At 67.7% G+C, this 55,284-nt stretch carries 53 protein-coding genes, 1 tRNA gene, 4 pseudogenes, 1 riboswitch and 1 other annotated feature (1 of these 60 only partly in view); of the genes and pseudogenes, 29 read left to right on the forward strand and 29 right to left on the reverse strand.

Annotated features, from left to right (window positions below; genetic code table 11):
• The first annotated feature begins 85 nt into the window (after positions 1–85).
• Positions 86–1,043, forward strand: a protein-coding gene (locus I9P22_RS03605) for an IS630 family transposase (protein WP_199258087.1) whose coding sequence is annotated in 2 segments (ribosomal slippage) — positions 86–436 and positions 438–1,043 — 957 coding nt in all. Because the reading frame shifts where the segments join, the coding sequence is not laid out codon by codon here.
• Positions 1,044–1,251: 208 nt separating this feature from the next.
• On the opposite strand, the gene I9P22_RS03610 is transcribed toward I9P22_RS03605, so the two are convergent.
• The 9 genes from I9P22_RS03610 to I9P22_RS03650 all read right to left on the reverse strand — a co-directional run bounded on the left by I9P22_RS03610 (position 1,252) and on the right by I9P22_RS03650 (position 10,931).
• The gene (locus I9P22_RS03610) at positions 1,252–2,247 is read right to left on the reverse strand and encodes a type I glyceraldehyde-3-phosphate dehydrogenase (RefSeq protein ID WP_199258029.1); all 996 of its coding nucleotides are present in this window, start codon (positions 2,245–2,247) and stop codon (positions 1,252–1,254) included.
• 100 nt (positions 2,248–2,347) lie between these two features.
• A riboswitch (glycine riboswitch) is annotated at positions 2,348–2,441 on the reverse strand.
• Between the two features lie 133 nt (positions 2,442–2,574).
• Positions 2,575–4,461 carry a sigma-54-dependent Fis family transcriptional regulator gene (locus I9P22_RS03615; protein WP_199258030.1) on the reverse strand — a complete coding sequence of 629 codons (1,887 nt, stop codon included), beginning with the start codon at positions 4,459–4,461 and terminating at the stop codon, positions 2,575–2,577.
• 80 nt (positions 4,462–4,541) lie between these two features.
• A complete protein-coding gene (locus tag I9P22_RS03620; RefSeq protein ID WP_199258031.1) occupies positions 4,542–5,615 on the reverse strand; it encodes a 2,3-butanediol dehydrogenase in 1,074 nt (357 codons plus the stop codon).
• A gap of 11 nt (positions 5,616–5,626) precedes the next feature.
• Entirely contained in the window at positions 5,627–5,956 is a 330-nt protein-coding gene (locus I9P22_RS03625) for a carboxymuconolactone decarboxylase family protein (protein WP_058100077.1), read from the reverse strand.
• Positions 5,953–6,741, reverse strand: a complete 789-nt coding sequence (locus I9P22_RS03630) for an SDR family NAD(P)-dependent oxidoreductase (protein WP_199258032.1) — start codon at positions 6,739–6,741, stop codon at positions 5,953–5,955. The genes I9P22_RS03625 and I9P22_RS03630 overlap by 4 nt, the downstream gene beginning before the upstream one ends.
• Positions 6,742–6,790: 49 nt before the next feature.
• Positions 6,791–7,894, reverse strand: coding sequence for an acetoin dehydrogenase dihydrolipoyllysine-residue acetyltransferase subunit (locus I9P22_RS03635; protein ID WP_199258033.1), 1,104 nt, complete (start codon positions 7,892–7,894; stop codon positions 6,791–6,793).
• 1 nt (position 7,895) lies between these two features.
• Complete coding sequence (locus tag I9P22_RS03640; RefSeq protein ID WP_199258034.1) at positions 7,896–8,903, reverse strand: alpha-ketoacid dehydrogenase subunit beta; 1,008 nt, start codon at positions 8,901–8,903, stop codon at positions 7,896–7,898.
• Positions 8,904–8,916: 13 nt separating this feature from the next.
• Complete coding sequence (locus I9P22_RS03645) at positions 8,917–9,897, reverse strand: thiamine pyrophosphate-dependent dehydrogenase E1 component subunit alpha (RefSeq protein ID WP_199258035.1); 981 nt, start codon at positions 9,895–9,897, stop codon at positions 8,917–8,919.
• A gap of 20 nt (positions 9,898–9,917) precedes the next feature.
• A complete protein-coding gene (locus tag I9P22_RS03650) occupies positions 9,918–10,931 on the reverse strand; it encodes an ATP-NAD kinase family protein (RefSeq protein WP_199258036.1) in 1,014 nt (337 codons plus the stop codon).
• A gap of 127 nt (positions 10,932–11,058) precedes the next feature.
• On the opposite strand from I9P22_RS03650, the gene I9P22_RS24925 reads away from it, so the two are divergent.
• Positions 11,059–12,183, forward strand: coding sequence for an RNA polymerase factor sigma-54 (locus tag I9P22_RS24925; RefSeq protein ID WP_332908996.1), 1,125 nt, complete (start codon positions 11,059–11,061; stop codon positions 12,181–12,183).
• A gap of 90 nt (positions 12,184–12,273) precedes the next feature.
• On the opposite strand, the gene I9P22_RS24800 is transcribed toward I9P22_RS24925, so the two are convergent.
• From I9P22_RS24800 to I9P22_RS03665, 3 genes are all read right to left on the reverse strand, one after another.
• Positions 12,274–12,408 carry a hypothetical protein gene (locus I9P22_RS24800; RefSeq protein ID WP_269846620.1) on the reverse strand — a complete coding sequence of 45 codons (135 nt, stop codon included), beginning with the start codon at positions 12,406–12,408 and terminating at the stop codon, positions 12,274–12,276.
• 117 nt (positions 12,409–12,525) lie between these two features.
• Positions 12,526–12,732 (reverse strand): hypothetical protein, encoded by a 207-nt coding sequence (locus I9P22_RS03660; RefSeq protein WP_199258037.1) that lies wholly within the window; start codon positions 12,730–12,732, stop codon positions 12,526–12,528.
• A 65-nt stretch (positions 12,733–12,797) separates the two neighbouring features.
• Entirely contained in the window at positions 12,798–13,004 is a 207-nt protein-coding gene (locus I9P22_RS03665) for a cold-shock protein (protein WP_199258038.1), read from the reverse strand.
• 496 nt (positions 13,005–13,500) lie between these two features.
• Between I9P22_RS03665 and I9P22_RS03670 the strand changes: the two genes are divergently transcribed.
• Positions 13,501–13,734, forward strand: coding sequence for a hypothetical protein (locus I9P22_RS03670; RefSeq protein ID WP_199258039.1), 234 nt, complete (start codon positions 13,501–13,503; stop codon positions 13,732–13,734).
• Positions 13,735–13,881: 147 nt separating this feature from the next.
• On the opposite strand, the gene I9P22_RS03675 is transcribed toward I9P22_RS03670, so the two are convergent.
• A tRNA-Ile gene (locus tag I9P22_RS03675) sits at positions 13,882–13,957 on the reverse strand.
• Positions 13,958–14,135: 178 nt separating this feature from the next.
• Between I9P22_RS03675 and choX the strand changes: the two genes are divergently transcribed.
• The 8 genes from choX to I9P22_RS03715 all read left to right on the forward strand — a co-directional run bounded on the left by choX (position 14,136) and on the right by I9P22_RS03715 (position 21,232).
• Positions 14,136–15,095: a choline ABC transporter substrate-binding protein gene (choX, locus tag I9P22_RS03680; protein ID WP_199258040.1), complete on the forward strand. Its 960-nt coding sequence runs from the start codon at positions 14,136–14,138 to the stop codon at positions 15,093–15,095.
• Positions 15,096–16,592 (forward strand): choline-sulfatase, encoded by a 1,497-nt coding sequence (gene betC / locus I9P22_RS03685; RefSeq protein WP_199258041.1) that lies wholly within the window; start codon positions 15,096–15,098, stop codon positions 16,590–16,592.
• Positions 16,593–17,018, forward strand: coding sequence for a PPC domain-containing DNA-binding protein (locus I9P22_RS03690; RefSeq protein ID WP_199258042.1), 426 nt, complete (start codon positions 16,593–16,595; stop codon positions 17,016–17,018). It begins immediately after the preceding gene.
• A 96-nt stretch (positions 17,019–17,114) separates the two neighbouring features.
• On the forward strand, positions 17,115–17,675 hold the full coding sequence (locus tag I9P22_RS03695; RefSeq protein ID WP_199258043.1) for a DUF1269 domain-containing protein: 561 nt from the start codon (positions 17,115–17,117) through the stop codon (positions 17,673–17,675).
• A gap of 60 nt (positions 17,676–17,735) precedes the next feature.
• A complete protein-coding gene (mtgA, locus tag I9P22_RS03700) occupies positions 17,736–18,494 on the forward strand; it encodes a monofunctional biosynthetic peptidoglycan transglycosylase (RefSeq protein ID WP_199258044.1) in 759 nt (252 codons plus the stop codon).
• A gap of 83 nt (positions 18,495–18,577) precedes the next feature.
• A complete protein-coding gene (gene fzlA / locus I9P22_RS03705; protein ID WP_199258089.1) occupies positions 18,578–19,267 on the forward strand; it encodes an FtsZ-binding protein FzlA in 690 nt (229 codons plus the stop codon).
• Positions 19,248–20,300: a tRNA epoxyqueuosine(34) reductase QueG gene (gene queG / locus I9P22_RS03710; protein ID WP_199258045.1), complete on the forward strand. Its 1,053-nt coding sequence runs from the start codon at positions 19,248–19,250 to the stop codon at positions 20,298–20,300. The genes fzlA and queG overlap by 20 nt, the downstream gene beginning before the upstream one ends.
• The gene (locus I9P22_RS03715) at positions 20,297–21,232 is read left to right on the forward strand and encodes a DMT family transporter (RefSeq protein ID WP_199258046.1); all 936 of its coding nucleotides are present in this window, start codon (positions 20,297–20,299) and stop codon (positions 21,230–21,232) included. The genes queG and I9P22_RS03715 overlap by 4 nt, the downstream gene beginning before the upstream one ends.
• Positions 21,233–21,265: 33 nt before the next feature.
• On the opposite strand, the gene I9P22_RS03720 is transcribed toward I9P22_RS03715, so the two are convergent.
• The 8 genes from I9P22_RS03720 to cysQ form a co-directional block, all read right to left on the reverse strand.
• Positions 21,266–22,660, reverse strand: coding sequence for a hypothetical protein (locus I9P22_RS03720; protein WP_199258047.1), 1,395 nt, complete (start codon positions 22,658–22,660; stop codon positions 21,266–21,268).
• On the reverse strand, positions 22,657–24,378 hold the full coding sequence (locus I9P22_RS03725) for a beta-1,6-N-acetylglucosaminyltransferase (protein ID WP_233253184.1): 1,722 nt from the start codon (positions 24,376–24,378) through the stop codon (positions 22,657–22,659). The genes I9P22_RS03720 and I9P22_RS03725 overlap by 4 nt, the downstream gene beginning before the upstream one ends.
• A complete protein-coding gene (locus I9P22_RS03730; RefSeq protein ID WP_199258048.1) occupies positions 24,375–25,403 on the reverse strand; it encodes a glycosyltransferase family 2 protein in 1,029 nt (342 codons plus the stop codon). The genes I9P22_RS03725 and I9P22_RS03730 overlap by 4 nt, the downstream gene beginning before the upstream one ends.
• A gap of 108 nt (positions 25,404–25,511) precedes the next feature.
• A complete protein-coding gene (locus I9P22_RS03735) occupies positions 25,512–26,549 on the reverse strand; it encodes a glycosyltransferase family 2 protein (protein WP_199258049.1) in 1,038 nt (345 codons plus the stop codon).
• Entirely contained in the window at positions 26,546–27,544 is a 999-nt protein-coding gene (gene galE, locus I9P22_RS03740) for a UDP-glucose 4-epimerase GalE (protein WP_199258050.1), read from the reverse strand. The genes I9P22_RS03735 and galE overlap by 4 nt, the downstream gene beginning before the upstream one ends.
• A gap of 3 nt (positions 27,545–27,547) precedes the next feature.
• Positions 27,548–28,438, reverse strand: a complete 891-nt coding sequence (locus tag I9P22_RS03745) for a UTP--glucose-1-phosphate uridylyltransferase (RefSeq protein WP_019352815.1) — start codon at positions 28,436–28,438, stop codon at positions 27,548–27,550.
• Between the two features lie 252 nt (positions 28,439–28,690).
• A complete protein-coding gene (locus I9P22_RS03750) occupies positions 28,691–29,491 on the reverse strand; it encodes a 3-deoxy-manno-octulosonate cytidylyltransferase (protein WP_199258051.1) in 801 nt (266 codons plus the stop codon).
• Between the two features lie 4 nt (positions 29,492–29,495).
• A complete protein-coding gene (cysQ, locus tag I9P22_RS03755; protein ID WP_199258052.1) occupies positions 29,496–30,293 on the reverse strand; it encodes a 3'(2'),5'-bisphosphate nucleotidase CysQ in 798 nt (265 codons plus the stop codon).
• A gap of 130 nt (positions 30,294–30,423) precedes the next feature.
• Here cysQ and I9P22_RS03760 point away from each other — a divergent pair, with 130 nt between their 5' ends.
• From I9P22_RS03760 to I9P22_RS03780, 5 genes and pseudogenes are all read left to right on the forward strand, one after another.
• The gene (locus tag I9P22_RS03760) at positions 30,424–31,245 is read left to right on the forward strand and encodes an ABC transporter permease (RefSeq protein WP_199258053.1); all 822 of its coding nucleotides are present in this window, start codon (positions 30,424–30,426) and stop codon (positions 31,243–31,245) included.
• Positions 31,246–31,499: 254 nt separating this feature from the next.
• A complete protein-coding gene (dnaK, locus tag I9P22_RS03765; RefSeq protein ID WP_199258054.1) occupies positions 31,500–33,416 on the forward strand; it encodes a molecular chaperone DnaK in 1,917 nt (638 codons plus the stop codon).
• A gap of 81 nt (positions 33,417–33,497) precedes the next feature.
• Positions 33,498–34,652 (forward strand): molecular chaperone DnaJ, encoded by a 1,155-nt coding sequence (dnaJ, locus tag I9P22_RS03770; RefSeq protein ID WP_199258055.1) that lies wholly within the window; start codon positions 33,498–33,500, stop codon positions 34,650–34,652.
• 127 nt (positions 34,653–34,779) lie between these two features.
• Positions 34,780–35,421 (forward strand): annotated as a pseudogene (locus I9P22_RS03775) (JAB domain-containing protein); the annotation flags it as partial.
• Between the two features lie 196 nt (positions 35,422–35,617).
• Positions 35,618–36,859 (forward strand): tyrosine-type recombinase/integrase, encoded by a 1,242-nt coding sequence (locus I9P22_RS03780; RefSeq protein WP_199258057.1) that lies wholly within the window; start codon positions 35,618–35,620, stop codon positions 36,857–36,859.
• A 102-nt stretch (positions 36,860–36,961) separates the two neighbouring features.
• Here the strand turns inward: I9P22_RS03780 and I9P22_RS03785 are convergent.
• Positions 36,962–37,719 (reverse strand): IS5-like element ISPso2 family transposase gene (locus I9P22_RS03785; RefSeq protein WP_199258058.1). Its coding sequence is split into 2 segments (ribosomal slippage): positions 36,962–37,395 and positions 37,395–37,719, totalling 759 coding nucleotides; the frame shifts between segments, so codons are not numbered across the junction.
• A gap of 47 nt (positions 37,720–37,766) precedes the next feature.
• Positions 37,767–38,571: pseudogene (locus tag I9P22_RS03790) on the reverse strand (IS5 family transposase).
• A gap of 74 nt (positions 38,572–38,645) precedes the next feature.
• On the opposite strand from I9P22_RS03790, the gene I9P22_RS24930 reads away from it, so the two are divergent.
• Entirely contained in the window at positions 38,646–38,990 is a 345-nt protein-coding gene (locus I9P22_RS24930) for an SDR family NAD(P)-dependent oxidoreductase (protein ID WP_332908997.1), read from the forward strand.
• Between the two features lie 7 nt (positions 38,991–38,997).
• Here I9P22_RS24930 and I9P22_RS03800 read toward each other — a convergent pair whose 3' ends face one another.
• Positions 38,998–39,864, reverse strand: coding sequence for a LysR family transcriptional regulator (locus tag I9P22_RS03800; RefSeq protein WP_199258059.1), 867 nt, complete (start codon positions 39,862–39,864; stop codon positions 38,998–39,000).
• A 112-nt stretch (positions 39,865–39,976) separates the two neighbouring features.
• Here I9P22_RS03800 and I9P22_RS03805 point away from each other — a divergent pair, with 112 nt between their 5' ends.
• Positions 39,977–41,365 carry an amidohydrolase family protein gene (locus tag I9P22_RS03805; RefSeq protein ID WP_199258060.1) on the forward strand — a complete coding sequence of 463 codons (1,389 nt, stop codon included), beginning with the start codon at positions 39,977–39,979 and terminating at the stop codon, positions 41,363–41,365.
• Here I9P22_RS03805 and I9P22_RS03810 read toward each other — a convergent pair.
• Positions 41,341–41,619: a hypothetical protein gene (locus tag I9P22_RS03810; RefSeq protein ID WP_233253200.1), complete on the reverse strand. Its 279-nt coding sequence runs from the start codon at positions 41,617–41,619 to the stop codon at positions 41,341–41,343. The genes I9P22_RS03805 and I9P22_RS03810 overlap by 25 nt on opposite strands.
• 11 nt (positions 41,620–41,630) lie before the next feature.
• On the opposite strand from I9P22_RS03810, the pseudogene I9P22_RS03815 reads away from it, so the two are divergent.
• Positions 41,631–41,732 (forward strand): annotated as a pseudogene (locus tag I9P22_RS03815) (IS5/IS1182 family transposase); the annotation flags it as partial.
• Between the two features lie 481 nt (positions 41,733–42,213).
• On the opposite strand, the gene I9P22_RS03820 reads toward I9P22_RS03815, so the two are convergent.
• Positions 42,214–43,242 (reverse strand): IS110 family RNA-guided transposase, encoded by a 1,029-nt coding sequence (locus tag I9P22_RS03820; RefSeq protein WP_011747348.1) that lies wholly within the window; start codon positions 43,240–43,242, stop codon positions 42,214–42,216.
• 109 nt (positions 43,243–43,351) lie between these two features.
• Between I9P22_RS03820 and I9P22_RS03825 the strand changes: the two are divergent.
• Positions 43,352–44,186, forward strand: a pseudogene (locus I9P22_RS03825) (IS3 family transposase); the annotation flags it as partial.
• Positions 43,675–43,791, forward strand: a sequence feature (AL1L pseudoknot). Its footprint overlaps the pseudogene before it by 117 nt.
• Positions 44,187–44,306: 120 nt before the next feature.
• On the opposite strand, the gene I9P22_RS03830 reads toward I9P22_RS03825, so the two are convergent.
• The gene (locus I9P22_RS03830) at positions 44,307–45,224 is read right to left on the reverse strand and encodes a LysR substrate-binding domain-containing protein (RefSeq protein WP_051416378.1); all 918 of its coding nucleotides are present in this window, start codon (positions 45,222–45,224) and stop codon (positions 44,307–44,309) included.
• Positions 45,225–45,331: 107 nt separating this feature from the next.
• Here I9P22_RS03830 and I9P22_RS03835 point away from each other — a divergent pair, with 107 nt between their 5' ends.
• The 9 genes from I9P22_RS03835 (at position 45,332) to I9P22_RS03875 (ending at position 53,474) form a co-directional block, all read left to right on the forward strand.
• Positions 45,332–46,369, forward strand: coding sequence for an ABC transporter substrate-binding protein (locus tag I9P22_RS03835; protein WP_199258061.1), 1,038 nt, complete (start codon positions 45,332–45,334; stop codon positions 46,367–46,369).
• A 72-nt stretch (positions 46,370–46,441) separates the two neighbouring features.
• Complete coding sequence (locus tag I9P22_RS03840; RefSeq protein ID WP_199258062.1) at positions 46,442–47,503, forward strand: ABC transporter ATP-binding protein; 1,062 nt, start codon at positions 46,442–46,444, stop codon at positions 47,501–47,503.
• On the forward strand, positions 47,500–48,402 hold the full coding sequence (locus I9P22_RS03845) for an ABC transporter permease (protein WP_233253185.1): 903 nt from the start codon (positions 47,500–47,502) through the stop codon (positions 48,400–48,402). The genes I9P22_RS03840 and I9P22_RS03845 overlap by 4 nt, the downstream gene beginning before the upstream one ends.
• Positions 48,399–49,199 (forward strand): ABC transporter permease, encoded by an 801-nt coding sequence (locus tag I9P22_RS03850; RefSeq protein WP_199258063.1) that lies wholly within the window; start codon positions 48,399–48,401, stop codon positions 49,197–49,199. Before I9P22_RS03845 ends, I9P22_RS03850 begins: the two co-directional genes overlap by 4 nt.
• Complete coding sequence (locus tag I9P22_RS03855; protein ID WP_199258064.1) at positions 49,196–50,323, forward strand: NAD(P)/FAD-dependent oxidoreductase; 1,128 nt, start codon at positions 49,196–49,198, stop codon at positions 50,321–50,323. Before I9P22_RS03850 ends, I9P22_RS03855 begins: the two co-directional genes overlap by 4 nt.
• Positions 50,307–50,600: a (2Fe-2S)-binding protein gene (locus I9P22_RS03860; RefSeq protein ID WP_199258065.1), complete on the forward strand. Its 294-nt coding sequence runs from the start codon at positions 50,307–50,309 to the stop codon at positions 50,598–50,600. The genes I9P22_RS03855 and I9P22_RS03860 overlap by 17 nt, the downstream gene beginning before the upstream one ends.
• The gene (locus I9P22_RS03865) at positions 50,597–51,976 is read left to right on the forward strand and encodes an FAD/NAD(P)-dependent oxidoreductase (RefSeq protein WP_233253186.1); all 1,380 of its coding nucleotides are present in this window, start codon (positions 50,597–50,599) and stop codon (positions 51,974–51,976) included. Before I9P22_RS03860 ends, I9P22_RS03865 begins: the two co-directional genes overlap by 4 nt.
• Complete coding sequence (locus I9P22_RS03870) at positions 51,973–53,100, forward strand: NAD(P)/FAD-dependent oxidoreductase (protein WP_199258066.1); 1,128 nt, start codon at positions 51,973–51,975, stop codon at positions 53,098–53,100. The genes I9P22_RS03865 and I9P22_RS03870 overlap by 4 nt, the downstream gene beginning before the upstream one ends.
• Before the next feature lie 29 nt (positions 53,101–53,129).
• Positions 53,130–53,474 (forward strand): RidA family protein, encoded by a 345-nt coding sequence (locus tag I9P22_RS03875; protein WP_199258067.1) that lies wholly within the window; start codon positions 53,130–53,132, stop codon positions 53,472–53,474.
• A 211-nt stretch (positions 53,475–53,685) separates the two neighbouring features.
• On the opposite strand, the gene I9P22_RS03880 is transcribed toward I9P22_RS03875, so the two are convergent.
• Positions 53,686–54,270, reverse strand: a complete 585-nt coding sequence (locus I9P22_RS03880) for a protein-tyrosine phosphatase family protein (RefSeq protein ID WP_199258068.1) — start codon at positions 54,268–54,270, stop codon at positions 53,686–53,688.
• Positions 54,203–55,284 carry the 3' portion of an MBL fold metallo-hydrolase gene (locus I9P22_RS03885; RefSeq protein ID WP_199258069.1) on the reverse strand. It continues 37 nt past the right edge of the window, so 1,082 of the gene's 1,119 nt are visible here — the last part of the coding sequence; its start codon lies off the right edge, out of view — the gene reads right to left on this strand; it ends in the stop codon at positions 54,203–54,205. Before I9P22_RS03885 ends, I9P22_RS03880 begins: the two co-directional genes overlap by 68 nt.

Raw genomic sequence — 55,284 nt, forward strand, 5'->3', positions numbered from 1 at the left:
GAGCGTATCGCGGGCATCAAGATTCAGGATTCCCGGCCTGCTCGTGATGTGCTTCCCTTTTGCTGAGGCAGGTATGGGGGAGCTGATGGGCAGGCCACATCCAATGGAGCTTCGAACGCGGGTCGTCGCGTATGTCGACGAAGGCCACGGACACCGTGAGGCGGCCCGGCACTTTCGAGTGTCACCCAAATTCGTCAATGACCTGGTGAAGCTGCGACGCGAGACTGGGTTCTTGACGCCGAGACAGCAAGGCAATGGCGGCGGACATGGGAAGCTGGCGGGGGTGACCGGTTGGCTCAAGGCCCGCGTCACGGCCAAAGGCGAGATCACGCTCGACGAACTGGTGGCAGAACTGACCCAAACCCACGGCATCGCCGTCCACCGTGCCACCGTCTGGCGGGTGTTGCGCGGGCTCGGATTGACACACAAAAAAAGCCCTGCATGCGCTTGAACAGAAGCGCCAGGACGTGGCTGGCCTGCGCCATGTCTGGATTGCGAGGCGCCAGCCTTTCATGGCCAACCATCTGGAGCGGTTGGCTTTCATCGATGAGACCGGGGTCAAGACAAACATGACCAAGACCACCGGCTGGGCACCCTGCGGGCAACGTCTGGTGGATCATGCGCCGTTCGGGCATTGGCGGAGCCAGACCTTCGTCGCGGCCCTGCGCCATGACCGGCTGGACGCGCCTTGGGTGATCGACGGGGCGATGAACGCCGAGATGTTCAACCTTTACATTCAAACCCAATTGGTTCCGACGCTGCGGGCCGGCGACGTTGTCATTCTGGACAATCTTTCCAGCCACAAGAGCCCTGCCGCAGCGGCAGCACTGCGCGATATCGGCGCGTGGTTTCTGTTCCTGCCGCCCTATAGCCCTGACCTCAATCCGATCGAGATGGCATTCGCCAAGCTCAAGGCACTTATCAGAAAAGCCGCCGCAAGAACCTACGATCAGCTTTGGGCTGCGGTCGGCCAGGTCTGCGATCTGTTCTCCGACGAGGAGTGCTACAACTACTTCAAAACCGCCGGGTATGAGGCCGATTGAGTGCAACAGGCTCAAGGTCTGCGATCTGTTCTCCGACGAGGAGTGCTACAACTACTTCAAAACCGCCGGGTATGAGGCCGATTGAGTGCAACAGGCTCTAGCGCCGGCCTGGCGCCAGGCTGCCCGTGCCCGGCGGGATCGAACGGCGATGGCGGTCGCGCGGTCCTGTCTCGCACCGCGCCGCCGACCCGGCGCGGGAGCGGGTGCCCTAGCGCCGGCCCATCAGCCGGGCCATGTCGAGCATCCGGTTGGAAAAGCCCCATTCGTTGTCATACCAGCCAAAGACCCGGATCAGCCCGCCCGCCACCGAGGTCTCGCGCCCCGAGACGACGAGGGATTCCGGCCGCGCCCGCAGGTCGCAGGAGACCAGCGGCCGTTCGGTCCAGCCGAAGACCGGCGAGCCCTCGGCCGCGGCTTTCAGCGCTGCGTTCACCCCCGCCGCATCCGCCTGGCGCGCGCTGGCGAAGGTCAGGTCGATGCAGGACACGCTGGCCGTCGGCACCCGGATCGCCCGCGCCGCCACCCGCCCGGCCAGATGCGGCAGCACCGTGCCGATCAGCCGCCCGGCGCTGGTCGTGGTCGGCACCATGGACAGCGCCGCCGCGCGCGAGCGCGCCGGATCGCCGCGCGGCTTGTCCACCGTGGGCTGGCTGCCGGTATAGCAATGCACCGTGGTCATCTGCCCCGAGACCACGCCGAAAGCCTCGTCCAGCACCCGCAGCAGCGGCGCCAGCGCATTGGTCGTGCAGGAGGCGTTCGAGACGATGCGCTGGCCGTCCAGCCGTTCCTCGTTGGCGCCGATCACCACGGTGATGTCGGCCTCGTCCGAGGGGCCCGAGATCAGCACCGCGCCCGCCCCGGCCTCGAGCCCGCGCTCGACCACCGCGCGCGAGCCGGTCATGCCGGTGCATTCCAGCACGATGTCGACGCCCGACAGGTCCAGCCGGCGCAGGTCCGGCGCGGAATGGAAGGGGATCGCCCGGCCATCGACGACCAGCGCGCCATCCGCCACCGCGACCTGGCCGCGCCAGGGGCCGAAGACGCTGTCATATTCGAACAGATAGGCGCAGTTCTCCAGCGACTCGATGTCGTTGATCAGCACGAGATCCAGATCCTCGTAGCCGCCCTGCGCCCAGATGCGCAGGATCGAGCGCCCGATGCGCCCGAAGCCGTTCAACGCCAGCCTGATCCTTCCTTCCGCCACGCGCTCCTCCTCCTCGGCGCAAGCCGGGCGGGCCGGCGCCGCCCGCAAGGGTCGGCCCGGCCGCCTCGGTCCAAAGTCGCGAACCCGCCGGGTTGCGGCGCGTCCCCCCTCTGTCCTTTTGCCTGAGAGCGTCACCGCATGGCGGCTTCCTCCTTCGGCGGATGCGCGGGGCATCTCTCTCCAGAGTGTCGGTCCGGCAGTCTGCTTGCCTGAGAGATTCCGGGGCGTTGCTCCGTCGGCGCGGGGCTGAACCCGACTCTCCTGTCCGAACCGGGGCGGAGGCTGGCACAGTCCCGACGGTTTGGAAAGGCCCCGAATCGGCAAAGCTCAGCGGGCATCCGGCCCGGTCAGCCCCAGCCGCTGCATGCGGCGATAGATGGTGCTGCGATCCACCCCAGCCTGCCGGGCGACGGCCGAGATATTGCCGGCGCAAGCCGCGACCAGCCGGCGCAGCTCGGCCGCCTCCTCGGCCTCGATGCGCTGGCGGGCGGCGGGCAGCGCGGTGGGCCGGGCCAGTTCGGGCGGCAGATCCTCGGGCAGGACCGGGGCGCCGTCGCACAGCGCCGCGCAAAGCGTACAGAGATTGACGATCTCGCGCACGTTCCCCGGCCAGTCATGCGCCAGCAGCAGCGCCATGGCCTGCGGCGAGAAACGCGGCTTGCCCTCGGTCGCGCCGGCGATGCGGGCGATCAGCCATTCCAGGTCGGCCCGCGCCCGCACCGGCGGGATGTCCAGCACCAGCCCGTTCAGCCGGTAATACAGGTCCTGCCGGAACCGCCCCTCGGCCACCAGCCCGGCCAGGTCGCGATGCGAGGCCGAGATGACGCGGATATCCACCGGCTCGGCGCGGGTGGCGCCAACCGGCAGCACCTCGCGCTCGGACAGCACCCGCAACAGCCGCGCCTGCAGGGCCAGCGGCATGTCGCCGATCTCGTCCAGGAACAGCGTGCCGCCATGCGCCTCGCGGATCAGGCCCTTCTTGCCGCGGGCATGGGCGCCGGTAAAGGCGTTCGGGGCATAGCCGAACAGCTCGCTTTCGATCAGCGCCTCGGGCAGCGCGGCGCAGTTGATCGCCACGAAGGAGCCGCGGCGGCGGGACGAGGCATGCATGGCCCGGGCGATGAATTCCTTGCCGGTGCCGGTCTCGCCGCGCAGGATGACGCTGATCTGGCGGTCCACCACCTTGGCGGCACGCTCGGCCAGGCGCTGCATGGCCGGGTCGCCGCCATGGATCGCGCGCAGCGGCTGGGGCAGGCTGGTCTCCGTGGCCCGGCGCGGCGGTGCGGTGGGCGGCACGGCGCGGGCAAAGATCAGGCCGCCGGCCTGCATCTCCAGCGCGCCGTCGACCGGGGCCATGGCGCGCGACAGCTTCGGCAGGTCGTCCAGGTCGCAGGCGAAGATGTCGTCGAAGCGCCGGCCGATCAGCGCCTCGGCCGGCCCGCCGGCCAGAAGCTCGCGCGCATTGTTGGTCATGCCGCTGATGCAGCCCCCGGCGTCGATGGCGACCGCGACCATCGGGTCCACGTCCAGGAATTCGGGCGAGGGGTTCAGCCGCAGGATCCAGTCGGCGCGGTGCCGGCGCACCAGATTGGCCATCTCGATGCGCCGGGCGCAGGATTTCATCACCTCCAGCGTCAGAGCCTGGCTCATCTTGTCTTGCGGCGCCTGCAGATGCGACAGGTCCAGCACCCCGATCAACCCGCCGCGCGTGTCGTGGACCGGCACGGCGGTGCAGGACAGCGGCGTCAGCGCCAGGTCGAAATGGTCGGTGCGATGCACGGTGATCGCCCGCCCGGTAGCCAGGCAGGCGCCCACGCCATTGGTGCCGACATGGCTTTCATGCCATTCCGAGCCGGTGATCAGACCGGCATGGCGCAGCTCGCGGTCCAGCTCGGCATCGCCGATGGCATCGACGGTCACGCCACGCGCGTTCGACAGCAGCAGCACATAGCCCATCGTGTTCACGCGGCGATAAAGGTCTTCCATGCCGTGCCGGGCCATGCCCAGCAATTCCTCGGATTCCTGGCGGTGCTGGCGCAGTTCCTGCTGGGTGACGATGCGCGGCCCGGCATGGCGGCCGGGGTCGAGCTGGTGTTCGTTCACGCAGCGCCGCCACGAGGCCAGCACATCGGCATCCCGGCGCGGCGATGTCTCGCCCTCGGCCACGCGAATGACTTCAAGGACATGCGTCCCGGTATCCGGCATTCCCCGCATCGGCTCCTCCCAAAGCCCGGCGCGACCATAGCACGGGTCGGGCCGCGCCGGGGCAGAAATCTTGCCGCAGGCGCCGGCCGTCAGCGCGACAGGTCGATCAGGATCTTCAGCTGGCTGCCGGCCGGGTCCAGCAGCGCCTCGAACCCCTCGGACACGGCCTCGTCCAGCGCGATGCGCTTCGTCACCACCCGCCTGGCCGGGATGGCGCCCGAGGCGATCAGCTCGATGGTGCGCGGCCAGCTATGCGTCGGATAGCACCACGAGCCGCGGATCTCGGCATCCTTGAAGGTCAGCTGGAAGAAATCCACGCTGCCCTTGCCCGGATGCAGCCCGGTCTGCACGATCACCCCCTGCTTGCGCACCGCGTCGAGGCAGGATTGCAGCGCCCGTTCGTTGCCGACGCATTCCAGTGCCACGTCGCAGCCGATGCCGCCTTGGGTGCCGGCGCGCACCCGCTCGCCCACATCCTCGCGCGCGGGGTTGATGGCGACGACACCCGGCACGACCTCGGCGGCGAGCTTCAGCCGCGTGTCGTTCACGTCCGACACGAACAGCCGCGTCGCGCCGAAGGCCCGCGCGGTCAGCAGCGCCAGGATGCCGATGGGCCCGGCGCCCGTCACCAGCACCGAATCCCCGGCGGTGATCCGGCCGCGGTCGCAGGCATAGACGCAGACGGCGGTCGGCTCGACCAGCGCCGCCTCCTCGTCGCTCATCCCGTCGGGGATCTTCTCGACATTGTAGTCGTTGAGCAGCGCCATCTCGGCCATGCCGCCCGAGACCCAGGACAGCCCGACCAGCGCCAGGCTGCCCGAGAGGTTGTGCCAGCCGCGGTCGGCGAAATGCTCGCCGCCGCGCGGCATGATCAGCGGCTGCACCGCCACCCGGTCGCCGGGCGCCACCTTGGTCACGCCCTCGCCCACCGCCACGACCTCGCCGCCGAATTCATGGCCCAGCACCTGCGGGCCATGGGCGCCGGAATAGGGATGCGGCGCGGTCGGGATGAAGATCGGCCCCGAGGCGTATTCGTGCAGGTCGGTGCCGCAGATGCCGACATGGCGGTTGCGGATCAGCACCTGCCCGGGACCGGGCCGGGGTGGTTCGGGGATGTCCTCGACCCTAAGATCGCGCGCGGCATGGAAACGCAAGGCTTTCATGATATCCCCCCTTACAATTCGTCGAAGGCGGCCAGCGCCTTGGCGGCATAGACCGTGCCCGGCCCGCCCGACATCTCGATGGCGACGGCCAGCACCTCCAGCAGTTCCTCGCGGCTGGCGCCATGGGCCTTGGCCTCGCTGGCGTGGAAGACGATGCAATCCTCGCAGCCGCGCCCGATGGCGACGGCGATGGCGATCATCTCCTTCATGGCGGGGCCGACCTTGCCCTCGCGGTTGGCGGCGAGCATCAGCCCGCGAAAGGCGGACATGGTCTTGCCGTCGGCCTTGTAGAGCGCGGCAGCGCGCGCGTTCATCTCGGCCAGTTTCTGTTTCGCGTTCATACCAGCACCATCCCTCCATCGACGACCAGACTTTGCCCGGTCATGTAATCCGACCCGGCCGAGGCGAGGAAGATCGAGACGCCCGCCAGATCCTCGGGGCGCGACGGGCGGCCCAGCAGGATGTCGGCCGAGAAGCCCTCGAAAGCCTCGTTGTCGCGTTGGGTCAGCCCCTCGTCCTTGAAGCCCTTGTCGATCAGCTTCCACATGTCGGTGGCGACCACGCCGGGACAGATGGCGTTGACGCAGATGCCGTGCTTGCCAAAGGCGCGGGCCGCGGCCTGGGTCAGCGCCACCACGGCGAACTTGCTGGCCGAGTAATGCGCCAAGGGCTCGTAGCCCTGCTTGCCGGCGATCGAGGCGGTGTTGACGATCTTGCCGCCGCCACCCTGGGCGATGAACTGCTTCGCCGCCTCCTGGATGCCGATCAGCACGCCCATGGCGTTCACGTCCATGACGCGGTGCCAGTCCGCCTCGGTGATGTCGTTGAATGGCTTGACCTGCGCGATGCCGGCATTGTTGAACATGGCGTCCAGCCGGCCATGTTCGACGACGGTGCGGGCGATCAGCGCACGCGTGCTGGCCCGGTCGGTCACATCGACGGCAAGGCCGATGGCCTGCCCGCCCGCCTCGCGGATCTCGGCGGCGGTGGATTCGGCGGTATCGGCGGCGATGTCGGCGATCACCACCCGGGCGCCGGCCTGCGCCAGCCCCTCGGCGATGGAGCTCCCGATGCCGCGGCCCGCGCCGGTGACGATGACCACGCGGCCTTCGACGGAATTGCTCATCTCTCTCCTCCCATTGCAATGGGCCGCCCCCTTGGGGACGGCCGGCGATTCAGGCGATGAAGTCGCGGATCAGGCGGTTGACCTCGGCCGATTGCTCCATCTGCACCATGTGACCCGCTTCGGGGATGACATGGCGGGACGCGCCCGGCAGGCTTTCGGCATGGGCGGCGGGGATGATCGCATCGGCCTCGCCCCAGATCACCTGGGCGGGCACGCCCGAGGCGGCCAGCGCCTCGGCCAGTCGCTCGGCCTGCCGGCCCTCGCGGAACAGCGCGGCCGAGAGTTCGGCCAGGAAATCCTGCACCCCGTCGAGGCGCTTGTATTTCAGCAGGTCCTCGACCATCGCGCGGCTGACCAGCGACTGGTCCTTGAACAGATGTGCCAGAACCGGCTTCAGGTCCTTGCGCCCGGCGGCCTTCACGAAGCCGTCGATATAATCGGCATTGATCTCGGACCCGAGGCCCGCCGGACAGATCAGCGTGACCGAGGCGACGCGCGCCGGGTGCTGCGCCGCCAGCGTGCCGGCGACCAGCCCGCCCATGGAATGGCCGGCCAGATGCGCCCTGTCCGCGCCGATATGGTCGAGGAAGGCCAGGACGGTTTCCACCATCAGCCCCAGCCCGGCCGGGCGCGCCGATTTCACCGACTGGCCATGACCGGGCAGGTCCAGCGCATAGACCGGCGCAGCTTCCGCCAGCGCGTCGATGTTGAACAGCCAGTTGTCCAGGTCGCCGCCGAAGCCGTGGATCAGCACCAGCGGCACGCCCTCGCCCGGCCGCTCGGCATAGCGGATGCGACCCATGGGCAGGTCGGCATATTGATAGGCGGGTCCGGCATCCTCGTCCTCGTCGCCGGCCGATGGGGCCTGATAGGCGGCGACATAAGCATCGATTTCCGCGTCCGGCACCGCTTCCGGCGCCATCACCGCCAGCAGCGCGCGCACCGGATAGGTCTCGCCCTCGATGCCGACGCGGCGGCGCAAGAGGCCCCCGTCGGCGGCCTCGACCACATTGGCGATCTTGTCGGTCTCGACATCCATGATCTCGTCGCCGGGCTTGATCTCGGCGCCCTCGGCCACGTGCCAGGCCGCCAGCTTGCCCTCGCGCATCGAGAGCCCCCATTTCGGCATCAGGATCGGGGTGATGTCTGCCATGTCAGTTCTCCAGCGTCTTGCGGACGGCCGCGGCGATGCGCTCGGCCGAGGGCACATAGGCGTCTTCCAGCGAGGGCGAGAAGGGCACCGGCGCATGCGGCGGCGTCACCATCTGCACGGCCGCCTTGAGCGCGTCGAAGGCATCCTGCGCCACGGTGGCGGCGATGTCGGCGGCGATGGAACAGCGCGGGTTCGCCTCGTCGACGCAGACCAGCCGGCCGGTCGCCTCGACGCTTTCCAGCACCGTGTCCATGTCGATCGGCGAGAGCGTGCGCAGGTCGATCACCTCGACATCGACGCCCTCCTTCTTCAGCAGCTCGGCGGCTTCCAGCGAGCGGCCGACCATCTGGCCATAGGTGACGATGGTGGCATCCGCGCCCTCACGGACGATGTTCGCCTCGCCGAAGGGGATGGCATAGGGCTCCTCGGGCACATCCGCCGTGCTGGCGTAGAGGTTCTTGTGCTCCAGGAAGATCACCGGGTCGTTGTCGCGGATCGCCTGGATCAGCAGCCCCTTGCAATCATAGGCGTTCGAGGGGCACACCACCTTCAGCCCCGGCAGATGCGTGAAGAGCGGTGTCAGCATCTGGCTGTGCTGGCCCGCCGCGCGAAAGCCCGCGCCGCACATCGCCCGGATCACCACCGGGGTTTCCGCCTTGCCGCCGAACATGTAGCGAAACTTCGCCGCCTGGTTGAAGACCTGGTCCAGGCAGACGCCGATGAAATCGACGAACATCAGTTCCGCCACCGGCCGCAGCCCCGCCGTCGCCGCGCCCACCGCCGCGCCGACATAGGCGCTTTCCGACAGCGGCGTGTCGATCATCTGCTTCGGGTGCTTGGCGTAAAGCCCCTTGCTGACGCCCAGGACGCCGCCCCAGGCGTCATCCTCGCCCTGCGCGCCGGCGCCGCCGACGATATCCTCGCCCATCATGATCACGGTGGGGTCGCGGGTCATCTCCTGATCCAGCGCCTCGTTCACCGCGTCCTTCATGCTGATGATGCGTGCCATGGCAATTCCTCCCTCAATAGGACACGTAAACGTCGGTGGTCAGTTGTTCCGGGCCGGGCAGCGGCGCGGCGATGGCCGCGACCACCGCCTCGTCGATCAGCGCGGCCACCTCGGCGTCGATGGCGTCCAGCTCCTCGTCCGAGATCACCCCGGCCTCGGTCACCTTCAGGCGGAACAGCTTGAGGCAATCATTGTGTTCGCGGTTGTATTCGTTCTCGCCCGGCGCCTTGTAGGTCTGGGCGTCGCCTTCGAAATGGCCGAAGAAGCGGACGTTCTTGCATTCCAGCAGCGTCGGCCCGGCGCCTTCGCGGGCGCGGCGGATGACCTCGCCCGCCGCCTCGTGGACGGCGAAGAAATCCAGCCCGTCCACGGTGATCCCCGGCATGCCGAAGCCCGTCGCCCGGTCCACGTAGCTGTCCGAGGCGGTGGCGTAATCGACCGAGGTCGATTCGGCATAGCCGTTGTTTTCCACCACGAAGATCACCGGCAGGTTCCAGATCGCGGCCAGGTTCATGCTTTCCAGCACCGTGCCCTGGTTCGAGGCGCCGTCGCCGAAGAAGGTGATGCCGACGCCGTCATGGCCCAGCTTCTGCGCCGCCAGCGCCGCGCCGCAGACCAGCGGCGCCCCGGCGCCCAGGATGCCGTTCGCCCCCATCATCCCCAAGGACAGGTCGGCGATATGCATCGAGCCACCCTTGCCGGCGCAGCAGCCGGTGGCCTTGCCATAGATCTCGGCCATCATCGCCTTGACGTCGACGCCCTTGGCGATGCAATGGCCATGGCCGCGATGGGTCGAGGCGATGCGGTCGCGGTCGTGCAGATGCATCATGATGCCGACCGCCGTGGCCTCCTCGCCGGCGTAGAGATGCACGAAGCCCGGGATCTCGCCGCGGGCGAAATCGACATGCAGCCGCTCCTCGAAATCGCGGATGGTGCGCATCTTGCGATAGGCTTCAAGCAGCCGCTCCTTGGGCAGCGGAAACGGATTGGACATGAACTCCTCCCTTGTCTGGTTCAGTCTGGGTTGCGGATGAACAGCCCGGCCTGCGCGGCATGGGCCATGCAGGCGGGCACGTCGATGGTGCGGAAGGCGTCGGGCACCAGCCGCACAGAAACCCGGTCGCTTTCGGTGAAGGTCAGCTCGCGCTCGCCATCGAAGGCCAGCGTGCCGGCGGGGATCGAGGGGCGATGCGCCTGGCCCGGCGCCATGCGCGCGACACCGGCGATGCCGACGCGGTCGATCAGCCCCGGCGCAATGGGGGCCAGCAGCTGGCGCGGCGCGTCGGGCGACAGGCGGACATGCCGCCCCTCGGGCGTGGCGCGGTCCACCGGGTCGCAAAGCCCGGCGATGGCCGACATGCCGATGGCCTGCGGCAGGCCGAAGGTCACGAACAGGTCGCGGAATCCGGCGGCCTTCCAGATGGCGCGGGCGCCGACGAAACGGTCCTCGACTACGGCGACATCGACCAGCGCAATCTCGCGCCGTTCGCCCAGCGTCACCTCCAGCCATTTGTTCCGGCGCAGCGCCACGGCTCCGGGCACTTGCCCGGTGACGGCCAGCCCCACAGCGAGGCCGGTGATCGTCGGCTCGCGCAGCTCGGGAAAGGCGTTGTTGGTGCCGGTCGAGACCCCGGCCACCGGCACCGCGCCGCAGGCCCCGACCACGACGCGGTTGGTGCCGTCGCCGCCCAGAACCACGATGGCGCCCACGCCCTCCTCGGCCATCATCCGCGCGGCGCGGGCGCTGTCCTCGGGCGTGGCAGTGACGGGCATGTCGAGATAGCGCAGGCGCGGGAAATGCCCGTGGCCGAGACGCAATTCGCGCTGGATGCTGCGTTCCAGGTGAAAGCGGATGCCGCCGTTCTCCGGCATGACCAGCACTTCCTCGACTCCGGAAGCGGCCAGCCCGGCCATCATGCGCAGCACGATATTGGCGCGGTCGTTGATGGGCAGGTTGCCCGCATGCGAGATCACCCGCCGGATGTCGCGGGCCGAAATCGGATTGGCAATGATGCCGACCTTGACCATGTCTGTCCTCCCTGCCCATCATGCAAGCAACGGCGGGGCCAATTTCGGCGCGCCATGATCGCAGGGGTCTTGCGGCCAGGCTGTTGCAGGCACCGCAACAGCTGTGGCGCAACAGGGGGGAGGAACGGTGCAGGAACAGCAGCAGCGCCAGATCCGCGGCCTGTCGCTGAGCCAGCAGATGCGGCTGTCGCTGGACCTGCTGCGCATGGACGGCGCGCGCCTGCGCCGGCGGCTGCGGCTGGAGGCGGCGCGCAATCCCTGCCTGGACCTGGCCGAGACGCCCGAGGAGCGCTCGGACCGCCAGCGGCTGGCGGAGCAGGTCGGCTTGCTGCGGCTTTCGGCCGATGAGGCGCATCTGGCCCGGGCGCTGGTGCATTGCCTTGACGAGCATGGCTGGCTGTCCGACCCGGTCCCCGAGGTGGCGGGCTGGCTGGGCGTTGCCCCGGACCGGATCGAGGCGCTGCTGCCGGCCCTGCAGCAGCTCGACCCGCCCGGCGTCTTCGCCCGCGGCCTGGCAGAATGCCTGCGCCTGCAATTGCAGGCCCGCGGACGCCTCGACCCGATGATCGAGGCGCTGCTGCAGCGCCTGGATCTGGCGGCGGCGGGCGATCTGGCAGCGATCCAGGCGCATTGCGGCTGCGATGCCGAGGATGCGGCCGGGATGCTGGCCGATCTGCGGGCGCTGTCGCCGCGGCCGCTGGCAGGGGACGGCCCGTCCCCCGCCCCGCCCGAACTGGAGCTGACCGCCGCCGGCGATGTCCGACTGACCGCGCCGCAACCGCTGGCGGGCAGCCAGGGCAGCGCCGAGGATCAGGCGGCGGCGCGAGCGCTGGTCGCGGCCGTCGAGGCGCGGGGGCGGACCCTGCTGCGTATCGCACGGAGGCTGGTGCGGTTGCAGGCGCCCTGGCTGCGCGGCGAGGCGGATCTGCGGGCGCTCAGCATGACCGCGCTGGCGGCGGAACTGGAGCTGTCGAAAAGCACCGTCAGCCGCGCCGTGGCCGGGGTGGCGATGCGCACCCCGCGCGGCACCCTGGCGCTGCGCGACCTGCTGCGGCCGCCAGCCAGCCCGCTGAATCCCGCCATCAGCCGCGAATCGGCGCTGGCCGCGCTGCGGGCGCTGATCGCCGAATGGCCGCCGGGACGCCGGATCTCGGACGCCCGGCTGGCGCAGGCGCTGGCGGAACAGGGCATCCGGCTGTCGCGGCGGACGGTGGCGAAATGGCGCGCCGGGCTGCAAGGATCCAGGGGCTGAAATGCAAGGCGGCGCCCCTGCCATGCCGGGGCGCCGCTGGTCGGATTGGTCGAGGCAGGGCCGGCGCAGGGGCGCGCGGGCCTCAGGGCGTCAATGCCGCGACATCGGGATGCCGCCGCGTTCGGCCGTGCCGGTCTCCGCCTGCTTGACCATATACATGATCGCCAGCCGGCGCTTGCTCTGCTGCTTCTGGACGGTTTTCCTGCGGATCGTTTTTCTTGCCATGTTTCTTGTCGTTCCTGTTGATCGGCGGCCATGCGCCGCCGGGCCCCCTTGCGAAGGGCCCGGGCGCGGCCTGGCGCCGCGGCCTGCTCGCCGGCCGTGACCAGCCCGGGCAGGCGGCTATTTCGTGGTCTTGCGCCTGGCGGGGGCCTTGGCCGGCCCGGCCGCGTCGCGGGCCAGGCGCTGCGCCCGAAGGCTGGCGGTCAGCTCGGCGCGCCGTTGATTCTGCTCGTCGATGATCTGCCGGGCTTCGAATGTGGTCCGATCCATCGCGGTCATCGGCGCGGGATCGCGAAACAGGCTCTTGGCCTTGTCCTTGGCTGCCATGCGGGCCTCCAGAGGGTTTGGCCCGGCCATGATCGGCCGGACCGGGTGCCGTGCGGCGCAATGGCTCAGGCGAGCACCAGGTTGCGCGCCGACTGGCGGCCGTCGCGGCCCGATTCGATCTCGAACGTCACCGGCTGGCCGTCGTTCAGATGATGGATGCCGGCACGCTCAAGCGCGCTGATATGGACGAACACGTCCTTGCCGCCGTCTTCCGGGGCGATGAAGCCGAAGCCCTTGGTGGCGTTGAACCATTTCACGGTGCCATTGGCCATCGTGATATCTCCTTCATGTATGTCGCCCGCGACATGCGGCGACCCGGCTCAGTCAGTTCGAAACGCAGACTGAAGCCGAGAAGGAGACAGGTGCAGAGAGAAATAACGTTGCCCGGCCAAGATGGGCCCACGAGCGCGATAAATCAAGGGGCTTGACCGCTTTGGCCGCATCCGGCGGGCCGGCGGGCGGAAGCTTCCCGACAACAGGCTGAATTCGCTGGATTCATTCCCGGCGCCGGATCATTTGGCAGCGTGGCCATTCCCGGACCGCAAGGCGCGGATGCCGATAATCCCACGCTTGTCACGCGCTGCAACGCAGCGGTAATATTGCGTGATCCGAAAACAGCGGTTACAAAACTGTGAGGATCTCCGGCATAAGCTGGGGCCGAACCGCGCCGGCGGATGCAACCGGCGCCACCAATTCGTCCGCAACAGCCACCGCCCGCAGCGGGTCGTGGCGCTGGATGATCAACGACAACTGAAGAAAGGACCTCGTATGTGGACTCGCGTTCCGACGACTGTCGATGGAAAGGCCATTTCTGGGGACTGGACGATCACCTTCAACGACCGGCCTGTCGGCCGCATCTCGCATGATTCGCAGGGTCCGGGCGTTGGCGCCTGGACCTGGATGGTGCTGGACCGCGGCAATGCCGGCCGCGCCTGGACCGAGGAGGCGGCGCTGTCGGCCATCAAGGAGGCGGTTGGCAATTCCTCGGCCGAAGTCGCCTGACCATCGCCTGACCAGGGACGGGGCGCCGGCAAGGGCGCCCTGCCACGCACCCGGCCGCGCCCCCGCTTCGGCCGCGAATCCCCCGGGGAGAGGGTCGCATCCAAGGACCGCATCGCGGCCAGGATGCCCTGCAGGAAGGGGAAGGGGTGGTAGGCCCGGAGGGACTCGAACCCCCAACCAAGGCGTTATGAGCGCCCTGCTCTGACCATTGAGCTACAGGCCCCGAACGCCGCCACCTTTGATCAAGGCGGCGGCTTTCGTCAAGGTTCAGATCGTCGCTTCCCCCCAATCGCACCTGCGGCCCGGGCCGCATCGCGGACTTGATCCCGCGCGCCCTCTGTGGGCTGATGGCGGGCGAAGCCGCCCCTGCCCGGTCGCGGCCCGAAACCGGAGATCAGACCATGCCCAGAACCGCATCGCTTTCCCCGCTTGCCCCCGCCGCCGCCCTTGCCGCCTTTGTCGCCGCGCTTGCCTCGCCCGCGCTGGCGCAGGATCCGGCCAGCTGCGGCACGGTCCGCTTCTCGGATCCCGGCTGGACCGACATAACCGCCACCAACGGCGTCGCCACGGCGCTGCTGCAGGGCCTGGGCTACACCCCGCAGATCAGCACGCTGTCGGTGCCGGTCGGCTACGAGGCGCTGAAGAACGGCGATACCGACGTCTTCCTGGGCAACTGGATGCCGGCGCAGCAGAAGTTCCGCGACGATCTGGATGCCTCGGGCAAGATCGAGGAACTGGTGCAGAACCTGGAAGGCGCCAAGTTCACCCTGGCGGTGACGGATGCCGCCGCCGATCTGGGCGTCACGGATTTCGCCGGCCTCGATGCGCACAAGGACGCCTTCCAGGGCAAGATCTACGGCATCGAGCCCGGCGCGCCGGCGAACCAGAGCATCCAGAAGATGATCGAGGCCGACAAGTTCGGCCTTGGCGACTGGGAACTGGTCGAATCGAGCGAACAGGGCATGCTGGCCCAGGTGCAGCGCAACGATGCCGCCGGCACGCCCTCGGTCTTCCTGGCCTGGGCGCCGCATCCGATGAACGTGACGCTGAAGATCACCTATCTGGCCGGCGGGGACGAGGAGTTCGGCCCGGATTTCGGCGGCGCCACGGTCCATACCGTCGCACGCAAGGAATGGGTGGCCGCCTGCCCGAACGTCGCCAGGCTGTTTCGCCAGCTGACCTTCACCGTGGATCAGGAAAACGTGCTGATGGGCAAGATCCTGGACGAGGGAGTCGATGCGGTCGAGGCGGCGCGAGGCTGGATCGCCGAGAACCCGGACACGGTGGCGAAATGGCTTGACGGCGTGACCACGCTGGATGGAAAACCCGGTGCCGAGGCAGTCATGGAATCGGTGAAGTAATTGAAGAAGCCCAATATCCTGATCGTGATGGCCGACCAGCTGTCGGGGGTGCTGTTCCCCGACGGCCCGGCCGAATTCCTGCAGGTGCCGCATCTGCGGGCGCTGGCCGAACGCTCGACCCGCTATGCCAACGCCTATACCGGCAGCCCGCTTTGCGCACCGGGGCGGGCCAGCTTCATGTCCGGGCAGCTGCCGCGCCGCACCCGGGTCTATGACAATGCGGCCGAGTTCTGCTCGGACATCCCGACCTATGCCCATCACCTGCGCCGGGCGGGCTATCACACCTGCCTGTCGGGCAAGATGCATTTCGTCGGCCCCGACCAACTGCACGGTTTCGAGGAGCGGCTGACCACCGACATCTACCCGGCCGATTTCGGCTGGACCCCGGACTACCGCAAGCCGGGCGAGCGCATCGACTGGTGGTATCACAACCTGGGCTCGGTCACCGGCGCCGGCGTGGCCGAGATCACCAACCAGTACGAATATGACGACGAGGTCGCCTATCACGCCACCCGCAAGCTCTACGACCTGGCGCGCGGCGCCGACGAGCGGCCCTGGTGCCTGACGGTCAGCTTCACCCATCCGCACGACCCCTTCGTCGCCCGGCGCAAGTATTGGGATCTCTACGAGGGCATCCCGGAACTGGAACCGCCCGAGGCGATCCCCTATGCGCGGATGGACCCGCATTCGCAGCGGCTGATGGATGCCAGCGACTGGCGCGGGCTCGAGGTCACGCCCGAGCATGTCCGCCGCGCCCGCCAGGGCTATTTCGCCAACATCTCCTATATCGACGACAAGCTGGGCGAGATCCTGGACGTGCTGGAGCGCACCCGGCAGGAGGCAATCGTGGTCTTCCTGTCCGACCATGGCGAGATGCTGGGCAGCCGCGGCATGTGGTTCAAGATGAGCTTCTTCGAGGGCTCGGCCCGGGTGCCCCTGATGATCGCGGCGCCAGAGATGGCGCCGGGGCGGGTGGACCAGCCGGTCTCGACCATCGACGTGCTGCCGACGATCTGCGACCTCGCGGGGATCTCGATGTCCGAGGTGGCGCCCTGGACCGACGGCCGCTCGCTGGCGCAAGGCGCCCAGGGGCGCGGGCCGGTGGCGATGGAATACGCGGCCGAGGGCAGCATCGCGCCGCTGGTCTGCCTGCGCGACGGCGACTGGAAATACATCGCCTGCGCCGCCGACCCGGACATGCTCTACAACCTGGCCGAGGATCCCGAGGAGCGGGTGAACCGCGCCACCGACCCGGCGGCGGCCGAGGTGCTGGCGCGGATGCGCGCCATGGCCGGCGAACGCTGGGATCTGGCCGCCTATGACGCCGAGGTGCGCGAAAGCCAGGCCCGGCGCTGGGTGGTCTACGAGGCGCTGCGCAACGGCGCCTATTTCCCCTGGGACTACCAGCCGCTGATGAAGGCCTCGGAACGCTACATGCGCAACCACATGGACCTGAACGTGCTGGAGGAATCCAGGCGGTTCCCGCGGGGCGAGTGAATGGTGCCGCTGTCCTCAGGCCGCTTCGCGGCGATCCGCCTGCAGCCGGGCGAGGATCCGGTGGCGGCGCTGCGCGCCCTGCAGCGCCGGACGGGGGCAGCGGCCATGGCGCTGGTCACCTGCGTGGGCAGCCTGACCCGCGCCGTGATCCGGCACGCGAACCGGAACGAGGCCAGCGACTATCGCGGCCATTTCGAGATCACGGCGCTGACCGGCACCATCGACCCGGCCGGCCAGCACCTGCACCTGACCATCGCCGATGGCGAGGGCCGGGCCTTTGGCGGCCACCTGCTGCCGGGCTGCGAAATCCATACCACGGCCGAGATCGTGGTGCTGATCCTGGACGACCTGCATTTTTCCCGCGCCCCCTGCCCGCTTTCCGGCCATGACGAACTGCTGGTGCGGCCCGCGCCGCCCAGGGCCTAGGGGCGCGGCCCGCCCCCTGCGACCAGGCGTCACGGCGGGGAACCCGCCCCGCCGCCGGGGCGTTGCTCCGCCGTCATCAGTCAAGAGGATCCCGCCATGTCCGACCTGCTTGTCATCGCCTTCGACGATGAGGCGACCGGCTTCGAGCTGCGCACCGAACTGGTCAAGATGCAGAAGGAATACCTGATCGAGCTCGAGGACGCGGTGGTCGTCACCCGTCCCACGGCCGAGGACATCCAGCTGCACCAGGCCGTGAACCTGACCGCGGCCGGCGCACTTGGCGGCGGCTTCTGGGGCACGCTGGTCGGGCTGATCTTCCTGAACCCGCTGATCGGCGCGGCGGTTGGGGCGGGCGCCGGGGCCATCGCCGGCAAGCTCTCGGACATCGGCATCAACGACGATTTCATGCGCGAGCTTGGCCAGTCCATCCCGCCCGGCGGCTCGGCCGTGTTCATCCTGGTGCGCAAGATGACCGCCGACAAGGTGCTGGCGCGGCTGGAAGGCTTCCACCTGCGCGGCCGGGTGCTGCAGACCTCGCTGCCTGATGCCGAGGAGGAACGGCTGCGCGAAGCCTTTGCCGGCGGCAAGCTGGGCGCGGCGCTTGGCGTGCCGCAGGCGGACCAGCCGGGCCCCTCGGTCCCGACGACCCCAGCCTGACCCCGCCCGCCCCGTGCCTGACGCTTGACGCAAGGGGCATGGCCGTGACAGGACGCGCCCATGCCCCGCCGCACGGACACCCTGCAAGACCCCGAGGCGCTGACCGAGCCGCCGAAGCCCCGCGCCCGCCGGCGTCGGCGGCCGCTGCGGCGCATGGCGCTGTGGCTCTGGGGCTGGCTGTCCTGGATCGGCGCCCGGCTGCTGGCACTGATGTTCGTGCTGGTCTTCCTGTTTTCCTTCGTCAACCCGCCGACCACCTGGACCATCATCCAGGGCCAGCGCGAATTTCCCGGCCGGGCGACGCGGGAATGGGTCGGCCTGGACGAGATCTCGCCGCACATGGTGCGCGCCGTAGTCGCGGCCGAGGACGCGAATTTCTGCAACCACTGGGGTTTCGACATGGTCGAGATCCGCCGGGTCATCGCCTCGGGCTCGTCGCGCGGCGCCTCGACCATCAGCCAGCAGACGGCCAAGAACGTCTTCCTGTGGCAGGGGCGCAGCTGGCCGCGCAAGGTGATGGAGACGGTCTATACTCCGATGATCGAAGCGCTGTGGTCCAAGCGCCGCATCGTCGAGGTCTATCTGAACATCGCCGAATTCGGCCGCGGCGTCTTCGGCATCAAGGCGGCGGCGGAATATTACTATCGCACCACGCCCGACAAGCTGAGCCTGCGGCAGGCGGCGGCGCTGGCCTCGATCCTGCCCTCGCCGCGCACCCGCAACCCGCAGACCGGCTCGGCCCGCACCCGCGCCATCGTCAGCGGCGCGCAGACGATCCGGGCGGATGGCCGCGATTCCTGCCTGGTGCTGCCGCGCTGAACCGCCCGCCGCGCCAGGACGGTTGAAACCGGGCGCGCCCGGGCGTATCAACCGGAAGCCCGCGAATGAACGGTTTTCCCCTGATGAATACATCCTCGCCCAGTTCCACCATCCGCCTTTACCACCTTGCCCTGTCGCCGTTCTGCCGCAAGGTCCGGCTGGTGCTGGCCGAAAAGCGGATCGAGGTCGAGCTGGTCGAGGACCGCTTCTGGGAGCCGGGGTCCGAGATCCTGCGCCGCAACCCGGCGGGCAAGCTGCCGGTGCTGCGCATGGACGGGCGGCTTCTGGCCGAAAGCCAGGCGATCTGCGAATACCTGGACGAGGTGCAGCCGCAGCCGGCTCTGATGCCCCATGCCGCCATCGAACGCTACGAGGTCCGCCGGCTTTGCGCCTGGTTCGACGACAAGTTCAACGCCGAGGTGACGAAGCCGGTGATGACCGAGCGGGTCTGGAAGAAGGTGATGCGCCTGGGCTACCCGGACAGCCGCACCGTCAAGGCCGGGCTGTCAGCGATCCGCTATCATCTCGACTACATGAAAAGCCTGCTGGAACATCGCCGCTGGCTGGCGGGCGACGTGATGACGCTGGCGGATTTCGCCGCCGCGGCGCATCTGTCCTGCCTTGACTACATCTCGGACGTGGACTGGACCCATTCGGCCGAGGTGCAGGAATGGTATGCCAAGATCAAGTCGCGGCCGGCCTTCCGCAGCCTTCTGGCCGACCACCTGCCGGGCGTCCACCCGGCGCCGCATTATGCCCTGCTCGACTTCTAGGCCGACCGAGCCCACCGAGATCCGTTCCCGGCTCGAGGAACAGGCGCGGGCCGAGGGTTTCTCGGCCCTTGGCATTTGCGCCCCCGACGCGGCGCCAGAACTGCCCGAGCGGCTGGCGGCCTTCCTGGACCAGGGCCGCCACGGCCAGATGGGCTGGATGGCCGAGCGCGCGCATTGGCGCGCCTCCCCCGCCGCGCTCTGGCCCGAGGCGCGCTCGGTCGTCATGCTGGCCGAGCTTTACACGCCCGAGCACGACCCGCTGGAGGTCATCCGCCACCGGGATCGCGGCGCGGTCAGCGTCTATGCCCAGGGCAAGGACTATCACGACCTGGTCAAGAAGCGGCTCAAGCGCCTGGGCGGCTGGCTGGTCGGGCTGACCGGCTGCGAGATCAAGGTCTTTGTCGACACCGCCCCGGTGATGGAAAAGCCGCTGGCGCAGGCGGCGGGCCTGGGCTGGCAGGGCAAGCACACCAACCTGCTGTCGCGCGACCTGGGCAGCTGGTTCTTCCTGGGCGCGATCTTCACCACGCTGGACCTGCCGAAGGACGCGGCCGAGCGCAGCCATTGCGGATCGTGCCGGGCCTGCCTCGACGCCTGCCCCACGCGCGCCTTTCCGGCGCCCTACCAGCTGGACGCGCGGCGCTGCATCTCCTACCTGACCATCGAGCACAAGGGGCCGGTGGACCCCGAGCTGCGGCCGAGCCTGGGCAACCGCATCTATGGCTGCGACGATTGCCTGGCCGCCTGCCCCTGGAACAAGTTCGCGCAGGCCGCGACCGAGCTGCGCTATCACGGGCCCCATGGCGCGCCGGCGCTGGCCGAGCTGGCGCAGCTTGACGATGCGGGCTTTCGCGCGCGTTTCTCGGGCAGCCCGATCAAGCGCATCGGCCGCGACCGCATGGTGCGCAATGTTCTTTACGCCATCGGCAATTCGGGGCTTGCACATCTGCGCCCGGTCGCGGAAGCCTTGGCGCATGATCCCGACCCCACCGTCGCCGATGCGGCACGCTGGGCCTGCGAGCGCCTGCCATGATCTCTCAAAGCCCGCTGCGCGGCATCCTGCTCAAATGTCTCAGCGTCATGGTCTTCACGATCATGGCCTCGCTGATCAAGGCGACATCCGAGGATGGGCTGGGGGTGCCGCCGGGGCAGCAGGTCTTCTTCCGCTCGTTCTTCGCGGTGCCGGTCATCCTGCTGTGGCTGGCCTGGCGGCACGAGCTGGGCGTCGGGCTGAAGACCTTTCGCCCGATGGGGCATTTCTATCGCGGCATCATCGGCACCGCCGCCATGGGGCTGGGCTTCTGGGCGCTGGCGCTGCTGCCCTTTCCCGAAGTCACGGCCATCGGCTATGCCGCGCCGCTGCTGACGGTGATCTTCGCCGCGATGTTCCTGAACGAGAACGTGCGGCTGTTCCGGCTGTCCATGGTGGCGCTGGGGATGGCCGGGGTGATGATCGTGCTGTCGCCGCGCATCACCACCGGCAGCGAGATCGGCTACAAGGAAAGCCTGGGCGCCATGGTCACGCTGGCCGGCGCGGCCTGTACGGCGCTGGCGCAGATCTTCGTGCGCAAGCTGGTGCAGGAGGAACGCACCTCGGCCATCGTGTTCTGGTTCTCGATCACCTCGACCCTGCTCAGCCTGCTGACCATCCCCTTCGACTGGGTGATGCCGGACGCCGGGACGGCGGCGCTGCTGGTCACCATCGGGCTTCTGGGCGGGCTGGGGCAGATCCTGCTGACCTCGGCCTATCGCTTTGCCGACGCCTCGCTGGTGGCGCCCTTCGAATATGTCTCGATGCTGCTGGCCCTGGCGATCGGCTGGTTCGTCTTCGACGAGGCGCCGACCCTGGTCATGCTGGCCGGCGCGGCGCTGGTCATCACCGCCGGCATCCTGATCATCTGGCGCGAGCGGCAGCTGGGGCTGGAGCGCACCCGCCAGCGCAAGGCCATGACCCCGCAGGGCTAGAGCGGGGCGGGGCTGGGTCAGGGCAGGGCCGGGTCAGGGTTGGCCGCCGAAGCCGAAGGCGACGTAATCGCGCAGATAGGCCTTTTTCGCCGCGCCGCGCAGTTCCTGCTCGTTCAGGAAGGCGGGGAAGGGCTCGGGGTCGGGGAAATCCGCCGGCGCCCGGATCCCGGCGCTGGCGGCAAGCCAGGACAGGTCGCGCGGCAGCTCCGATTCGCGCAGCAGCATGTCGGGGGAGCCGAAGCGCGCGAAACCCGCCAGCACCTCGGACTGGCTGGCCCAGCCGGGATAGGTCGGCAGCGTGGTCTGGCCGTTCAGGTTGCGGCGCAGGAAATCCAGGAAGGCCGCGAACAGCTCGGCCTTGCGGCCCTGGTCCAGCGCGTCCAGCGCCTCGTCGGGCGGCAGGGCCACGCGATGGATCTGCCGCATCAGCTGGCGCAGCTCGGCGTTGCGGCCGCCGATCAGCGATTCGAAGGCCGCCCAGGCGCGCAGCAGCGGGTGGCGCAGCACGGTGAAACTGCGATGGCCGACATGCTGGCGCTTCCATTGCCGCAGGCTGTTCTGGTTGAAATCGCCTGTAACCTCGCCCATCCGCCGCAGCCAGTCCCCGACCGGGCCGGTCGGCCCGCCCTTGACCGGCATGAAGATCAGCCCCTTGCCCGCCTCGGCCCCCAGGAACGAGGGCACGGCCGGGCCCTTCCTCGGCTCGAAATTCGGGATCTTGCGCAGCATGAACGGGTCGAGCCGCGCCAGTTCCGCCTGCATCTCGTCGAAATTCTCGACCTTTTCGGACAGTTCGCGCGGGTTCTGCGGCACCTGGTCGCTGGCCGGCTCGACCCGCTTCAGGTCGGTGCGGCCCAGCCAGTGCAGCAGCCCGGTCATCACCTCGGCGTCGCGCAGGTCCTCGTAGCCCAGCCAGAAGCCGGCCTGCCCGGTCACCTGCAGCCGGTGCATGACCTTCAGCTGGAACTCCTCGACCGCGCCCGTCACCTGCCGGAACTCGGCGCCGTCGAAGCGGATGGCGGCGGGGATCGGCGTCTCGGTCTCGTTCAGCTTCCACTGGTTGGTGGCGCGCGCCAGCGCGGTCGAGACATAGCTGTCCACCGGGTTGCGGGTCAGGATGATCTTGGCGCAGGCCCGATCCTCGATGATCGCGTCGAAGACGCGCGGGTCGTGGTCGTGGAAATAGCGGAAGCCCGGCAGGTGGTTCGGCTTGTCGAAGATCGCCGCCAGCAGCCGGTGCGGATCGGCGTCGCGCTCGGCCATGGTGATGCCCTTCAGCTCGTCCTTGTCGGGCCAGCCCATCATGTAGGGGTTGAAGGCCTCGCCGAAGCAGGTGACGCGCTTGACGCCGTTCAGCGTCGCCTCGAGCAGGTTCGAGCCGGTGCGCATCTCGGCGAAGACGACGAAGCTGCGAAAGGGCTGGGTCATGGCGCGGAACTTTCTTCGGGGTCGGGCGCGGGCGGCGCGGGCGGCGCGGGCGCAATGTCGGTGGCGGGGAATTCCCCCATCAGCTGCGGCCGCAAGCCGGCATTGCGCAGCCTTTGCAGGAAGCGACCCATGCCGGCCACGTCGCGCATGACCGGCAGGTTGGTCGCGGCCTCGGGGTCACCGCCCAGCTGGCGCAGCACGCCGCGCAGTGCGTCGGCAGGTCGGGCGCAGAAATCGCCCAAGGCCCAGACCTGCGTCTGCGCCTTGAGCCAGACCGAGTTCAGCACCTCCATCTGCGCCAGCTCGGTGCGCTGCAGGATGGCGGCGACGCGGCGGATGTCGTCGAAGGGCATGTCGGAATGCAGCAGCGGCACCGCCCAGGCGCCGGTGATCACGAAGATGCGGGCGTTCGGATCGGTGGCGGTGAACCAGTTCATCTCTTGCCCGTCGCGCGGGCTGAACTGCCAGGCCTGCATCCGCCGGGTGATGCGGATCAGGTTGGCAAGGAAGCCGCGCGGGTCCAGGTCGCGCAGCGCCGCGCTGTCGGACAGCGCCCCCGGCCCGATCGGCGCGCGGCCGGCGAATTCGGCGCCGTGGACCGCGAACAGGTGGCCGTGCACATCGGCATCGACCCGGCTGGAGAGCCAGGATTCGAAGCCGGGAAACAGGTCGCTGAAGCCCTGCAGCACCGCATAGGGCGCGGCGGTCTTGCCGTTCTCGCGATCCTTCAGCGGAAAGCGGCTTTGCATGTAAAGCCCGGGCCGGCCCAGGCTGCGGCGCGCCACGGCCTGGCTGACGATGCGGTCCAGCCGCTCGGGCCGCGGCTCGTCCACCTGCGGCCGGGCGGCGTCGCCATGCGGGAAATGCGCGTAAAGCCGATGCGCGCCGCGCCAGATCTTGCGCGCCACGAAGCAGCGCGACTGTTCCAGCATCTCCAGGTGGTCGTTGTAGAAGATATAGGGCTTGCCCTGGCCGTCGAACTTGGCCAGCGTCAGCGAACGGCTTTCGATGTTCTGCGAATGGCGGCGGGCCAGGGTCTGGAAATAGCTCTCGTCCGGGATCCAGACCCGGCGGAAATAGCGGTCGAACTCGGCCCGGCGCGGATCGGCCAGGATGGCGCGCAGCGTGGCCCGGGTCAGGCACCACCATTGCGAACCCAGATGCGGCACCAGCCCCTGCGGGATGCGGCGCCTGTAGCCCAGCCGGCGCTGCAGGGCGACATGGCGGTCGAACAGCTTGCGCTGCCGCCGCCACGAGAAGGGGAAGCGCAGGGTGAAGCGCTCCTCGTTCAGCCCGCCCACGGTCCAGCCGACATCCGCCGCCGTCACGCTTTCGATGAAGTCGCGCCGCGGATACAGGGCCAGGAAGGCGCGCAGATCCTGCACCGGCCGCAGGGGCAGGCAGGAGCCCGAGACGACCATCACGTGCGTCAGATCCTCGAAGCGGTCCAGCAACAGCGCCGCCGCGTCCTGGGTGGCCTGCACCAGGCTGAACATGCCCCATTCGCAGGAATGCCGGGGACTGAACAGCACCTGCGGCAGGTCGGCCAGGCCGCCGCGCATGGCCGCCATGTCGGCGGCCGGCGCCTTGGCATCGACATGCACCACCACCGCGGCCCCGCCCTCGGCCCAGACCCGCGCCATGCGGGCGGCGATGGGCAATTCGTCGTGGCAGAGCATGATCACGCCCAGCCGGATCTCGGCCCCGTCGCCGCTCATGCCCAGTGTCCCTTGGAGATCAGGCCCAGATCCTCGAGCTGGCGCCAGTCCTGCAGTTCGCAGGACTGCGCGCACCAGAAATCCGGGTCGTCCTGCAGGCCCGAGTGATAGGCCATGTATTCCTGGCTGTCGGCGTAATGCTGGCGCCGGGTCAGTTCCTCGGCGGATTTCTCGACGAAGGTGGACAGGAACTTGGCATGCAGCAGGCAGCCCGAGGCCTTTTCGCCGCCATGCTCGTCATAGACGATGTTCAGCGAGCGCGGCAGCAGCATGTGGGTCGAGCTGACATAGGCATAGGATCGCCGCCACCGCACCAGCGGGATCTTGTTCAGCGCCGGGCCGTTCTGCGGATTGTCGCGGAAGAAGCTGCGGCAGCGCGGCCCGCCCTGGATCCACAGGTTGCCGTATTCGCCGTTCTTGCGGATGGTATAGTTCGCCGGATCGAACCAGCGCGCGATCTCGAACGGGTCCTGCCCGCTGCGATAGGGCTGCGAGACCAGCGAGCCCCTGGGATACATGTCCAGCAGCATGGCCGAGAAGGACCGCACCTCGCCCGCGTCCAGCCAGTCGGTCAGCGCCTGCAAGGGCCGGGTGTCGTGATGCGGATAGATCAGGAACTCGTCGGGATCGACGGTCAGGCACCAATGCCCGCTGCCGTAGCGGCGCAACAGCGCGTTCAGCCAGTCCATGCCGAAGCGCGCTTCCTTGTAGCTTGCCCCGGTCCGCCACAGCGAGACATCGGGCTGACCGGCCAGCCATTCCGCGCTGCCATCGGTGCTGGCATTGTCCACCACCAGGAAATGCTGCACCCCCAGCTGGCGGTAATGCCGGAAGAACCAGGGCAGCCGCACCAGTTCGTTGCGCAGGGTGACGAAGGCCAGGATGTCGCCGCGCCGGATGGTGCCGGTGCGGTTCTGCACCGGCTGCAGGGCGCGGGCGCGGTTCAGGGCCCGCGCGATCAGCCATTGCCGCCGGGCCCGCCGACGCAGGCGCTTCCAGATCGGCCAGCGCGTCAGTCGGGGCACCGCGTGCCATCCTCGGGTTGAATGTGACAGTCTCGGCTCATGCTAGGGGACATGCTTCGTGGCGCGGCTTTTCGCAAGCGGTTTCATCCTCGTGCCGGGCGCGGACGGTCAATCGGTCCAGCCGGCCCCGCCCATCAGCCCCAGTTCGGCCAGTTGCCGCCAGCCGCGATAGCGCAACGAGCCCGGATGCCACAGCACCGGCGCCTCGGTCAGCGCCCGGTGATAGCCGGCATAGGCGTCCGGGTCGGCGAAATGCTGGCGGCGCTCCAGCTCCTCGGCCGAGCGCTCGCCGATGCCGGGCAGGAACTTGCTGTGCAGCAGCACCCCCGACGGCCGCGGATCGCCCGGCCCGTCGTAAAGGTTGTTCAGGCGCGGCGGCAGCATGGAATGGGTCGAGTTCACATAGGCATAGCGCCAGTTCCAGCGGATCAGCGGCAGCTTGTTCAGCGTCGGCGCGCGCTGCGGCCGGTCGGCGAAGAACACCCGCTCGCGCACACCGCCCTGCACCCAGCGGTTGCGGCGCGGCTGCATGACCTGGCAGCGATAGGGGCCCGCATCGAAGAAGGGCAGTTCCTCGGTGACGCTGCCCCCCGCCGAAGGCCGGTCGAGCGGCCCCTGCGGATAAAGGTCCAGCATCAGCGCCCCCATGCCGGGGATGCCCCGCGCGTCCAGATGCTCGGTCAGGGCGCGCAGGTCGTGGCTGTCGCAATGCGGATAGACCAGAAGCTCGTCCGCATCGACGCAGACGCACCAATGGCCATGGCCGTGGCGCAGCAGCAGCGCCCCCATCCAGTCCAGGCCGAAGCGCGCCTCGCGATAGCTGGCGGGCGTGCTCCACAGCGAGACATCGGGCTGGGCGCGCAGGAACTCGGCGCTGCCATCGGTGCTGGCATTGTCCACCACCAGGAAATGCCGGACGCCCAGCTTGCGGTAATGCGCCAGGAATTCGGGCAGGCGCTGCATCTCGTTGCGCAGCGTGGCGAACAGCAGGATGTCGCCGGGTCGGATCGCCGCCGTCCGGTCCGCCAGCGGGGCCAGCGCGCGACCCGCCCGGATCGCGCGCCAGATCAGCTTGCGACGTTTCCAGCGCAACCGCCAGGCCGACCACGCCCGCCGCAGCAGAACGGGCCGGCCGGGTCGGTTCACCGGGCGTAGCCGCCGTTCTGGTGCCAGCGCCAGGCGTCGCCGATCATCTGCGGCAGGGTCGAGCGCGCCGGGTTCCAGCCCAGCACCGAGACCGCCTTTTCGCTGCCCGAGACCAGCTTGACCGCATCGCCGCCGCGCCGCGGCCCCTCGGTCAGCGGCACCGGGCGGTTGGTGACATGCCGGGAATGATCGATCACCTCGCGCACCGAAAAGCCGTTGCCGGTGCCCAGGCAGAACACCTCCTGCCCGCCTTCGGCCACCTTGCCGCCCAGCAGGTATTGCAGCCCCAGCACATGCGCATCGACCAGGTCCATCACATGCACATAGTCGCGGATGCAGGTGCCGTCGGGCGTCGGATAATCCGTGCCGTGAATGGTCAGCGCCGGGCGCTTGCCGTCGATGGCATCCAGGATCAGCGGGATCAGATGCGTCTCGGGCTGGTGGAACTCGCCCACCTCGGCATCCGGGTCTGCACCGGCGACGTTGAAATAGCGGAAGATCACCGAGCGCAGCCCGTCAGAGGCACCGAAATCCTTCAACATGTCCTCGATCGCGCGCTTGGAGGCGCCATAGGCGTTCAGCGGCGCCTGCGGGGTCGCCTCGTCCAGAACCACGCCGTCATGGTCGCCATAGGTGGCGCAGGTCGAGGAAAAGACGAAGTTCCGCACCCCCGCCGCCAGCGTCGCCTCGATCAGGTTCAGCGAGGCGCAGACATTGCCGCGCCAGTATTTCCCCGGCTCGCGCATCGCCTCGCCCACCTGGCTCAGCGCGGCGAAATGCATCACGGCGACGGGCTTGTGGGCGGTCAGGACCTGATCCAGCCGGGCGCGGTCCATCAGGTCGCCCTGCTCGAAGGGACCGAACTTCACCGCCTCCTGCCAGCCGGTGCAGAGATTGTCATAGGTGACGGGAACGAAACCCGCGTCGCGCAACGCCTTGCTGGCGTGCGAGCCGATATAGCCCGCGCCGCCCGTCACCAGAACCGTGTCGCCCATGCCTTATTCCGCAGCCTTCCGCATCGCCATGACGTCGGAGAGGTAATCCGCGAACTCGTCCTTGAGATCGTCGCGCGCCAGGCCGAAGGCCACGGTCGCCTGCAGGAAGCCGGCCTTGGAGCCGCAGTCGAAACGCTGGCCGCGGAAGCGCAGGCCATAGACGTCGCGGCCTTCCTCGATCTCGTCGGCGATGGCATCGGTCAGCTGGATCTCGCCGCCCGCGCCCTGCTTGAGCTTGTTGAGATTGTCCATCACCGTCGGCGCCAGGATGTAGCGGCCGATCACGGCAAGGTTCGAGGGCGGGTTTTCCTTGGGCTTTTCCACCATGCCCTTGGCCCGGACGATGGCGCCCATGTCCTCGGCCACGTCGAGCACGCCGTAGGCCTTGGTCTTTTCGGTCGGCACTTCCATGGTCGCGACCATGGTGCCGCCGGTTTCCTTGTAGGCCTCGACCATCTGCTGCAGGCAGGGCGGCTCGCCCATGATCACGTCGTCGGTCAGGATCACCGCGACGGGCTCGTTGCCCAGCAGCCGGCGGGCGCACCAGACCGCATGGCCCAGCCCCAGGGCCTTGTGCTGGCGCACATAGGCGATGGCACCCGAATCCATGTTGGTGCCACGCAGCACGTCCAGAAGCTCGTTCTTGCCGGATTTCTTCAGGCTCGATTCGAGCTCATGGGCATGGTCGAAATAATCCTCGAGCGCCCCCTTGCCGCGCGACGTGACGAAGATGAATTCCTCGATTCCCGCCGCACGCGCCTCGTCGATGGCGTATTGGATCAGCGGCCGATCCACCAAGGTCATGATTTCCTTGGGAATGCTTTTCGTGGCGGGAAGAAAGCGGGTGCCGAGGCCAGCCACGGGAAAGATGGCCTTGGTGACTTTGCGATTCATGAATCATGTCTCCTGATTTCTGCGCCTACGCAGGGTGGTTATCCCCTTTTGCAGACGCTTCCGCAACAAGCGCATGGCCGGCGCGGTCGTTCCATAAATAACTAAAGCGATTCAGTTTTTGACGGTTTGCAGCGATTTTCTGCCTATTCCCCCTTCAGGTCTAGGCAATTTTCTTCCCGCGCCCGCGACAGGGCAGCATCCGCGCGGAAACGTGACGGCCGCGGGCAACCGGAAAAGCCCCGCTCCTGCGACTCAGGCAATACCCATCCGGCGCATCATCGCCTCCAGCTTGGGCACGTCCGAAGGGTTGTTCAGTTCCCAGAACTCGCGGCCCCTCGCCTCGACCTCGACGCAGAGGATGCGGCGGCCGCGTTCCAGGAAGCGCAGCTGTTCCAGGCCCTCCAGGGCCTCCAGCCGCCCCTCGTCCCAGCCGGGATACTCGGCCAGCGCCTCGGGGCGATAGGCATAGACGCCGACATGGTGAAAGACCGGCGTCGGCTCGTTCGGCGCGAAATCGGCGCCGGCATAGGGGATCACTTCCTTCGAGAAATACAGCGCCCGGCGGTCATGGCCGAAGACCGCCGTGGTGCCGCCGACGCGCCCCGCCACCCGGTCGGCGATCAGTTCGGACCGCATGGCGCCCGAGCAGCGCAGCACCGGCGTCGCCACATCGGCGCCCGGATCGGCGCGCAGGCCCGCGACCAGCTCCTCGACGAACCAGGCGGGGGTCAGCGGCGCGTCGCCCTGCAGGTTCACCACGATCTCATGCGTCAGGCCCAGCTTCGCCACCGCCTCGGCGCAGCGTTCGGTGCCATTGCGGGCCGCGGCCGAGGTCATGGCGACCTCGGCTCCGAAGCCCTCGGCATGGGCGCGGATGCGCTCGTCATCGGTGGCGACGATCACCCGGTCGATGCCCCGGACGGCGCGCGCCGCCTCCCAGCTGCGGCGGATCAGGCTCTGGCCCTCGCCGGTGGCGCCGCGCAGCTCGACCAGCGGCTTGCCGGGATAGCGCGTCGAGGCGTGGCGGGCGGGAATGACGATGACGACCGACATGGGATCAGTCCTTGACCAGCAGCACGCCGGGGGCGAAGGCAATGAAGAACGGGTTCTCGAAGCCGGGCTTGCCGTATTTCAGCGGCGTGTGGTCGTCGAAGCGCACCACTTCGCCGCCGGCGCCGCGCAACACCGCATCGCCAGCGGCGGTGTCCCATTCCATGGTCCGGCCGAGGCGCGGGTAAAGATCGGCCTCGCCCGTCGCCACCAGGCAGAACTTCAGCGAGCTGCCGGCCGAGGTCATGTCGCGCACCCCGTAGCGGGCGATATAGTCGTCGGTCGCCGCGTCGCGGTGCGATTTCGAGGCGACGACCATCAGCGCCCGGTTGTCGGGCATGGAGTTCACGCCGATGGGCGTGACCTCGCCCGGCTTTTCGCCGAAGGGGCCCTTCTCCTCGACCGATCCGCCCTCGGCATTGGTATAGAACAGCCGGCCCTTGGCCGGGGCATAGACGACGCCAAGGCGCGGCACGCCGTCCTCGACATAGGCGATGTTGACGGTGAAATCGCCGCGGCGCTGCACGAACTCCTTGGTACCGTCCAGCGGATCGACGATCAGGAAGGTGGACAGGTTCTGGCCATGCGTCGCGGCCTGTTCCTCGGTCACCAGCGGGATGTCGGGAAAGGCGGCGCGCAGCCCCCCCGAGATCAGCGCATCGGCGGCCTCGTCGGCCTCGGTCACCGGCGAGGCGTCGGATTTCGCCCGCACCTCGAAATCCTCGGCACCATAGATGCGCATGATCTCGTCTCCGGCCTGCAGGGCCAGGCGGCGCATCTCGGCGATCAATTGATCGAATTGCATGGTTTTTCCTTTCCGTCCCGAACCCACGGGATTGCGGCGCCGATTGAACCCGGCGGTCCCGTTCCTTATGATGCGGGGAACCGCGCAGGGCAAGCGCCCCGCATGTCGCAACGGAAAGACCCCGCCGAGCATGTTCACCCAGCGCCGCAACCGCAACATGGTCGAGGCCGCGTTCACCACGCTGTCGCTGATCTACCACGTCACGGTCAACAACCTGCGCAAGGGCCAGCGCAACGCCGTGGTCGGGCTGATCATGACGGTGGTGCAATCCATCGCCATGATCGCGGGCTTCTACCTGATCTTCGCCATCATGGGCGTGCGAACCGCGCCGATCCGGGGCAATTACATCGTCTATATCATGTCGGGGATCTTCATGTTCATGGCCCATTCCCAGGCCATCGGCGCGGTGTCGGGCGCCGGCAGCCCCAGCAACCAGATGATGAAGCACGGGCCGATGAACACGGCGGTGCTGATCTCGGCCGCGGCGCTGGCCTCGCTCTACAAGCAGACCTTCTCGGCGCTGGTGGTGCTGTCGGCCTATAACTACCTGGTCGAGCCGGTGCATATCGACAAGCCGCTGGCCTGCTATGCCATGCTGTTGATGGCCTGGTTCTCGGGCTGTTGCATCGGGCTGATCTTCCTGTCGCTGCGGCCCTGGTGGCCGCAGGGGGCGCAGGTGCTGACCCAGTTCTACCAGCGCGTCAACATGGTATTTTCCGGCAAGATGTTCGTGGCGAACCTGATGCCCGGTGCCATGCTGCACCTGTTCTCCTGGAACCCGCTGTTCCATGTGATCGACCAGACGCGCGGCTTCGCCTTCATCAACTATTCGCCGCGCAACTCGTCGCTGGACTATCCCGTCTATGCCGCGCTGACGCTGCTGATGATCGGGCTGATGGCGGAATTCGTCACCCGCAAGGCGGTGTCGATCAGCTGGTCGGCCGGACGGTGAGGCCGGTTTCCGCCCCGCCGTCGCCGGAAAAACCCCGGCCCGGCCGCCCGCGACGCCGACCGCGGCGCCACCCGCGACAGGGGCCTGCTTTCTGCCCTCGGCTCAGCTTGCAGCCCGCCAGACCCCTTCCTATATAGGCCCATGAAGCGCGGAGGGGCCCGGACACGGTTCCCTCCGGTCAATCCAGGGATCGGGCTTTCGGGGGCCGCTTTCGGACCCGAGGCCCAGAATATCGCCGCAAGAAAGGTTATTGCATGTCCAAAGTCATCGGCATCGACCTCGGAACCACCAACAGCTGCGTCGCCATCATGGACGGCAGCCAGCCCAAGGTCATCGAGAACTCGGAAGGCGCCCGCACCACGCCTTCGATCGTCGGCTTCACCGACAGCGAGCGGCTGGTGGGCCAGCCCGCCAAGCGCCAGGCGGTGACCAACCCCTCGAACACCATCTTCGCCGTCAAGCGCCTGATCGGCCGCCGCACTACCGACCCCGAGGTGGAAAAGGACAAGAAGCTGGTCCCCTATGCCATCGTCGACGGCGGCAATGGCGACGCCTGGGTCGAGGTGCGGGGCGAGAAATATTCCCCCAGCCAGATTTCCGCCTTCATCCTGCAGAAGATGAAGGAGACCGCCGAATCCTATCTGGGCGAGCCGGTGACGCAGGCCGTCATCACGGTGCCCGCCTATTTCAACGACGCCCAGCGCCAGGCCACCAAGGACGCCGGCAAGATCGCCGGGCTGGAAGTGCTGCGCATTATCAACGAGCCGACCGCGGCCGCGCTGGCCTATGGGCTCGACAAGAAGGACAGCAAGACCATCGCGGTCTATGACCTCGGCGGCGGCACCTTCGACATCACCATCCTGGAAATCGACGACGGCCTGTTCGAGGTGAAATCCACCAACGGGGACACGTTCCTGGGCGGTGAAGACTTCGACATGCGCATCGTCAACTACCTGGCCGACGAGTTCAAGAAAGAGCATGGCGTCGACCTGACCAAGGACAAGATGGCGCTGCAGCGGCTGAAGGAGGCCGCCGAGAAGGCCAAGATCGAGCTGTCGAGCTCGAGCCAGACCGAGATCAACCAGCCGTTCATCTCGATGGACAAGGACTCGGGCACGCCGCTGCACATGGTGATGAAGCTGACCCGCGCCAAGCTGGAAAGCCTGGTCGGCGACCTGATCAAGCGCACCATGAAGCCCGTCCAGGACGCGCTGAAGGATGCCGGCATGTCCAAGGGCGACATCGACGAGATCGTGCTGGTCGGCGGCATGACCCGGATGCCGAAGGTGGTCGAGGAAGTGACCAGCTTCTTCGGCAAGGAACCGCACAAGGGCGTGAACCCGGACGAGGTCGTGGCGCTTGGCGCCGCCATCCAGGCCGGCGTGCTGCAGGGCGACGTCAAGGACGTGGTGCTGCTGGACGTGACCCCGCTGTCCTTGGGCATCGAGACGCTGGGCGGCGTGTTCACCCGGCTGATCGACCGCAACACCACCATCCCGACCAAGAAGTCGCAGATCTTCTCGACCGCCGAGGACAACCAGAACGCCGTGACCATCCGGGTCTTCCAGGGTGAGCGCGAGATGGCCGCGGACAACAAGCTTCTGGGCCAGTTCAACCTGGAGAACATCCCGCCGGCGCCGCGCGGCATGCCGCAGATCGAGGTGACCTTCGACATCGACGCCAACGGCATCGTCTCGGTTTCCGCCAAGGACAAGGGCACCGGGAAAGAGCAGAAGATCACCATCCAGGCCTCGGGCGGGCTGTCGGACGACGAGATCGAGAAGATGGTCAAGGACGCCGAGGCCAATGCCGAGGCCGACAAGAAGCGCAAGGAGCTGGTCGAGGCCAAGAACCAGGCCGAAAGCCTGATCCACACCACGAAAAAGTCGCTGGAAGAGCATGGCGACAAGGTGGACGGCTCGACCGTCGAGGCGATCGAGCTGGCCGTCGGCGCGCTGGAAGAGGCCGTCAAGTCCGAGGACGCCGGCAAGATCAAGGGCGGCATCCAGAACCTGATGGACGCCTCGATGAAGCTGGGCGAGGCCATCTACAAGGCCAGCCAGGCCGAGGCCGGCGCGGGCGATGCCGATGGCGAACCCGGCCCGCGCGACGTGGATGACGAGATCGTCGATGCCGATTTCGAGGATCTCGGCGAAGACAAGCGCAAGTAAGCGCGATGTGACCCAACCGGCCGGCCCGCTGCAGACCCGCACGGGCCGGTCCTGTCTTGAAAGACCCCGGACGCGATCGACATGGCGAAACGTGATTATTACGAGGTGCTGGGCGTTCAGCGGGGCGCCTCGGCCGACGAGATCAAGAAGGCCTACCGCGCCAAGGCGAAGCAGTTGCACCCCGACCGCAACAAGGATTGCAAGGTCTCGGAGGCGGCGTTCAAGGAAGTGAACGAGGCCTATGACTGCCTGAAGGACGACCAGAAGAAGGCCGCCTATGACCGCTTCGGCCATGCTGCCTTCGAGAATGGCGGCGGCGGCTTCCACCGGGGCAACGGCCATGGCGATTTCGGCTCGGCCTTCGCCGACGTGTTCGAGGACCTGTTCGGCGACATGATGGGCCGCCGGCCCGGCGCGGGCGGACGCTCGCGCTCCAGCCGTGGCCAGGATCTGCGCTACAACCTGCGCGTCTCGCTGGAGGAAGCCTATAACGGCGCGCAGAAGACCATCAGCGTGCCCGGCTCGGTCGCCTGCGCCGCCTGCAACGGCACCGGCGCCGAGGGCGCGGTCGAGCCCGCCACCTGCCCCACCTGCTCGGGCATGGGCAAGGTCCGGGCCACCCAGGGCTTCTTCACCGTCGAGCGCACCTGCCCGACCTGCAACGGCCATGGCCAGATCGTCAAGAATCCCTGCCAGGAATGCCGCGGCGCCGGCCGGGTGCAGAAGGAACGCACCCTGTCGGTGAACATCCCCGCCGGCGTCGAGACCGGCACCCGCATCCGCCTGGCCGGCGAGGGCGAGGCCGGGATGCGCGGCGGCCCGGCCGGCGATCTCTATATCTTCATCGAGGTCAAGGAGCACCCGATCTTCATCCGCGACGGCCGGATGCTGGCCTGCCAGGTGCCGGTCAGCATGGCCACCGCCGCGCTTGGCGGCGAGATCGAGGTGCCCAATATCGACGGCGGCCGCTCGCGCGTCAAGGTGCCGGCCGGCACGCAGAGCGGCAAGCAGCTGCGCCTGCGCGGCAAGGGCATGCCGCCGCTGCGCCACGGCCCGGGGATGAACGGCGAATCGGGCGACATGCTGATCGAGCTGGTGGTCGAGACGCCGGTGAACCTGACCGCGCGGCAAAAGGAGCTGCTGCGCGAATTCGAGGCGATCCAGGCCGACAACAATCCGCAGACCCAGGGCTTTTTCCAGAAGATCAAGGGGTTCTGGGACGAGATGAAAGGCTGAACCGGCCAGGTCGGCGCTGCCGGCCGCCTGGGGATTCGGGTATTTGGAAAACGGAAAGAACGGCCGGGGCGCGCGGGATCGCGCGCGTTAACCCGGCCTTTACCCTTGCCGTGGCAGGCTGCCGGCCATGGACAAGAATCGCGCCTTTCGGGAAGCCCCGCTACCCCTGTTCTCCTCGGCCCGGCCTGCCGGAGACGAGGCCGCCTTGCCTGCGGCGGCTCTGGTCTCCGGCAGCCGCCCGCCCAGCTATATCGCCGATCACCGCGCCCGGCTGCGCGACCGCTTCATGCAGGGCGGGGCCGGGGCGATGCCGGATTACGAATTGCTGGAACTGGTGCTGTTCCGCGCCATCCCGCGCCAGGACGTGAAGCCGCTGGCGCGGCGGCTGCTCGACCGGTTCGGCGATTTCAACCGCGTGCTCTCGGCCCCGCCCGCGCGGCTGGCCGAGGTTTCGGGCGTCGGCCAGGCGGTGGTGCAGGAGCTGAAGATCGTCGAGGCGGCGGCGCAGCGGCTGGCGCGCTCGCGCGTCATGCACCGCCCGGTGCTGACCAGCTGGGACGCGCTGCTGGACTATTGCCACACCGCCATGGCGCATCGCGAGATCGAAGAGTTCCGCGTGCTGTATCTGGACCGCAAAAACGTGCTGATCGCGGATGAGGAACAGGCCCGCGGCACCGTCGATCACGTCCCGGTCTATCCGCGCGAGATCATGCGCCGGGCGCTGGAGCTGAATGCCAGCGCGCTGATCCTGGTGCACAACCACCCCACTCACTGATTTTGATCACGAATAATCCCGCTTAATCACGTTGAAACACTAGCAATTTCGGCGATTTTGAGCGTTGCGTAGTGGGGGCGGTTATGGCAAATTGGGGGCTGTAAAAGGGGTAGAAAACGGCTTCCCGATCCCAGCTAACGATCCCCGTTTCTCCCTGACCGATCCCAGTTGCGGAACAGGAGGAAACGCCATGCCCGCCCTGACCGACACCTCGATCCGACACGCTCTGAAACGGGTCGAGATAAGCCAGAAACAAGAGAACCTCGCCGATGGCGAAGGGCGCGGCACCGGCCGCCTCATTCTCGTCCTCAAGCCCATGCCCAAGCGCGTTACTGCCGACTGGATGGCCCAGCAGTGGCGAGACGGCAAGCGCACCAAGAAGAAGATCGGCTCCTATCCCTCCATGTCGCTCGCGCAGGCGCGCGAGATCTTCAAGCGCGATTTTGCCGATGTGATCCAGAAGGGCCGGAGCATCAAGGTCGCCACCGATGCCCGCCCTGGCACTGTCGCCGATCTGTTCGAGGGCTACGTCGCCGCGCTCAAGGAAGCCGGGAAGCCGTCCTGGAAGGAAACCGAAAAGGGTCTGAACAAGGTCGCCGACACGCTCGGGCGCAACCGTCTCGCCCGCGAGATCGAGGCCGAGGAAATCATCGAGCTAATCCGGCCGATCTACGAGCGCGGCGCCAAGTCGATGGCCGACCATGTGCGCTCCTATCTCCATGCCGCCTTTAGCTGGGGCATGAAGTCCGACAACGATTATCGGCAGCAATCCCCTCGCCGGTTCCGCATTCCCTTCAATCCGGCAGCGGGCATTCCGACCGAGCCCAAGGTAAAAGGCACCCGCTGGCTCGACGAGGACGAGTTCGTCCGGCTTTATCGCTGGCTCGAATGCCCTGACACGCCGGTCCATCCCTCCTATCCGCGCGCAGTGCAGCTCATCATGCTGACCGGCCAGCGCGTCGAGGAGATCGCGCGCATGCATGTTGATCAATGGGATGCCAAGGAGCGGATCATCGACTGGTCCAAGACCAAGAACGATCAGCCCCACGCCGTTCCAGTGCCCTTGATCGCTGCCGAACTGATTGAATCGATCAAGCCCAACGAGTATGGCTGGTTCTTCCCCTCGGCCAAAGATCCATCGAAACCTGTCAGCCACGGTACGCTCTACAGCTTTGTCTGGCGTCAGCGGCACCGCGGCGTCATCCCCTATGCGACGAACCGGGATCTGCGGCGCACCTTCAAGACGCTGGCTGGCAAAGCGGGCGTCCCGAAGGAAATCCGCGACCGGTTACAAAACCACGCCTTGCAGGACGTCAGTTCCAAGCACTACGACCGCTGGAACTACATGGCCGAGAAGCGGGCCGGGATGGCGAAATGGGACAAGTTCGTCCGCGCGATGCTTGCGAAGAAGCGCCTGAAGGCGGCCGCTTGACCTTCCGACCGCCCAAGCCCCAGCGCGAAGGTGAAAGCTCCCTCCCACACCCGCTGGGAGAATCGTTCATAAGCCGTGGCCCGAGCGTGCTAGGGTCAGGATTCATAACCAATAGATGACGAGAGCCGCGAGGGCGATGGCTGAGAGGAAGACCTTGGGGCATCGGTCATAGCGGGTCGCGACGCGCCTCCAGTCCTTGAGCCTGCCGAACATGATCTCGATGCGGTTACGCCGCTTGTATCTCCGCTTATCGTATTTGATCGGCGTCTTGCGTTTCTTCCGGCCTGGGATGCAGGCACGTATCCCCTTGTCCTGCAACGCTTCTCTGAACCAGTCAGCGTCATAGCCACGATCCCCGAGTAGCCATTTGACGTTTGGCAGGCCACTCAGCAGGGCCCGAGCGCCGATATAATCGCTGACCTGTCCAGCGGTGACGAACAGGTCGATCGGTCGCCCCTGACTGTCGCAGATGGCGTGCAGCTTGGTGTTCATACCGCCTTTGGTTCGACCGATCAGGCGACCACGCCCCCCTTTTTGGCGGCCATGCTGGTCGCCGTTCGATGGGCCTTGAGGTATGTTGCGTCGATCATCACGGTCGTTTTCTCGCCGTGTTCCGCCGCCAGCCCGGCTATCATCCGCGCGAAGATGCCCTTTTCGCTCCAACGCTTCCACCGGCTGTAGAGCGTCTTATGTGGGCCATACGCGGCGGGCGCATCGCGCCAACGCAAGCCATTGCGATTGATGAAAATAATCCCGCTCAGCACCCGTCTGTCATCAACCCGGGGCTTCCCGTGCGACTTGGGAAAGAAGGGCCGGAGCCGCGCCATCTGCGCCTCCGTCAGCCAGAAGAGATCGCTCATGTCACCGCTCCGTTTTCGGAGGCGTGAATCACGCAGCGCAACAGAAATCAATGCATCCTGACCCTAGGTCCTGTTGACCACTGGCGCAGCCATAGCCTGATACAGGCGAGGTCGACGAAGCCGAGGAAGCTGCCTGCGGTTTTATCGTAGCGGGTTGCCAGACGCCGGGTGTTCTTCAGCTTGTTGAAGCAACGCTCGACCATGTTGCGCAAGGTGTAGATGGTCATGTCCACGACCTTGCGAACCTTCCGGTTCTTGCGCATCGGGATCATCGGCAGGGCGGTGCGGCTCTCGACATCTTCCCGAACCTTATCAGAGTCATAGCCCCTGTCGGCGACCAGAACGGCGGGCTGCGGCAGGGTATCTGCCATCATCAGATCATAGCCGGTGCAGTCGGAATCCTGGCCGGGCGTGATTTCGGTCCTCATCGGGAGGCCTGCACCGTTGACGCGGAGATGGATCCTGGTCGAGAACCCACCTCTCGAACGGCCAGGAGCCTCTTTCGGAGTCCCCCTTTTGCGCCCGCCGCATGATGATGCGCCCGGATCACGGTGCCGTCGACCATCTGCAGCTTGTCGGGCGCAACCCCCGCGTGGTTCGAGCCGCATCCAGGATATCCTCCCACAGCCCCGCTAGGGTCCAGCGGCGGAACTGACGGTAGACCGACGACCACTTGCCGAACTCCTGGGGCAGGTCGCGCCAAGGCGCAGCGGTTCGTGCGATCCAGAAAATCCCATCTAGAACAAGACGATGATCCGCAGGTTTGCGCCCGTTCGGGTGCCGGACGGCGCGAATGAAGCCCTCGAAGAAGGCCCACTCATCGTCGGATATCAGGTTGCGCGCCAAGCTCACCTCCTACGTAGAGATGAGCTTGAACCATGGGTCGCCGACCAGTGGAATCCCTTTTGTCAATACGACCTATTGCGGTGCAGATGGATGTCACGAAACAGGAGAGCATCGACGCGGGCTTCGCCGAGGTGATCGGCGCTTTCGGCCATCTCGACATCCTGATCAACAATGCAGCGCTGTTCACCGCCGCCCCGATCGAGGAGGTCATACGGCCGATGCTCGGCAAGGCATTGCGGACGCCATTGGTCACCGACGACCTGCCGGACGAGATCGTCCGCCCCTCTCAGATACGAAACGCCGCGCTGCCGGCACCCGATGCCGCGAAACGTGCCGTGCTACGCTGGCTGCTCGGGGAATGCGGCGGCAATATTTCGGCGGTGGCGCGACAGGCGGGGCTGGCGGATGCAGGAGACGCCGGCTGACCGGCGATCACCTGCCGGCTGCCGCCAGGCTGCGGCGATGCCGCTCGGACAGCAGGCCGGTCATCTCGCCGGTCAGCCGACCGATGGAACCGGCGCTTTCCCAGGAATAGATCGACACCACCATGGCCGGCTCACCGCCGAAGCTGTCGCAGCGCCGCAGCCGCGCGCCCGAGACCGCCGCGACCGGCAGAAGCGTGATGCCCAGCCCGCCCTCGACACCCAGGATGACGCTGGGCAGGCTGCTGCCGGAAAAGGCGACATACCAGCGCCGCCGCTCGCGCTCGATCCGCGCGAACATGGCGTCGCGGTAAAGCCCGCCGGGCGGGAATACCACCAGCGGCACCGGGTCCTGCCAGTCGCGCGGCAGGAGGGCGCTTTCGAACCAGGCCATCGCCTCGGTAAAATGCGCCCGGCAATCGCTGTCGGGGGCGGGCTCCTTGACCACGACGATGTCCAGCTCGGCCGCGCGATAGCGGCGCATCAGCTCGCGGCTGAGGCCGACGGTCACGTCCAGCCGGATCTGCGGGAACTGCCGGGTGAAATCGCGAAAGATCCCGCACATGTCGGGGTTGAAGATGTCCTCGGGCAGGCCCAGCCGGATCGAACTTGTGCCGCTGGGATCGCCAAGCACCGCCGCCGCCTCTTGCTGCAGGGCCAGGATGCGCCGGGCATAGCCCAGAAGCCGCTCGCCCTGCGGGGTCGGCAGCACCGGGCGCGCGGCACGGTCGATCAGGGCATGGCCCGCGGCATCCTCCAGCCGGGCCAGTTGCTGGCTGATGGTGGATTGCGTCATGTGCAGCCGTTCCGCGGCGCGGGTGAAGCTGCCGCTCTCGACGATGGCGACAAAGGCGCGCAGCAGGCGCGGATCGAGCATCCCGGACTCCATTCGATTTCACGATGTTTATCATCTGGACATTTAATTTCCAGATGATCCCGGCCGCGCTTATCCAGAACGCAGGACAGACGACATTCGGGAGGAAACGCATTTGCACACCGAGCACCGCCACAGCCGCCGCGCCTTCCTGTGCGGCACCGGGGGGCTGATGACCGCATCGGCCGTGATGGGCATGGGAGCCGCCAGCGCCGCAGGAGCCGCCGCCGGGGCCGCGGAGGAACTGGCACTGACCGGCGAGATCGCCGAGACGCATTACTACCTGACCGAGGTCCGGCTTGAAAGCGGCTTCGAGCGCGAGAGCGAATACATCACCGCCACCCGCACCGCGCTGCATACGCTGGAAATCCGCGACGGCAGCATCCAGGCGATCCTGGAGGAAGGCGCCGCGCTGACGCCGGACGTCCCGCGCTATTCGGCCGGGGGCAAGCTGGCACTGCCCGCCTTTCGCGACATGCATATCCACCTGGACAAGACCTTCTATGGCGGGCCGTGGCAGGCGCCGCTGCCCCGGCAGGGCAAGACGATCATGGACATGATCGCGCGCGAGGAAATCCTGCTGCCGAAGCTGTTGCCGACCTCGCAGCGGCGGGCCGAGGCGCTGATCGAGCTGCTGCTGTCGCAAGGCACCACCATGGCGCGCAGCCATTGCAACATCGACCCGGTCAGCGGGCTGAAAAGCCTTGAACATCTGCAGCTGGCGCTGGAAAACCACCGCGACAGGTTCGATTGCGAGATCGTCGCCTTTCCGCAGCACGGCCTGCTGCATTCCAAGGTGGACGGGCTGATGCGCGAGGCGATGGCCATGGGCGTGCAGTTCGTCGGCGGGCTGGATCCGACCAACGTGGACGGCGCGATGGAGCAGTCGCTGGACGCCATGTTCCAGATCGCGCTGGACCACGACAAGGCGGTGGACATCCATCTTCACGAAACCGGCCCCGCCGGCGTGGCGGCGATCCACCACATGGTCGAGACGGTCGAGCGCACCCCGCAACTCAAGGGCCGGCTGAACCTGAGCCACGCCTTCGCGCTGGGAACGCTGCCCGAGGCCGAGCTGGACGCGCTGGCCGAGCGCATGGCCGCGCAGGGGGTGACGGTGATCTCGACCGTGCCGATCGGGGCGCTGACCATGCCGCTGCCGCGCCTGCGCGAAAAGGGCGTGACGCTGATGACCGGCACCGACAGCGTGATCGACCACTGGTCGCCCTTCGGCACCGGCGACATGCTGGAAAAGGCCAATCTCTGCGCCCAGCTCTACGGCGGGCGCGACGAGTTCGGCCTGACCCGCGCCATGGCCATCGCCACCGGCGACCTGCTGCCGCTGACCGACGCAGGAGAACGCGCATGGCCGAAGCCCGGCGATGCGGCGGAATTCGCGCTGGCCGAGGCCAATTGCTCGGCCGAGGCGGTGGCCCGCCGCTCGGCCCGCACCGCCACCTTCCACAAGGGCCGGCTGGTCTACGGCGGCGTCGCGCGGGCCTGACCCGCGACAGGCGGGGCGGCCATCGCCGCCCTGCCCCTTTTGCCCGCCTGCGCGACCGGACCCCAATCGCAAAGCCCGGCGAATCGGTCGCGCAGCAGGTCCTTTTGCACCTTGCCCATGGTGTTGCGCGGCAACTCGTCCACGAACAGCCCGCGCTTGGGTTGCTTGAACTTCGCCAACCGCCCCTCCAGCGGGGCCAGCACATCGGTCTCGGTCAGGGCGGGATTGCCGGCCGGGACGACGACCGCCGTCACCCCTCGCCAATACGCCTCTCTTGATGCAGGTGCTATTTGGCATGGAGATCCGACAAACGACAGGGTTCATCGAGAACCTCCTACGACTTGTCGGGCTGGACTGGCTGCAGCCGGTTTCGGCAGCGGGCCTCCCGGCATCGCAGTCGAAAATATTGAACCGCCAGCGATACTGTCGATGCAGCCCTGGACCAACCCGCTGGATATGTGTTCGTGGCCGGTGCGCCCGAACTTCCCGATTGCCATTGCCGCGGCGCCTGGACTGAACCGCTTATGGCCGCTCTGCAACAAAGGGTGTGAACCGCCCCGGATTTGCCGGAGGCTCCATGTGTGGATGCCCCGGTTCATGCAAGGGCAAATTCGTGCCGCCGGGCATGTGATCGGTGCGGTCATGTGTCAGGCCTGTCGATACGGCGATGTGGTTGCCGCCGGCCGTCATGGAGATACGCGGAACAGGCGCAAATCAACTCAGCGAGCTTTTCGCTCTTGGAGCCTCGGTGCTTTTCCTGGTCCCGATCAGTCCGATCATTTGCCCTTGACGTTCACGACCTCCTCACATGCCCACCTCTCCTGATCCCGCGGCGACCGAGCGCTTGCTCAAGCGGCTGCGAGACCGGGATCCCGATAGTCTTCTCTCTTGGTCTGCATGGCCCAGATCGCGCGCGCCATCTTGTTTGCCAAGGCTACGGCGACCAACATCAGCGGCTTGCGGTCCATCATGCGGCTGAGCCACGAGCCAGGCCGTGCGCCGCGGCGGGACGCCCATCGTATCACCGCCATGGCTCCGATTATTAGGAGCCTTCGGATGTCGCGTTGACCCATCTTCGAGGTGCGCCCGAGCCGCTGCTTGCCGCCGGTTGAGTGCTGAACCGGCACGAGTCCAAGCCAGGCGGCAAAGTCGCGACCACGCTTGAAGGTCTGCATAGGTGGTGCGAATACCTCCACCGCCATGGCTGTGATCGGGCCGATGCCCGGCATCGTCTGCAAGCGGCGTATTTCTTCGCCGAATTGGGCTTCGCGACGAAGCGTTTTCTCGAGGTCTGCAATTTTGGCGTTCAGCTGTTCGATCTGCTCGAGGTAGATCCGGCCGATATCGCGAACCAGCTGCGGAATTGCGACATCGGTCGCGTCCAGTGCTTTGGCCAGAGACTTCAGGTGAGCCGGTCCTTGCGGCACAACGAGACCGTGTTCTGCGAGGTGGCCGCGCAGGGCATTGATTAGTTGCGTCCTTTGGCGCACGAGCAGATCGCGCGTCCGGAAGACCATGGAGCGCGCCTGCTGTTCCTCGGTCTTCACGGCGACGAAGCGCATTGTCGGCCGAGACCCTGCTTCGGCAATGGCCTCCGCGTCCGCCGTATCGTTCTTCTGCCGCTTCACATATGGCTTGACGTAGCTGGGTGGGATGAGCCGCACATCGTGGCCGAGCTGCTGGATCGCGCGGCCCCATTCATGAGCGCTGGCGCATGCCTCCATAACGACCACGCAACGCGGCTGCGCCGACAGGAACGGAAGCATTTGAGCTCGGGTCAACCGCTTCCTGAACGCGACGCTGCCGTCGATGTGTGCTCCGTGCGCGTGGAAGACGCGCTTCGCCAGATCGATGCCGATGATGGTGGCGTTGTTCATGTCCTTCCTCCTCTTCACCGCAGCTCATCCTGCTACTGCCACTGTGCCACGCCTCGGCACGGGCGGGAGGGGCATCCACTCCATCAACTCCTGATTAGGATGGAGCATCATGAGCAAGACCACGAACAAGTTTTCCCCTGAAGTTCGCGAGCGCGCCGTGCGGATGGTTCTCGACGGCGCAGGCCCGCACGGTTCTCGGTGGCAGGCGATCACGTCTATCGCCGCGAAGATCGGTTGCTCCGCGAACACGCTGAACGACTGGGTCAAGAAGGCCGAGGTCGACAGTGGCAGGCACGCAGGCATCCCCAGCGACATGGCTGAGAAGATGAAGGCGCTCGAGCGGGAGAACCGGGAGCTGCGCCAGGGTGAGGAGGATCAGAAAACGATCCGGGGGATCGTTTTCCCGACGAACGAGATTCTTCGCAAAGCCTCGGCGTATTTTGCAATGGCGGAGCTCGACCGCCGGTCGAAGTGATGGTGGATTTCATTGAGGCGCATCGTGATGCGCACGGGGTCGAGCCGATCCGCACGGCGCTGCCGATCGCCCCTTCCACCTACTACGATCACCTGGCGAAGCGGGCTGATCCGGCGCGGTTGTCGGACCGTGCCCGTCGTGATGCCGCCCTGCGGCCCGAGATCCGACGTGTGTTCGAAGAGAACTGGCGGGGGTCTATGGCGTCCACAAGGTCTGGCGGCAGCTCGTCCGGGAAGGCTTCGAGATCGCGAGTTGCACGGTGGCAAGGCTGATGAAAGACATGGGCATCCAAGGCATCATCCGCGACAAGCCGCACAGGACGACGTTCCCAGACAAGAAGGCCCCATGCCCGCTGGACAAGGTGAACCGCGAGTTTCGCGTGCCGGCGCCCACATGCTCTGGGTCAGCGATTTCACCTACGTCGCGACCTGGAAGGAGTTCGTCTACGTCGCCTTCGTCATCGATGCCCAAGGGCCCTATCTGATCGCTACGGAACATCGTCGGCAATGGCCGTCATTCGGCAAACGCGTGACCGGTTCGCGGAGGCGCAGCCTTGGGCGTCAACGTCCATCCCATGGGAACAGGCTGATCAGGGCGGCGCCAGAAACAGGTCGTCCACCTGCAGCAGGCCCTGCCGTACACGGTCGATCAGCGCCTGGGCCAGTTGCGATGTCGGCTCCCATGACGAGGTGTAAAGCCACATCATCATGCGCGGCGCCGGCTGGATCGGCACGAAGGCGATGCCACCGCTATCCCAGCTCATTCGCGCCATGGCGGGCACGATGGCAAATCCGAAGCCCTGACTGACCAGCACGCAGGCCGTATCGGCCATCTGCACCTCGGCGCGGGTTTCGACCTGGACCCCTGCATGGCTCAGCGCCTCCACGATCACGCGATGGGACTGGTCGTCGCGCCCCAGCGCGATTATCGCCTCGCCCTCCAGCTGGGCCAGGTCGATGCTGGTCAGCCCCGCCAACCGGTGGTTTGCCGGCAAGGCGCAGACCATCTTCATCTGGACGAAGGGCCGGCAATGGATCCCTGGCGCCTGCGAGGGCACCAGCGAGATACCGAAATCCGCCGCCCGGGCCAGCATGGATTGGGAAATATCGGGCGAGTTCTGCGTCAGGATCGTCATCCGCACTTCGGGCCGGCGGGCCAGGAACGGCGCCAGAAGCTGCGGCAGAACCCGCATCCCCAGGGCCGGAAAGGCCGCCACCGAGATCTCGCCGCGCTCGGTGTTGCGGATGGCGCGGGCCGCGTTCTCGATCCGCTCGACGCCGGTCATGAACTTCTCGGTCTCGGAGAACAGGCGCCGCGCCTCGGGCGTCGGCACCAGGCGGCCCTGTCCGCGGTTGAACAGGTTGAAGCCGCAGGACGATTCGAACTGCTGGATCAGCTTGCTGACCGCCGGCTGGCTGACGAACAGCATCTCGGCCGCCTTGGTGACCGAGCCGCCCTTCATCACCGCATTGAAGGCCTCGATCTGCCGGATATTGGGGCGTGCCATGCAGACTCCATAATGAAACGGAATGACTCTCCGAACTAAACTCAATTGTCAGGCTTCTGAAAAGCGCCAATCCTTGAGCCAAGAAAAACACCAACAGGGATTGCCAGATGAAACGCTCCAGTTATGCCCTTGCCTCCACCCTGCTTTGGGCCCTGCCACTTGCCGGCCCGGCGCTGGCCCAGCAGAAGACGCTGACCGTTGGCGGCTATGGCGGCTCTTTCGAGACGCTGATGAAAGAGCTGCTGATCCCCGAATTCGAAAAGACCCATGACGTGAAGATCGCCTTCGTGCCCGGCAACTCGACCGAGAACCTGGCGCGGCTGCAGGCCCAGAAGGGCGCCCAGGAGCTGGACGTGGTGCTGCTGGACGATGGCCCGATGTACCAGACCGACGCGCTGGGATTCTGCGCGCCGCTGGCCGATACGCCGATCAAGAAGGATGTCTACGAACTGGCCCGCATCGGCAAGAACGCCATCGGCCTTGGCTTCGTCGCGACCGGCTTCGCCTATAACAAGGACTGGTTCAAACGCGAGGGCTGGGAGCCGCCGAAAAGCTGGCAGGATCTCAAGGATCCGAAATATGACCAGATCCTGTCGATTCCGTCGATTTCCAACACCTACGGGTTGCACGCCTTGGTGATGCTGGCGCGTGGCGCGGGCGGCGGCGAGAAGGATATCGAACCCGGCTTCGCCGCCATGACCGAGGAGGTGGCGCCGAACGTGCTGGTCTTCGAACCCTCGGCCGGCAAGATGTCGGAACTGTTCCAGTCCGAGGAGATCGCGCTGTCGGTCTGGGGCTCGGGCCGCACCAAGTCGCTGGCGGATACCGGCTTCCCGGCCGGCTTCGCCTATCCCGAGGACGGGGCCGTGGCCCTGCTGCTGGCCGCCTGCCCGGTGGTGGACAGCGACGTCCCCGACGCGGCGCAGGCCTTTATCGACTATCTTCTGGACCCCGAGGTGCAGGTGAAATTCGCCGATGCCATGGGTGCCGGCCCGGTCAACACCAAGTCGGTGCTGCCGCCGGAACTGGCCGAAAGCCTGCCCTATGGCGACAAGATCCAGTCGCTGGTGACGGTGGACTGGGACACGATCAACCAGAATCGCGACGACTGGACCCAGCGTTGGGCGCGCGAGGTCGAGCGCTGATCGCCTGAACCGTCGCGCGGGGCCGGCAGCGGCCTCGCCCGTTTCCCGCACCCTACGGCACGGAGAAATCGCATGGCTTTCCTGGACCTGGTCAACCTGACCAAGACATACGGCACCTTCACCGCCGTCGATTCGCTCAGCTTCAGCGTCGAGCGCGGCAGTTTCGTGTCGCTGCTGGGCCCCTCGGGCTGCGGCAAGACCACCACCCTGCAGATGATCGCGGGCTTCGAGGAGGTCAGCTCGGGTCGCATCCTGCTGAACGGCCGCGACCTCGCCGCCGTGCCCGCGCGGCAGCGGGGGCTGGGTATCGTCTTTCAGACCTATGCGCTGTTCATGCACATGACGGTGGCCGAGAATGTCGCCTTCGGGCTCGAGATGCGCAAGGTCGACCGGGCCGAACGCAAGCGCCGCGTTGCCGAGGCGCTGGACCTGGTGCATTTGTCGCATCTGGCCGACCGCTATCCGCGCGCCATGTCCGGCGGCCAGCGCCAGCGCGTGGCCCTGGCCCGGGCACTGGTGATCCAACCCGAACTGCTGCTGCTGGACGAGCCGCTGTCGAACCTGGACGCCAAGCTGCGCGAGGAGATGCAGCTGGAACTGCGCCGCATCCAGCGCGAGGCCGGCGTCACCACGCTGCTGGTCACGCATGACCAGTCCGAGGCCATGGCGCTGAGCGATCAGGTCATCGTCATGGAGCGCGGCCGGCTGCAACAGGCCGCCGCCCCCTTCGATGCCTACGAGGCGCCGCAGACCTCTTTCGTCTCGGGCTTTCTGGGCAAAAGCAACAGCCTGCGCGGGCGCCTGTCCGGCAAGGGCCCCGAGGGCTCGGCGCTGGACCTGGGCGGGCTGCGCCTGCAGGGCCCCGCGGCCGATCTGCCGCCGGGCGAGGTGGAACTGGCGCTGCGCCCGGAACGCATCGAACTGGTGGCCGAGGGCGAGGGGCTGGTCTCGGGCACCGTCTCGGAACAGGTGTTCCTGGGTGATCAGTGGCTGTTGAAGGTGGAAACGCCGCTGGGGCCGCTGCTGATCCTGCGCCGCAATACCGGCCGCCCCGAGGCGGCGCCGGGCGAGACCGTGCACCTGTCATGGCAGCGCGACCATCTGCGCATCCTGCCGGTCGAGGGCGCGGCATGACCATGGCATCCACCGAAACCCTGCGCGAGACCGCGCGCCCCGCGCTGCCGCCCGCCGCGCGCAAATGGCTGCTGTCGGCGCCGATGCTGCTGCTTTTCGCGCTGATGCTGCTGGTGCCGCTGCTGATGACGCTGGTGCTCAGCTTCAACAGCTTCGACTTCTACAAGGGCATCGGCGGCGATCTGAGCCTGGCGAACTATGCCGAGGTGCTGGGCGACGGCTATTTCTACGAGATCTTCGGCCGCACCTTCGGCATCGCGCTGGCCACGACGCTGATCTGCGCCGCCATCGGCGTGCCGCTGGCCTGGTTCCTGAACCGGATGACGCCGTTCTGGCGCTCGGTCATGGTGCTGGTGGTGCTGGGTCCGCTGCTGATCTCGGTCGTGGTGCGCACGCTGGGCTGGGCGATCATCCTGGGCAACAAGGGCGTCCTGAACGGCGCGCTGATGGACCTTGGCCTGATCGAACGGCCGATCCGGCTGATGTATACCTCGGGCGGGATCGTGCTGGCGCTGGTCCATGTCATGCTGCCCTATATGGTGCTTGCGGTCTGGGCGGCGCTGCAGCGCGCCGATGCCTCGGCCGAGGCGGCGGCGGAATCGCTGGGCGCGCGGCCCTGGACGGTGTTTCGCCGCGTGATCCTGCCGCAGGCGATGCCGGGGGTGCTGTCGGGGTCGCTGATCGTCTTCGCGCTTTCGGCCTCGGCCTTCGCGACGCCGGCGATCATCGGCGGGCGCCGGGTCAAGGTCGCCGCCACCGCCGTGCATGACGAGTTCATGAACACGCTGAACTGGCCGCTTGGCGCCGCCATCGCGATGATCCTGCTGGTGGCGATCATGGCGGTGATGCTGACCTGGACCCGGCTGGTCGAGGCCCGCGTCGGAAAGGAATACGCATGAGACGCAACGGGATCTTCGCCAAGGCCTTCTGCGCACTGTTCGCGCTGTTCATGCTGGCCCCGATCCTCGTCGTGATCGGCGTGTCCTTCACGCCCACGGGCTATCTGGAATTCCCGCCCAGCGGCCTGTCGCTGCGCTGGTTCCGGGCCATCCTCGACAATCCCGACTTCATCGCCGCGGCCTGGATCAGCCTGAAGCTGGCGCTGATCGCGGCGACCTTGGCCACGGTGCTGGCGGTGCCGGCCGCGCTCGCCATCGGCCGCGGCAGCTTCCGGGGCCGCGAGGCGCTGCAGGCACTGTTCATGTCGCCGCTCATGGTGCCGACGGTGGTGCTGGGCATCGCCTTCCTGCGCTTCCTGACGCTGGTGGGGATCAGCGGCACCTTCACCGGCATGATGCTGTGCCATGTGGTGATCGTCACTCCCTTCATCCTGCGGCTGGTGCTGGCCTCGGTGGTCGGGCTGGACGCCGCGACTGAGCGGGCGGCCGTCGCCATGGGCGCATCCGACTGGACGGTGTTTCGCCGCATCACCCTGCCCACCATCCTGCCGGGCATCGTCGGCGGCTGGGTGCTGGCCTTCATTACCAGCTTCGACGAGCTGACGGTGACGGTGTTCATCGCCAGCCCCTCGACCACGACGCTGCCGGTGCGGATGTTCTCGCATATCGCGCAGACCACGGACCCGCTGGTCGCCTCGGTCTCGACGGTGGCGATCCTGTTCACGGTGGCCCTGATGCTGACGGTGGACCGGCTTTACGGGCTCGACAAACTCCTGATCGGAGAAGGCAAGACATGACTTCCAACGAACGCGCCGCCGACACGCTGGTGGTCGGTGGCGGATTGGTCGGCGCGGCGCTGGCCTACGGCCTCGCGCGCGAGGGCGAGCGGGTGACCGTCCTGGACGAAGGCGACGTGGCGCTGCGCGCCAGCCGGGGCAATTTCGGGCTGGTCTGGGTGCAGTCCAAGGGCGACGGCCTGCACGACTATGCCCGCTGGACCCGCCATTCCGCCGATCTCTGGCCGGAATTCGCCGGGCTCCTGGAGCAGGACAGCGGCATCTCGCCCGATTACGAAAAGCCCGGCGGCGTGCATTTCATGCTGTCGGAATCCGAGCTGGAGGCCAAGCGCGCCCAGATCGCCCGCATGCACAACGTGAACGGCGCCGCGGGCTACGGGGCCGAGATCATCGACCGCCAGCAGCTCGACGCCATGCTGCCGGGACTGGGACCGGACGTGATCGGCGCCAGCTGGTCGCCGCATGACGGCCATGCCAGCCCCCTGCGGCTGCTGCGCGGGTTGCACGCCGCCATCGCCGCGCGGGGCGGCCGCTATGTGCCGGATGCGCGCGCCGATCAGGTCGGGCGCGACGGCCAGGGGTTCTTTGCCCGCACCGGCAAGGGGACATACCGCGCCGGCAAGATCGTGCTGGCCGCCGGGCATGGCAATACCGCACTGGCACCCGCGCTGGGGATGACCATCCCGCTGCGCGCGGAAAAGGGCCAGATCCTGGTGACCGAACGCGCCGCGCCGCTGCTGCCGATGCCGACCCATGTGCTGCGCCAGACCGCCGAGGGCACGGTGATGATGGGCGACAGCCACGAGGATACCGGCTATTCCACCGACAGCGTCAGTTCGGTGATCCGCGACATCGCCCGCCATGCCGTGCGCTGCTTTCCCGCCATCGCCCGGCTGCGGGTGGTGCGCAGCTGGGGCGCGGTGCGGGTGCTCAGCCTGGACGGCTTTCCGATCTACCAGGAATCCCCGGGCTTTCCCGGCGCCTTTTCCATCAACTGCCATTCCGGCGTCACGCTGGCCGGTGCCCATGCGCTGGCCCTGGCGCCGATGATCGCGCGCGGCCGGCTGGACGCACAGGTCGAACGCTTCACCGCAAGGAGATTTGGACATGCCACGGCGCATTGACCCCGAAGGGGCGACGCTCAGCTTCACCTTCGAAGGCCGCCGGATCGAGGCGCGGGCCGGCGACAGCGTCGCCGCGGCCCTGACGGCGGCCGGCATCCGCGACCTGCGCGACAGCGCGGTCTCGGGCCAGCCGCGCGGCATCTTCTGCATGATGGGCGCCTGTTTCGACTGCCTGGTGGAGATCGACGGCCAGCCGAACCGGCAGGCCTGCATGATCCCCGTGACCGAGGGCTTGACCGTGCGCCGCCAGCGCGGCGCGGCAGAGGTGCATCCATGACCCAGCAGACCATCCCATTCGCCGATCTTGTCGTCATCGGCGCCGGCCCCGCCGGCATGGCCGCCGCGACCGAGGCCGCCAAAGCCGGCCTTTCCGTCACCCTGCTGGACGAGGCCCCGGCCCCCGGCGGCCAGATCTATCGCGGCATCGAGACCGCCGGCCCGCGCCGCCTGCAGATCCTGGGCCCCGACTATGCCGAGGGCCGCAGCCTTGCTGACAGCTTCCGCGCCTCGGGTGCGACCTACCTGGCCGGCGCGCTGGTCTGGAACATCGGCACCGACCGGGTGATCGACTATTCGCACCAGGGCGTCTCGCACCAGTTGCGCGCCGGGGCCATCATCGCCGCCACCGGCGCGCTGGAACGGCCCATGCCGATCCCCGGCTGGACCCTGCCCGGCGTCACCACGGTCGGCGCCCTGCAGATCCTGCTGAAGGGCTCGGGCGTGGTGGCCGAGGATGCGGTTTTGGTCGGCTCGGGCCCGCTCTTGTGGCTCTTGGCGGCGCAGATGGTCGATGCCGGCTGCCCGCCGCGCGCGGTGGTCGAGAACCTGCCGCGTGGGCGGACGCGGGCGGCGCTGCCGCATCTGCTGAGGGCGTTGCGGGCGCGCTCCTACCTGGCCAAGGGGCTGGCGCTGATGCGCAAGGTCAAGGCGGCGGGCGTGCCGATCCACCGCCATGCCAGCGGCCTTGCCGTCGAGGGCGCGGATGCCGCCCGGGCGCTGGTCTTTGCCGTCGGCGGCCGCACGCAGCGGATCGAGACGACCAGCATCGCGCTGCATCAGGGCGTGGTGCCGAACCAGCAGGTCACCCGGCTGATGCTGGCCGATCACCGCTGGGATGCCGGCCAGCACTGTTTCCGGCCGGTGCTGGACGCCCACGGCCAGACCTCGGTCCCCGGGCTTTACGTCGCGGGCGACGGGGCGGGCATCGGCGGCGCCAGGGCCGCCGCCCTGCAGGGCCGACTGGTGGCGCTGTCCATCACCGGCGGCGATCCCGCCCGCATCGTGCGGCTGCGGGCGGCGCTGGCGCGCGACGCCGCGATCCGGCCGTTCCTGGAGGCGCTCTACGCCCCCGCCCCCGAGGTGCTTGCTCCCGCCGACGACACCATCATCTGCCGCTGCGAGGAGGTCACGGCCGGCACGATCCGCGCCACCGTCGATCTCGGCGCCCCCGGCCCCAACCAGGTGAAATCCATGCTGCGCACCGGCATGGGTCCCTGTCAGGGCCGGGTCTGCGGCCTTGCCGTCGCCGGCATCATCGCCGCGCGCAAGGGCGAGGACCCGCAGGTCACCGATTATTACCGCATCCGGCCGCCGCTAAAGCCGATCCCGTTGGCCGAACTGGCCGGCTTCGCCCCCGGAATCGCCGCGGAATGACGGCAGCGCTGCATTCCGGCCGCTCGGCCGACCTGCTGGTGGTCGGCGGCGGCATCCATGGCTGCTCGGCGGCGCTGCATGCGGCGCTGCGCGGCATGTCGGTGATCGTGCTGGAAAAGGACAGCGTCGGCCGCCATGCCTCGGGCGTGAACGCCGGCGGGGTGCGGCGGCTGGGCCGGCATTATGCCGAGGTGCCGATCTCGCAGCATTCCATGCAGATCTGGTATGGCATCGCCGATTTCCTGGACGACGATTGCGGCTTCCAGATCGCGCCGCAGATCAAGGTGGCGGAAACCGAGGCCGAGCTGGCCAGCCTTGCCGCCCGCGCCGCCGACCTGCGCGCCATGGGCTTCGACCACGAGGTGATGCTGGACCAGGCCGAGCTGCGTCGCCTGCTGCCCGCCGTCGCCGATCACGCCCTGGGCGGGCTGGCGGCGCTGCGCGACGGCTTCGCCCAGCCCTACAGGACCACCTTCGCCTTTCAGCGCAAGGCGGCCGCATTGGGCGTGCGCTTCCATGAAGGCTGCCCCGCCACCGCCGTCCGCCGCGACGCCGGCTGGATCGTGACGACGCCCCAGGGCGATTTCCGTGCCCCGCGCCTGTTGAACGCCGCGGGCGCCTGGGGCGGGCGGCTGGCGGGGATGCTGGGCGAGCCGGCCCCGGTCGAGGCCATCGCGCCGATGATGCTGGTCACCAACCGCCTGCCGCATTTCTGCGACGCGGTGGTGGGCGCGACCGGACGGCCCCTGTCCTTCAAGCAGATGCCGAACGGCACCGTGGTCATCGGCGGCGGCAGGCGCGGCCGCGCCGATGCGGCCTCGAACCTGTCCGAGATCCTGTTTCCCGAACTGCGCCTGACGGCGCAGACCGCCGCCGAGCTGTTCCCGGTCATGCGCGGCGCCCAGATCATCCGCAGCTGGTCCGGGGTCGAGGCGCGCATGCCCGACGACATCCCGGTCATCGGCGCCTCGGCCCGCCACGAGGGGCTGTTCCACGCCTTCGGCTTTTCCGCCCACGGCTTCCAGATGGGCCCGGGCGTGGGCGAGATCATGGCCGGGCTGATCGCCACCGGCGGCACGAATGCGCCTCTGGCGCCCTTCTCGATCGCGCGCTTCGCCGCGTGATCACAACCTTCCCAACGAAAGGAAACCCGATGATCCAGCGCCATTTCCCGACCCGGATCAACCACCGCATCGTCGAGGCCGGCGGCATCCTGCACTTCGGCGGGCTGATCGCCGACGACCTGACCCAGGACATGAAGGGCCAGACCGCCCAGATCTGCGCCAAGATCGACAAGCTGCTGGCCGAGGTCGGCTCGAGCAAGGAAAAGCTGGTCACGGCGATGCTCTACATCACCGATTTCGACCAGAAGGAGGGCATGAACGAGGCCTGGCTGGAATGGCTGCCCGCCGGGCATCTGCCGACCCGCGCCACCATCGGCGTGGCCGAACTGGGCAAGGGCGTGCTGATCGAGATCGTCGTCTCGGCCGTGCGCTGATCCTGGGGCTGGTCGGGCACCGTCCCGGCCAGCCGATCAACAAGGCGTTTCAAGAAAGCTGCCTGTGACGGCGGGCAGATCTCCCCGATGAAGAGCGTCTCGGCAGCGGATCAAGGACCTGCACGATCTGGGAGACCCGCTTGTCGTCCCTTTGCTGCGGCTTGTTCGCCCCCTGTCAAGCCGGCCGCGCTTGCGACGAACCCGGGAAGGACTAACCTTGCAGCAGGGCGGGCAGGCTACCGCTGGCCAGAACCGCGCGCGCCAGATCCAGCATCGGGGGCAGCGGGTAGGTGTCCGAATTGCCGCGCACCCTGCGGATATGGGATACCGCGCTGTCGAGTGTCGGGAACGTCCCGGGCGCGCGCAGATGCAGGTATATCGCCAGCACGATGACCGATCGCGACCGCCCGCCCCGGCAATTCACCAGCACATGCCCAGCGCGATGGGCGGGATAGTTCGGCTTGCCGGGGCTGGTCTGCGTGACCAACCCTTCCAGCGCCAGCACGGCGGCGGCGAGGTGGGCGGGCGTATTGCCCGCCCCGTCGATCAGGCCCACCTTGGCGCGGCGCATATGGGTGCCGTCGGACAGTTGCAGGGGCGCGACGTCGATGTTCAACGACACATTCAGCGAAGAGGTTATGCCTGCGGCCAGCAGCGCGGCGCCGTCGCTGGCGCCGGTCAGGTTACCGACATAAAGGCGGCAGATCCGGCCCTGGGGCAGGACCAGGTCATGGACCGGGACAAGGATCGTGATGTCGTTCTCGGCCCGCTCGCGGGTGGTTTCCTTGATCAGCATGGATTGGGCTTTCTTTTGTCGGGGGGCAGATCCGGTCCGGTCGCCAGATCGGGGCCAAGGCCAGCGCAAGCTCAGGGGCATCGTCCAACGCCCCGAAGGCGGGAACCAGATGCCTCGCGCCGGTGATTTCGGCCAGCCAGATCTGGTCGCGGGCACGGGGATGCACGTTCCAGGGATGCCGGCTGGCGCGACCCTCGGCGATCAGCCCCGCCGCCGCACTGCCGGGGGCGACATGACCGGTGAAGATGAAGCGCCAACCTCGCGGATCGGCAATCAGGCATGACACCAGATCGCCGAGTCGCTCGGTATCTGCGGCAATGATCACATCGCCCTCGCGCGCCTCCGACGGGGTGGTGACGCTGCGCAGATCGGGCAACGCCCCCTGCAGCTCGGCCCGGACCTGCGGGCAGACAACCGGCGACAGGCCAAGGGCGGACAGTCGCAGCGCCATATCCGCGCCGCGCCCGAGGATAGGGACCGGCAGCACCGTGCCGGGGACGATGCTGCCCGCCAGCGCCGGCCCCTGCTCGGCCAACGCCTGATCGCGGTCGCCATAGGAAAGATCGGTGATTACCAGATCTGCCCGGGGCGGGGGATCGAAGGGCAGAAGCCCGGATTCCCGGCTCCAGTCGCCCATGTAAAGCGCGCCGCCCTCCTGCGGCAGATGCAGCCAGATGCCGCCCATGGCATGTCCGCTGCGCCCGACCAAGACAGGCAGGCCCAGCAATTGCGCAGGGCCTTGCAGCGGCAGGGCGCGGCAGGCTTCGGGCGGCAGATGCAGGCCCAGCAGCGGCAGGGCGCCGAAGGTGGCGCGGGTGGCAAAGACCGGCGGGCGGCCCAGCCGCGGCCAGAGGTCGATGGCCCCGACATGGTCGATATGCGCATGGGACAGGACGATGGCATCGACCCGTCCGATGCCCCGCAGGTCCGGGCGCTGGCCCGGTGTCGGCCCCTCGCCCAGGTCCAGCAGGATGCGTCGCCCGGCAATCTCCAGCAGGAAGGCTGCCGGGGACT

Source organism: Paracoccus binzhouensis, assembly GCF_016446475.1.
Classification (GTDB): Bacteria; Pseudomonadota; Alphaproteobacteria; order Rhodobacterales; family Rhodobacteraceae; genus Paracoccus; species Paracoccus binzhouensis.

Excerpts from the sequence above, each read along its gene's own strand:
- I9P22_RS03800 (WP_199258059.1), bottom strand. The coding sequence starts at position 39,864 with ATGCTCGATCCGCGCCTGCTGCGCGCCTTTGTCGCCATCGTCGAGAGC.
- I9P22_RS03650 (WP_199258036.1), bottom strand. The coding sequence starts at position 10,931 with ATGGTCAAGGTCGGCATCATTGCCAATCCGATTTCGGCCCGCGACATC.
- galE (WP_199258050.1), bottom strand. The coding sequence starts at position 27,544 with ATGGGCGACACGGTTCTGGTGACGGGCGGCGCGGGCTATATCGGCTCG.
- I9P22_RS03640 (WP_199258034.1), bottom strand. The coding sequence starts at position 8,903 with ATGGCACGCATCATCAGCATGAAGGACGCGGTGAACGAGGCGCTGGAT.
- choX (WP_199258040.1), top strand. The coding sequence starts at position 14,136 with ATGCCCAGAACCGCATCGCTTTCCCCGCTTGCCCCCGCCGCCGCCCTT.
- I9P22_RS03615 (WP_199258030.1), bottom strand. The coding sequence starts at position 4,461 with ATGCGGGGAATGCCGGATACCGGGACGCATGTCCTTGAAGTCATTCGC.
- queG (WP_199258045.1), top strand. The coding sequence starts at position 19,248 with ATGCCCTGCTCGACTTCTAGGCCGACCGAGCCCACCGAGATCCGTTCC.
- I9P22_RS03835 (WP_199258061.1), top strand. The coding sequence starts at position 45,332 with ATGAAACGCTCCAGTTATGCCCTTGCCTCCACCCTGCTTTGGGCCCTG.
- I9P22_RS03845 (WP_233253185.1), top strand. The coding sequence starts at position 47,500 with ATGACCATGGCATCCACCGAAACCCTGCGCGAGACCGCGCGCCCCGCG.
- I9P22_RS03870 (WP_199258066.1), top strand. The coding sequence starts at position 51,973 with ATGACGGCAGCGCTGCATTCCGGCCGCTCGGCCGACCTGCTGGTGGTC.
- I9P22_RS03780 (WP_199258057.1), top strand. The coding sequence starts at position 35,618 with ATGCCCGCCCTGACCGACACCTCGATCCGACACGCTCTGAAACGGGTC.
- I9P22_RS03855 (WP_199258064.1), top strand. The coding sequence starts at position 49,196 with ATGACTTCCAACGAACGCGCCGCCGACACGCTGGTGGTCGGTGGCGGA.
- I9P22_RS03745 (WP_019352815.1), bottom strand. The coding sequence starts at position 28,438 with ATGAATCGCAAAGTCACCAAGGCCATCTTTCCCGTGGCTGGCCTCGGC.
- mtgA (WP_199258044.1), top strand. The coding sequence starts at position 17,736 with ATGCCCCGCCGCACGGACACCCTGCAAGACCCCGAGGCGCTGACCGAG.
- I9P22_RS03830 (WP_051416378.1), bottom strand. The coding sequence starts at position 45,224 with ATGGCACGCCCCAATATCCGGCAGATCGAGGCCTTCAATGCGGTGATG.
- I9P22_RS03840 (WP_199258062.1), top strand. The coding sequence starts at position 46,442 with ATGGCTTTCCTGGACCTGGTCAACCTGACCAAGACATACGGCACCTTC.
- I9P22_RS03725 (WP_233253184.1), bottom strand. The coding sequence starts at position 24,378 with ATGAGCGGCGACGGGGCCGAGATCCGGCTGGGCGTGATCATGCTCTGC.
- I9P22_RS03760 (WP_199258053.1), top strand. The coding sequence starts at position 30,424 with ATGTTCACCCAGCGCCGCAACCGCAACATGGTCGAGGCCGCGTTCACC.
- I9P22_RS03660 (WP_199258037.1), bottom strand. The coding sequence starts at position 12,732 with ATGGCAGCCAAGGACAAGGCCAAGAGCCTGTTTCGCGATCCCGCGCCG.
- cysQ (WP_199258052.1), bottom strand. The coding sequence starts at position 30,293 with ATGCAATTCGATCAATTGATCGCCGAGATGCGCCGCCTGGCCCTGCAG.
- I9P22_RS03860 (WP_199258065.1), top strand. The coding sequence starts at position 50,307 with ATGCCACGGCGCATTGACCCCGAAGGGGCGACGCTCAGCTTCACCTTC.
- I9P22_RS03645 (WP_199258035.1), bottom strand. The coding sequence starts at position 9,897 with ATGTCCAATCCGTTTCCGCTGCCCAAGGAGCGGCTGCTTGAAGCCTAT.
- I9P22_RS24800 (WP_269846620.1), bottom strand. The coding sequence starts at position 12,408 with ATGGCAAGAAAAACGATCCGCAGGAAAACCGTCCAGAAGCAGCAGAGC.
- fzlA (WP_199258089.1), top strand. The coding sequence starts at position 18,578 with ATGAATACATCCTCGCCCAGTTCCACCATCCGCCTTTACCACCTTGCC.
- I9P22_RS03620 (WP_199258031.1), bottom strand. The coding sequence starts at position 5,615 with ATGAAAGCCTTGCGTTTCCATGCCGCGCGCGATCTTAGGGTCGAGGAC.
- I9P22_RS03880 (WP_199258068.1), bottom strand. The coding sequence starts at position 54,270 with ATGCTGATCAAGGAAACCACCCGCGAGCGGGCCGAGAACGACATCACG.
- I9P22_RS03720 (WP_199258047.1), bottom strand. The coding sequence starts at position 22,660 with ATGACCCAGCCCTTTCGCAGCTTCGTCGTCTTCGCCGAGATGCGCACC.
- I9P22_RS03665 (WP_199258038.1), bottom strand. The coding sequence starts at position 13,004 with ATGGCCAATGGCACCGTGAAATGGTTCAACGCCACCAAGGGCTTCGGC.
- I9P22_RS03630 (WP_199258032.1), bottom strand. The coding sequence starts at position 6,741 with ATGAGCAATTCCGTCGAAGGCCGCGTGGTCATCGTCACCGGCGCGGGC.
- I9P22_RS03850 (WP_199258063.1), top strand. The coding sequence starts at position 48,399 with ATGAGACGCAACGGGATCTTCGCCAAGGCCTTCTGCGCACTGTTCGCG.
- dnaK (WP_199258054.1), top strand. The coding sequence starts at position 31,500 with ATGTCCAAAGTCATCGGCATCGACCTCGGAACCACCAACAGCTGCGTC.
- I9P22_RS03715 (WP_199258046.1), top strand. The coding sequence starts at position 20,297 with ATGATCTCTCAAAGCCCGCTGCGCGGCATCCTGCTCAAATGTCTCAGC.
- I9P22_RS03670 (WP_199258039.1), top strand. The coding sequence starts at position 13,501 with ATGTGGACTCGCGTTCCGACGACTGTCGATGGAAAGGCCATTTCTGGG.
- I9P22_RS03695 (WP_199258043.1), top strand. The coding sequence starts at position 17,115 with ATGTCCGACCTGCTTGTCATCGCCTTCGACGATGAGGCGACCGGCTTC.
- I9P22_RS03750 (WP_199258051.1), bottom strand. The coding sequence starts at position 29,491 with ATGTCGGTCGTCATCGTCATTCCCGCCCGCCACGCCTCGACGCGCTAT.
- I9P22_RS03625 (WP_058100077.1), bottom strand. The coding sequence starts at position 5,956 with ATGAACGCGAAACAGAAACTGGCCGAGATGAACGCGCGCGCTGCCGCG.
- dnaJ (WP_199258055.1), top strand. The coding sequence starts at position 33,498 with ATGGCGAAACGTGATTATTACGAGGTGCTGGGCGTTCAGCGGGGCGCC.
- I9P22_RS03865 (WP_233253186.1), top strand. The coding sequence starts at position 50,597 with ATGACCCAGCAGACCATCCCATTCGCCGATCTTGTCGTCATCGGCGCC.
- I9P22_RS03690 (WP_199258042.1), top strand. The coding sequence starts at position 16,593 with ATGGTGCCGCTGTCCTCAGGCCGCTTCGCGGCGATCCGCCTGCAGCCG.
- I9P22_RS03875 (WP_199258067.1), top strand. The coding sequence starts at position 53,130 with ATGATCCAGCGCCATTTCCCGACCCGGATCAACCACCGCATCGTCGAG.
- I9P22_RS03820 (WP_011747348.1), bottom strand. The coding sequence starts at position 43,242 with ATGAACAACGCCACCATCATCGGCATCGATCTGGCGAAGCGCGTCTTC.
- I9P22_RS03635 (WP_199258033.1), bottom strand. The coding sequence starts at position 7,894 with ATGGCAGACATCACCCCGATCCTGATGCCGAAATGGGGGCTCTCGATG.